Source organism: Winogradskyella luteola (assembly GCF_019203985.1).
In the GTDB taxonomy this organism is placed as follows: Bacteria; Bacteroidota; Bacteroidia; order Flavobacteriales; family Flavobacteriaceae; genus Winogradskyella; species Winogradskyella luteola.
Window position 1 is genome coordinate 1 of the sequence record NZ_JAGSPD010000013.1, and the last position, 57,671, is coordinate 57,671.

Consider the following 57,671-nt stretch of genomic DNA (forward strand, 5'->3'; position numbering starts at 1 on the left):
TCCCGATTCTTGATAAAAGAATCGGGATTTTTTTGTTAGGAGTAGTTTTTATTCCGTTTTAAAAGTTTCAGATTTGTTATCTTCAAGATTTAGTAGACAAAGAGAAATGAAACAAAATAAAGAACTTGACCTTGCTTGGGATTTCGTTAATAATACAAGCAGAAATATCTTCTTAACTGGTAAAGCTGGAACTGGTAAAACTACGTTTTTACATAAATTAAAGTTCCAATCTCAAAAGCGAATGGTAGTTGTTGCACCAACAGGTGTTGCAGCTATTAATGCCAAAGGAGTTACTATCCATTCATTTTTCCAGTTGCCATTTGGACCAATTTTGCCTAATGGAGAATTGGATTCTTCATCAACTTTCAATAGAAAATTCAGTAAAACTAAAATCAACATTATCAAATCCTTAGATCTTTTGGTTATAGATGAAATAAGTATGGTAAGAGCAGATTTACTTGATGGAATCGATAGAACTTTAAAACGCTTTAAAAATAGGGACTTGCCATTTGGAGGAACACAATTATTGATGATAGGTGACCTCCAACAGTTATCACCGGTTGTTAAAGAGCAAGAATGGCAGTTGTTAGAACCATTTTATAAAAATGTATTTTTTTTTAGTAGTAAAGCGTACCAGAATTCTAATCCGATTACGATTGAGCTTAAGCATATTTATAGACAAGAAAATCCAATATTTATAAATATTCTTAATGAGATTAGAACTAATAAATTAAGTCAAGTTTCGGCAGACGAACTAAATAAAAGGTATCAACCCGATTTCAATCCAAATGAAAATGATGGGTATATTTCGCTAACGACTCACAACCATAAAGCAAACCGAATAAACAAGCAAGAGATTGAAAAACTAAAAGGTAAACCACAAGTATACAATGCCGTAGTTGAAGGAAAATTTCCAGAGCATTCGTATCCAAACAAAGAAGAATTAAAACTAAAAGTTGGTGCACAGGTAATGTTTATTAAAAATGATAGCTCACCTGATAAACGCTATTTCAACGGTAAAATTGGTAAAGTTATATTACTAGATGATGATGAAGTTGTAGTAAATTGCCCAGATGATGATTTTAATATCATTACAAAACCAGAAGTTTGGGAGAATATTAAATACACTGTAGATAAGGATACTAAAGCTATTTCTGAAGATAGGATTGGTAGTTATACACAAATGCCACTTCGTTTGGCGTGGTCAATAACCATTCATAAAAGTCAAGGTTTGACTTTTGAAAAAGCTATAATAGACGCTGAAGATGCGTTTGCTCACGGTCAAACTTATGTGGCACTTAGTCGCTGTAAGTCTTTGGATGGTTTAATACTTAAAAGTAAAATAACACCAAACCAAATTATTAGTAATAGTAATGTTACTTCATTTAATGAAAATGCAGAAGCTAACCAACCTGATGCAAAAATTCTTCAAGAGTCAAAGCGTACATTTCAATTAAGTTTAATTTCAGAGATTTTTAATTTTTATAAGTTTTTATACCCTGCAAATCGAATTTTGGATGTTTATTATAAAAACACAGGGAGCATTGAAGGTAATGTAGAAACACCTTTGACAACTATTAAAGATTCTATTGCCAATCTACTCAAAATAAGTAATTCTTTTAATAATCAATTGAAATCAATCGGAGATTTGGTAGATATCCCTGAATCAAATAACACACTACAAGAAAGATTTACTAAAGCTATCAAATATTTCGATGAGCAAACAAAAGCGACTATAGAAAATTCGTTACAAGCTTTAAGTTTTACTACAGATAACAAAGCCATAAACAAAGATATAACAAAACAGCTAGATACTTTGGAAGAGTTATTAGCAGCTAAACTATTATTTTTTGATGGCCTAAAAAATGGATTTAATGTTCAACATTTTTTAGAATTAAGAGCTCAAACTGTCTTTTTAGCTAAAGAAAAACCAAAGAAACAACACAAAATCATTATAAATAGTACTGCTAATATAGAACTCTTTGAGTTATTGAAAACCTTGAGAAACGAAATTGCTCAAAGAGAAGATTTAGTACATTTTCAAATTTTTACTCAGAAGTCTTTATATGCAATGTGTGAGATGTTGCCAACCACCAAACAAGAATTAAAAGCGATACATGGCATAGGTAAGACACGTATAGAGAATTACGGAACAGAAATACTACAAGTTATAAAAAGTTATTGCGAAGAAAATGAAATTGAAACCTCCCGTAATATTTCGGTATTTGAAGTTCCCAAAAAAGCAAAATTACAAAAAGGAGATACTAAGAAAGTTTCGTTGGAATTGTTTAAAAAAGGAAAATCTTTGGAAGAAATAGCCGAAGACCGAGAATTAAATCCTAATACAATATTTGGCCATTTAGCAAGTTTTATTCCTTCAGGAGAAGTAAAGGTCACAGACTTAATGCCAGAATCGCATTATTCAGAATTAAAAACAATTATTCCTACTAAAACTTTCGATAACCTTTCGGATCTAAAGCATCAACTTGATGAAAAATACTCTTATGGTGAATTGCGGTTAGTGGTTAATGAGCTTACTAATAATTAAAAAGACTTCAGAGTTAAATTCTGAAGCCTTTCAACATATTATTAAAAAGAGTTATTCTTTAATAACTCCTCTAGAAATTACAATTTTCTGTATTTCTGAAGTACCTTCATAAATCTGTGTAATTTTTGCATCTCGCATTAAGCGCTCTACATGATATTCTTTAACGAAACCATTACCACCGTGGATTTGCACAGCTTCAACCGTGTGTTCCATAGCCACTTTACTTGCATAGAGTTTTGCCATGGCACTAGACATATCGTAGTTATTCCCTTGATCTTTGTCCCAAGCTGCTTTCATAACTAATAGCCGCGCAGCTTCAATATCTGTATACATATCTGCTAGTTTAAACGCAATGGCTTGGTGATTGCAAATTTCTGTACCAAACGCTTTACGCTCCTTAGAATATTTCAATGCCAATTCATAAGCGCCAGCCGCAATTCCTAAGGCTTGTGCAGCAATACCAATTCGTCCACCAGATAAGGTTTTCATGGCGAATTTAAATCCAAATCCGTCTTCACCAATTCTATTTTCCTTAGGAACTTTAACATCATTAAACTGAAGTGTATGCGTATCACTTCCTCTAATTCCTAATTTATCTTCTTTAGGGCCAATATCAAAACCAGGCATTCCTTTTTCAACGATAAAGGCATTGATACCTCTATGTCCTTTTCCTCTATCGGTTTGTGCAATTACTAAATAAACATCAGAACGTCCACCATTTGTAATCCAATTCTTTGTACCATTAATTACATAATGATCTCCCATATCAATAGCTGTAGTTTTTTGCGAAGTCGCATCACTACCTGCTTCGGGTTCACTTAAGCAAAAAGCACCTATGTTTTCACCTGTAGCTAACTTGGTAAGATATTTTTGTTTTTGGTCTTCAGTACCAAAAGCTTCAAGACCATAGCAAACCAATGAATTATTTACAGAAACCATAACTGAAGCTGATGCATCTATTTTTGAAAGTTCTTCCATAATTAATACGTAAGAGATAGCATCCATACCACTTCCTCCGTATTTTGGATCTACCATAATACCCATAAATCCTAATTCGCCCATTTTACGAACCAATTCATCAGGAAAAGTTTGTGCATTGTCACGTTCTATAACGCCTGGTAGTAATTCGGTTTGTGCAAAATCGCGAGCTGCATCACGAATCATTAAATGTTCTTCTGTTAAGTTAAAGTCCATAAAATTGATTAATTATTGAATTGATAAAATTTTCATGCAAAGATAACTTTTTATTACGGTATTTTCAATAAGGAATAGTATTTTTACTAATATGATAAAGTCAGAATATAAGGTAGTCGCAGTAATGTCTGGAACGTCTTTGGATGGAATAGATCTCATTTTTGCTACTTACGTTTTTAATGGTATATGGGAATCTGAAATTCACCATAGTGAAACGATAAAATATACCAAAGACTGGAAACTGATTTTGAGTCAATTGGTTTATAAATCCAAGAATGAATTATGTAAGATAGACCAACAATATTCAGAGTATTTGGCAACTGTTATTTTAGGTTTTATTAATAAACATAAGCTTGAAAATATAGACTTTATTTCTTCTCATGGCCATACAGCTTTGCATCGACCAGAGGATGGCATGACACTCCAGATTGGCAATCAACAGATTTTAAGTGATGTTCTAAATGAAAAAGTAATATGTGATTATAGAGTGCAGGATGTTAAACTTGGTGGACAGGGTGCGCCTTTAGTGCCAATTGGTGATCGCTTGTTATTTCATCAATATGATTATTGCCTAAATTTAGGAGGCTTTGCGAATGTTTCATATGAAAATAATAATGAAATAGTAGCTTATGATATTTGCCCTGTGAATATTGTTCTGAATCATTATGTTTCAAAATTGAAATTAGAGTATGATGATAAAGGCAGAATAGCTTCAAAAGGAAACATTAATGAAGACTTATTATATCGGTTGAACACTTTGGAATTTTATCAGGAAGTACCCCCAAAATCTTTGGGTTTAGAGTGGGTTGAGGCTTATGTTTTTTCCATGATTGATTCGTTTAACATGCAAACTGAAAACGTTCTAAGAACTTTTGTAGAGCATATTGCCATTCAGATTTCTCAAAATTTAAAAATTAAGGATAGTGATGTTTTCGTCACTGGCGGCGGGGCTTACAATGAATTTTTAATGTCAAGATTAAAAAACTTTTCTAAGTCAGAAATTATAATTCCCAAAGCAGCCATAGTAGAATTTAAAGAGGCCTTAATTTTTGGACTTCTGGGAGTGCTAAGAGTTAGAAATGAAATTAATTGTCTCAAAAGTGTAACTGGCGCAAGTATTAATCATTCTTCAGGGAAGATTTTGATTCCCAGTACTCAAAATTAATGTTTATTTCATTTCAAAGGTACTAGAGTTTTTTATATTTGTTACAACTAACTTAACTAACATAATCATTGATAAAGAAATTACTTCAGACATACGAAAATAGACCGCCAGAAATCGTCTTTCATTGGAACGATTCTGAAACAGATGCAGAAGGTTGGACTGTTATAAATTCGCTTAGAGGTGGAGCAGCGGGAGGAGGCACAAGAATGCGAAAAGGATTGGACAGAAACGAGGTATTATCACTTGCAAAAACTATGGAAGTTAAGTTTACGGTTTCTGGCCCTAAAATTGGAGGAGCAAAATCTGGGATTAACTTCGATCCCCATGATCCAAGAAAAAAAGGGGTTTTGGAACGCTGGTATACTGCCGTTTCACCTTTATTGAAAAGTTATTATGGCACAGGAGGAGACCTCAATGTTGATGAAATCCATGAGGTGATACCAATTACGGAAGAGAGCGGGGTATGGCATCCGCAAGAAGGTGTTTTTGAAGGGCATTTTAAACCTTCTCAAGCTGATAAAATTAATAGAATTGGCCAGTTAAGGCAAGGTGTGATAAAGGTGCTTGAAAACCCAAAGTATTCACCAGACGTTACTCGGAAATACACTGTGGCAGATATGATTACAGGTTATGGTGTTGCGGTTGCTGCCAAGCATTTTTATGCTATTAAGGATGATTCTATAAAAGGGAAACGTGTTGTTGTTCAAGGTTTTGGTAATGTTGGTGCAGCAGCTGCATTTTACTTTGCTCAAATGGGAGCTAAAGTGGTCGGTATTATTGATCGTGTAGGCGGACTGATTAACACTGAAGGTTTTACTTTTAAGGAAATTACGGATTTATATCTGCGAAAAAATGGGAATACACTTATCGCTGATGATCTTATTCCTTTTGAAGAGATCAATGAGAAAATATGGTCTTTAAAGACTGAAGTTTTCGCACCATGCGCAGCCTCAAGGTTAATTACACAAGATCAAATAGATGAGATGATAAATACTGGTCTAGAGGTTATTACTTGCGGAGCCAACGTGCCTTTTGCAGATAAGGAAATTTTCTTCGGGCCAATAATGGAGCATACGGATCAAAAAGTAAGTTTAATACCAGATTTCATTTCAAATTGTGGTATGGCTAGAGTCTTTGCATATTTTATGGAGCGCAAAGTTTTAATGACCGACGAAGCTATTTTTAATGACACCTCAAAGGTTATCAAAAAAGCTTTAAAAGAAGTACACAAAAATAATCCTACTAAAATTGGTGTGAGCGAAACAGCTTTTGAGATTGCACTGAGACAACTAATTTAAAACTACTATGGAAACTGTAATAATTCTTGTTTTTGTTTTTGGCTATTTAGCCATTACTTTAGAACACAATATTAAGATAGATAAATTAATTCCGGCTTTGGTTATGATGGCCATAAGTTGGGCTTTGATTTCTCTTGGCATCGACGACTTCTCACAATGGTTTGATTCGGCCAAGCATAACTTAATGGATAATTTCGGTTTGCTTCCTCATGAAGAAAAAATGCATCTCATGGAAGAGACTTTACTTCATCATTTAGGTAAAACGGCAGAAATATTAGTCTTTCTATTGGGAGCAATGACCATAGTAGAAATTATAGATTATTTTGATGGCTTCTCAACTATTAAGAACTCAGTAAATTTTAATAGTAGGAAAAAATTATTATGGATGTTTGCTATTTTGGCATTTGTATTATCTGCAATCATTGATAATCTTACAGCTACAATAGTGTTGATATCCATTTTGCAAAAAATCGTAAAAGATAGAAGTATTAGAATATGGTTTGCAGGTTTAATTATTATCGCTGCAAATGCTGGTGGAGCTTGGTCGCCAATTGGTGATGTTACGACTACCATGCTTTGGATTGGTGATAAAGTTTCTACGGGTAATTTATTTATATACCTGTTTATACCTTCATTGTTGTGTATGGTTGTGCCAACGTTTATAGCTTCAATGCTTAAACCTTTTAAGGGAACTTTGGAGTTACAAGCGGCGGATGATAAACCAAAGAATAAATTCAGTTCTACAATGTTGTTTTTAGGACTTGGGGCCATTGTCTTTGTTCCTGTTTTTAAAGTAATTACACATTTACCACCATATGTTGGTATGATGCTATCGCTAGGCGTTGTTGCAATTTTTGCTGAGATTTATAGTAACTCTAAGTTTGCGATCTCTACGGTGACTTCGGATGAGCACTCGTCACATGCAAGTCATAGTCCTGTACACTATTCATTATCTAAAATTGAGTTGCCAAGTATCTTATTTTTCTTAGGAATTTTAATGGCCGTGGCGGCTTTGGAGTCTTTAGGTATTCTTTTTGGTTTTGCAGGTTCTTTACAAGAGACCATGCCAATGTTGAGTACAGAACCTGTTGGAACAAGTGTTTCTGACCTAGTTGTGTTATTGTTGGGTGTAGGTTCGGCGGTAATTGATAATGTACCTTTGGTAGCTGCAAGTTTGGGTATGTTCTCTCAACCATTAGATGATCAATTATGGCATTTTATAGCCTATTCTGCAGGTACAGGTGGAAGCATGCTGATTATTGGTTCTGCAGCTGGTGTTGTGGCAATGGGAATGGAAAAAATAGATTTTTTCTGGTATCTTAAGAAAATATCCTGGTTGGCATTAGTAGGCTTTTTAGCTGGTGCAATTGCCTTCATAGTAATGAGAGGTATTATCTAAACATACTTAAGTAAAAAACTTAACGTTATAATTTACAGAAACTTTTAAACTTAAAACGTATTATATGATATTACTAAGTAATATTCAAGATGAAGTGGATGTTCTAACAGATGGTGAATCCGTTGAAAAAACATTATCCATTATAGAGCTTATTACGAGCGGGGGAACATCTGGTATGGTGATTATCCTTATTCTATTCTTACTTCTCATCGTGGCGACTTACATTTATTTTGAACGTATTTTTGCTATAAAGGCAGCTTCTAAAGTTGATTCTAATTTTATGAATCAAATAAAAGATCATGTTAGTAATGGTAAAATAGATTCTGCACAAATGTTGTGTGCGCAACAGAATTCACCTGTATCTCGCTTAATAGCAAAAGGAATTACCAGAATTGGTAAACCGCTTGAAGATATTAATACGGCGATTGAAAATGCTGGACGACTAGAGGTTTACAGCCTTGAGAAAAATGTTAGTGTTTTGGCAACAATCTCTGGGGTAGCACCAATGATAGGTTTCTTAGGTACAGTAGTCGGTATGATTCTCTCTATTTTTGAATTGGCCAATGCTGGGGGAACCATACAAATGGATGTTTTAGCAAGTGGCTTATACACAGCAATGACTACAACGGTTGGAGGATTAATCGTTGGTATTATAGCATATGTAGCTTATAACCATATCGTCGTAAAAACCAATAAGGTGGTATACCAAATGGAAGCTAACTCAGTAGAATTTTTAGATCATTTAAACGAACCTATCTAAAATGAACATTAGAGGACGAAATAAGGTAACACCAGAATTCAATATGGCATCAATGACCGATATTGTATTTTTGTTGTTGATCTTTTTTATGATTGCTTCAACGTTGGTGACCACGAATGCCATTGACATTATTTTGCCAAAAGCTAGTGGTAAAACTGAAAACAAAAAGTCCACAGCGGTAAGCATCAAAAAGGATTTAACCTATTATATCGATCAGAAACGTGTTGGGGAAAGTGTTTTAGAGAGTCAGTTGATTTCTATTTTATCAAAACAAGAAACACCGACAATTGTATTAAGAGCAGAAAAATCTGTACCAGTTGAAAATGTGGTAAAGGTTATGGACATTGCCAATCGCAACAAGTTTAAAGTGATACTGGCAGTAAAGCCAAACTAAACGGCATCATTTTTGAAACTATACTAAATAAAGATAAAGTGCTGAAATGAAATATTTTGAGACTAAACATCAACGTAATTCAGCAAGAATCACTGCCTTAATAGCATTGATTCTCTTCTTGTTGCTGTTTTTTGTTGGACCTCAATATTTAGATCCACCAGAAGAATACGGAGTAGCAGTCAACTTTGGCACCACGGATTTTGGAAGTGGGAACAAACCATTGGCTCAGCCTAGAAAAGCAGTAGAAGATAAGGCAGTAGAAGAAACACCGCCGGAAACGTCCAAAGCAGAACCTAATGAAGCAAATACTAAAACCGAAGAGGTTATGACGGCAGAAAATGCCGAAGCTATTGCTATAAAAAAACAAAAAGAAGCCGAGGCTAAAGCTAAGGCAGAAGCAGAGCGTATTGAACGTGAAAAGAGAGAGGCTGAAGAACGAAAGAAACGTGAAGAAGCCGAAAAGAAAAAGAAGCTAGACAATCTAATAGGAGGTGTTAAAAACGCTGATGGAAATGATGATGGAAGAGAAGGGCCAGATAATAAAGGAGGAAATAAAGGACAATTAGATGGCGACCCTTATGCTCCAAGTTATTTTGGTGGATCTGGTCCAGGGAAAGGTGGTGTTGGTTATGGTTTAGGTGGTAGAGGAAAACCATCACGTAAAGTTTATAAACAAGATTGTAATGAATACGGTCTAGTGGTGGTTAAGATAGAAGTAAATAGACAAGGAAAGGTTGTTGAAGCCACACCAGGGATTCGGGGAACTACAAACACGCATCCTTGTTTATTGGAACCGGCAAAAAAGATTGCATTATCTCATAAATGGCCTTCAGATCCTGATGCGCCAGCAAAGCAAATAGGTTTTGTAAGTATTAATTTTGATTTGGGCCAATAGTTTTATGAATTACAAAGATACTGTCAATTGGATGTTTCGGCAATTGCCAATGTATCAGAATAAGGGTAAATCAGCTTATAAAGAAGATTTATCCAATATACTCTTACTTTCAGGGCATTTAGGGAATCCACAAGAAAATTTTAAGTCCATTCATGTCGCCGGAACAAATGGTAAAGGTTCTACCAGTCATATGTTAGCCTCTATACTTCAGGAAGCTGGTTATAAAATAGGTTTATACACATCCCCTCATTTAAAAGACTTTAGAGAACGTATCCGTATTAACGGCAAAGTTATTAATAAACAATTTGTTATTGGTTTTGTTAGAAGGAATAAAGTTTTTTTAGAGCGAAATCAATTATCTTTTTTTGAAATGACAGTGGGGATGGCTTTCAACTATTTCAGCAAGCAAGAAGTGGATATAGCTGTAATTGAAGTTGGTTTGGGCGGGCGATTAGATTCTACAAACGTTATCACTCCAGAATTATCTGTAATTACAAATATAGGTTTTGACCATATGAAGTTTTTGGGTAATACACTTGAAAAGATTGCTGGTGAAAAAGCAGGAATCATAAAACAGAATATTCCGGTAGTGATTGGTGAAACGCAAAAGGAAACCAAAACAATATTTAAAACTAAAGCTAAAGCCGTAAATTCTACCATTTATTTTGCAGATCAATTGGTGAATTCTGTTTTAGAATCTGATTTAAAAGGAAGTTATCAAACGCATAATATTAAAACGGTGATTCAATCCATTACAGTTTTGAGAGAATCAGGATTTCAAATTTCTGAATCGGAATTGAAAAAAGGACTTTTAAGCGTTATTAAGAATACTGGGTTACAAGGTCGGTGGCAAGTATTAGGGCAAAATCCAAAAATCATTTGCGATACAGCTCATAACAGAGAAGGATTGACTCAAGTAATGGAGCAATTACAGTCCGAGCAATTCGATAAATTACATATAGTTTTCGGAGTGGTTAATGACAAAGATTTAAATGCTTTAATTCCATTGCTTCCTGTGAATGCTACTTATTATTTATGTAAACCCGATATTCAGCGAGGGTTAGATGCCAAAGAATTACAATCAGTATTTACAAAATATGGTTTAATAGGAAACACTTACCAAAGTGTAGAAATAGCTTATAGATCTGCAATATTCAATGCGAAAAAAGATGACTTGATTTATGTTGGAGGCAGTACTTTCGTGGTGGCCGAAATAATTTAGTTTTTTTTATAAAAAACCTTTTGAGATTTTAAAAACTAATCTATATTTGCAGTCCTAATAATTAGGGCGCGTAGCTCAGTTGGTTCAGAGCACTTGGTTTACACCCAAGGGGTCAGGGGTTCGAATCCCTTCGCGCCCACAAAAGTTCACAGAAATGTGAACTTTTTTTATTTAAACTTAGGGTCATTAACTCAGTTGGTTTAGAGTGTTACCTTGACAGGGTAGAAGTCACTGGTTCGAATCCAGTATGACCCACGTAAAACAGAATCCCGATTTACCTTAGTAAATCGGGTTTTTTTTATTTGTAGAAACGGTTTTGGCCCCATAGCGTAGTTAAACCAAAGGCAATAATTGCTTGTACATTCATTATTCATTATATCAAATAAATTCCAAAATTCGTTCTAAAGCCATTCCTCTAGAGCCTTTAATCAATACTGTAGAAGCCTTTAAATTGAGAGTTTCTATAATAGGTTTTAAGTCTTCAAAGGATGAAAACGTATGTGTCGTTTTTTGTGTTTTGGTATTAAAGAAGTTTTCACCAATCAAAAAGATGTTTTCATCAAAATTAGATTCAACAAAATCTGTTATAGCCTGATGCTCTTTTTCCGCTTCATCACCAAGTTCAAACATATCGCCGAGAAAAAGATATTTATTATTTGCTTCTAATTGTTTAAGGTTATTAAGTGCGGCTAACATACTTGTTGGGTTGGCATTGTAAGCATCTAAAATAATCTTGGTTGTGCCTCTTTCAATAATTTCTGACCGATTATTGTCTGGCTGATAATTTTCAATGGCTGTTTTAATGTTTTTTGTAGAAATATTAAAATGTTGCCCAATAACTGCAGCCACAGCTATATTTCCATAATTATAGTTGCCTATAAGTTTACTTTTAATTTCAATACCGTTGTATTTTAAGGAAACAAAAGGGTCGGCTGAGATAAATTCGATATTACAATCGTTTTTAGGACTAGAGCCGAATGTAATTGTATTTGTATAGTTATTAATCTGTTTAACTTGAGTAGGATCATCTGTGTTTATAAAAGCTATTTTTTCATTGTGCTTTATATAATCGTATAATTCAGATTTACCTTTTATTACGCCTTCTACACCACCAAAACCTTCTAGGTGTGCTTTTCCGAAGTTAGTAATTAGCCCATAATCTGGTTGGGCTATATTTGACAAGAATTCAATTTCATTTTGGTGGTTGGCTCCCATTTCTACAATGCCAAAATCTAAATCATTTGTAAAGTCTAATAACGTTAGTGGAACACCTATATGATTGTTAAGGTTGCCTTTTGTAGCACCAACTTTATATTGTGTTGATAAAACAGAAAATATAAGTTCTTTAGTTGTGGTTTTGCCATTACTTCCTGTTAAAGAAATAATGGGAATACCTATTTCATTTCTATGATATGTTGCTAAGTTTTGAAGTGCTGTCAACACATCGTCTACTAAAATACAGTTATCATTTACAACAGCGCTTTTGTCATCTACAATGCAATATTTTGCACCACCATCAAAAGCTCTGTTAACAAACTTGTTACCATCAAAGTTGTTTCCTTTTAGAGCAAAGTAAATGCATGCTTTTTGTAATTTTCTGGTATCTGTACATACACCATTACTTTCCTCAAATTTTTGATATATCGATTCAATTTCCATAGGCTTAAAAATAAAAAAGTCCTGATAAATTTATCAGGACTTTTCTAAATATTATTTAACGTTATTAATTACGCTTCTTTCCGCCTTTTTGTGACTTAGAACCTACTCTAGATACTGCGCATCTAAAGCCAATATAGTCTGTAGCCATATCTTGAGGGAAGTAACGACGCTGTGCAGGATCTAACCAATACGCTCTATCTCTCCAAGACCCACCTTTAAAGACTCTGACCTCATCATTGATTAAAGATGTTCTGTTATTGGATTTGTCATATTGTCTAACAAGTTTGCCCTCAGCAGAATCTACCTCTACTCTATGCTTTGGTGAGTTATACATTTTGCCAGTAGTGTTAGTTCTATCATCAGATTCGTCAAAGCTTTCTCTGTAATAACGTGAAGAACGCTTGTCTCCATCCCTAAAGTTTCTGTTATCACTTCTATCGAACTGTGTTCTTAAATACGTTTCTTTTTCGTCAACTGGGATTTTTGCAATCTCTCCTGGTAAATCTCTAGCAATAATTTTACCGTTTGGTAGAGTGTCGTAAACAATTTCATCAACTGTAACTATTTTTACAGTACCATCTTCGTTTAGAGCATTTTTAGTATACACATTACCTCTGTAATAATTGAAGTCATTAAATTCATCATCTACTATTGGACGATAGACATCAGCTACCCACTCTGCAACATTACCTGCCATATCGTATAAACCATAGTCATTAGGTTGGTAAGATTTAACCTCAGCTGTAATGTCAGCTCCGTCATCAGACCATCCTGCAATTCCACCAAAATCACCTTTACCTTGTTTAAAGTTGGCTAATTGGTCACCACGATTAACTCGTTTACCAGATCTGGTGTATTGTCCATCCCAAGGATATTTTTTACGTCCTCTATAGACATTGTATTCTCTCAATTCACTTAAACCTAAAGCAGCATATTCCCATTCTGCTTCAGTTGGTAGTCTGTATTTTACAGGAATCAATCCAGATTCTCTATTGGCATATATATTAATTGGGTTACCTTCAGCATCAGTTTGTTGTCTTCGCTTACCTCCTTCTAAAACTTCAGAGTTTCCTCCATAAGTTTGTGTTGGTGCATTAATGTATGTGTCAACATCAAAAGTACTTTCTGCACTTAAATCTGTGTATTGTGCGTCTCTTTTAATATAGCCAGCCTCTTGTAAAGACATTTCAGCTACACGGTTAGACCTCCAATTTGCATATTCTACAGCTTGTATCCAACTTACTCCAACAACAGGATAATTTGCATAGCCAGGATGACGTAGATAATTCTCAGTCATCATTTCATTATAACCTAAACGATTTCTCCATACTAAAGTATCTGGAAGAGCTCCATTGTATATCAAAGAATAGTTTGGATCGTCTGGTGGATATACATTCTTTACATAATCTAAATAAAATAGATAATTAAGGTTGGTCACTTCATTCTCATCCATGTAAAATGATTGCACATGCTGCTGATTTGGAGTATTATTCCAATCGTGCATAGGATCATCTTGTACCTTACCCATAGTAAATGTTCCTCCTTCTACAAATGCAGTACCTGGAGGTGTTTCTTGTTCTTTAAAGTTGGTATTGTATTGAAAACCACCGTTTTTGTCGTTGATTTTCCAGCCCGTAGCACTATCAACATTATTAGAATTAGACGATCGCTTACAGCTCACAATAGTGGCGCAAAGCGTTAGTGCTATTAAAAATTTTAGGTTTGAGACATTTTTCATATCCATACGTTTAAGTAAGCGCGTTTAATTTTAGTTCCGCAATATAACAATTAAAGGTAAACTGACAACTTTTTTTCGCATCAAAATTCAAAAAAATATGCATTTCATCCTTTTTTTTGAACACGATAACGGATATTTAGTCAATTTATCGGCGCATTTTGCTTCTTAATAACGAGCATTAAAATAAATTATTGTTGTATTTTTGAAATAAAAATTGAAGCTCCATAATAAGCTACTGTTGTAGGCGTTATTTTAATGTGAATTTATATAAGTTATCAGGTTAGTGATGCATATTTATAAATTTACTGAAGATAAAAACCAATATTTTATAAATGAAAAATTGCTATATTTTTCTTTGTTTCTTTTCCTCATTATCTTTTTTTGGGCAACAAAAGCAATTTAATATTCAATGGAATGGTGTAAAGACACTTGAAACTGAATATGGGAAAATTCAAGTTCCTTCTTTTGATGCCAAACATTTTAATTATGATGATGAAAGAGGTCTTACTTTTTTTGTACAATGGGATAATAAAGGAAGCCTATTGGATAATAATTCTGTAGTATTGTCTAATGTGTCTTACCAAACCATTGGTGAAGCTGATCTTAAGAATTTAAGTACGCAACTTGTGCCGAGTGCACTAAAGTATCAATTATATAATACAAATGCCAGAGGTAAACGTTCTTGTTATTTTGAAATAAGTCCGATAATTAAGGACAGAGGCGTATTTAAGAAAATAGTATCATTTACCATAAAATATAATACACTAGCTAGTCGTAATAATATTACGATGAAAAATCAGATAACCAATTCAGTTTTAAGTACTGGAGATTGGTACCGTTTTTATATTGAGGAGTCTGGTGTATATAGACTAACCAAAAGTTTTTTGAGTAGCTTAGGAATCAATACAAATAATGTCAATCCGAGACAAATAAAAATATATGGCAATGGAGGTAGAATGCTGCCTTATCAAAACGCTGAGAGCTATCCGTTTGATGTTGTGGAAAATGCTGTAAAATTTGTAGGAGAAGAAGACGGTAGCTTTGATAGTAACGATTACATACTGTTTTATGGTGAAGGACCGACAACATACAGCGAAGAGAGTAACACCAATTTAAATCTTTACACAGATAAAACATATTATTACGTTAATATAAGCTCAGGAAATGGCAAGCGTATTCAGTCAATGCCAAGCATTAACAGTACAGCGGATATTCAAATCAGTACTTTTCAAGACTACCAGTTTTACGAAGTCGATGAACACAATTTAGCAAAGCTTGGAAGACGTTGGTTTGGTGACGAATTTGATATTGAGAATCAACGTGTTTATGAGTTTCAGTTTCCTAATTTAGTAACAAGTGAGCCCGTAAGCTTTGATATAGCTGTTGGTTCAGTTTCTGAGACTGTAGGTAGTACAATGGCAATTAATGTTAACGGAAATTTAGTTAGTAGCCTATTGTTTACTCCCATTAGTCCAGGTTCTGTATTGGCATCTGCATCTGCTTACAGTAATGATATTAATATATCTTCTGACGCAATTACAGTAACATTAGATTATAACAATAATGGAAATCCTTCGGCCAAGGCCTATTTAGATTACATTAATATTGAAGCTACGAGAAGTTTAGCTTATGCTGGGGAACAAATGGTTTTTAAGAATAGAGATGTTGCTGCAACTCCTGGAATAGCAGAATATATCTTATCCAATGCTGCTTCAGTTGATGAAATTTGGGACATCACAGATCGATTTAATGTTACCAACACTCTAAATTCTGAAAATCAGAATAGCTGGTCTTTTAAGGCACAATCTGGAGAAGAGCGTGTGTATTTGGCCTTTTCGGGCTCAAATGTCTTACAGCCTAAAAAAGAATCGCAATCTAGAGTTTCAAACCAAAATTTAAAAGGCACCATTTTTAACAATGCGCAAGGCGCTTTTGAAGATATCGACTACATTATATTATCTCCATCACAGCTCATTTCCCAGGCCGAGCGTTTAGCACAGATCAATAGAGATCAATACAATTTAAATGTAAAAGTGGTTGATCTTCAAACCATTTATAATGAATTTAGTACGGGTAGCCAAGATATTGCTGCATTGCGAAATTTTGTTAAATATGTTTACGACAACGCAAGCATACCAAGTAGAAGATTAAAGTACTTGTGTCTGTTTGGTGAAGGTTCATATGATTACAAAGATAGGTTACGCAATAACACTAACTTAGTGCCATCTTGGTACACCAATAACAGTTTTAGTCTTACCAATTCCTTTGTTTCAGATGACTTCTATGCCATGCTAGATGAAGAAGAAGGTACAATGGTGCTTTCCGATAGAATGGATATTGCAGTAGGGAGAATATTGGCAGAAGACGTGCAACGGGCAAAAGAAATGGTCGATAAGATCCAAGCCTACTATCAAGCGGAAGCTTACGGAAGTTGGAGAAATAACGTAATTCTTATTTCAGACGATGTAGATGTACAGTGGGAAAGAATTTTACAGGAAACTACTGATGGCTTGGGAACTGCTCTAGAAGATGAGAAACCCTTTTTAAATGTCACAAAGATTCATTCGGATGCTTTTGAACAAGAATCCTCTGTTGCAGGTGATCGGTACCCAAAAGTCAATAAGGCCGTTAAAGATGCTATTGAGGTTGGTGCTTTGGTTGTAAATTATTTTGGTCATGGTGGTGAAAATGGTCTGGCTAAAGAGCGTATTTTTGATAAATTCGACTCACAAGAAGTCAATAATGTCTGTAAGTTCAATTTGTTTGTTACCGTGACTTGTGAATACACAAAATTTGATGATCCCGATAGAGATACTGCTGGCGAATTTACGTTTTGGAATAAAAATGGTGGTGCTATTGGTCTTATTACTACAACACGACAAATTTTTGTAACCACAGGAGTTAATTTTAATGAGACATTAGATAACTATGTTTTTGCCTTTGGTTCTAATAATTATCCGTCAATAGGTGAGGCTTTACGATTAACAAAAATAGATAATAGTATAGGAGGCTCATCACAGAAAAGGTTAGTATTCTTAATTGGTGATCCAGCTATGAAACTGGCCTTTGCCGAACCAAATATTAGGCTTACTAGAGTTAATGATGTGGAAATTACACAACCTATAGATACACTTAAAGCACTAAGTTACACAAAGCTTGCAGGAGAAGTTACTGATGTTAACGGAAATCTTATTTCTAATTATAATGGTGTTTTAACTGCGACAGTTTTCGATAAGAAAATCGGACGCCAAACACTAGCAAATGATGGCATAACTGATAGTAATGGTCAAATTATATTAGATTACACAACACTCGGGGAAATTATATTTAAAGGTCAAGCGAGTATAACAAACGGTCAATTTGAGTTCGATTTTGTCGTACCAAGAGATATTGGCATTCCTGTAGATAATGGTAAAGTGAGTTTTTATGCGCAGACTACGAATCCGCTATCGGATCGAGCAGGTGCCAATTTTGATATTAAAGTAGGTGGTATTAATGAAAATGCGCCAGAGGATAATATTGGTCCGGTAATCAATTTATTTATGAATGATGAAAACTTTGTTTCTGGAGGTATTACAAATGAGTCTCCTTCTTTGTTGGCAAAGCTTCAGGACGATAATGGTATCAATACCGCAAGTGGAATAGGGCACGATATTACGGCAATTATTGATGGAGATGAAACCAATCCGATAGTACTTAATGATTACTATCAAGCCAATGTAGATGATTATACCAATGGTACTGTTTCATATCCGTTTAGAGATTTAGAGCCAGGATTGCATACCTTAACACTAAAAGCCTGGGATGTTTATAATAATTCTTCAACGGCTGAAATTCAGTTTACAGTTTTTGACAAGGACGAACAATTGGTGGTAAAGAATGTGCTTAACTACCCTAATCCATTTGTAAATTACACAGAATTTTGGTTTAACCACAATAGTGTGGAACCTTTGGACGTTTCAGTACAGATATTTACAATTTCGGGTAAATTGGTAAGAACGCTTAATGGGCAAACTACAGGAGGTAGTAAATCCGTAAGTTCTCTGTCAAAAGACATTGTATGGGATGGAAGAGATGATTTTGGAGATAAAATAGGAAAAGGAGTCTATGTCTATAAACTAAAAGTGAAGTCTAACAGTTTAAATAAGCAAGTTGAAAAAATTCAAAAACTTGTTATACTCTAATAATAAATTATATTTGCTAACGAATTAATGCCAAGTATTTAGCGTTAATAATCAATAATGAACATGAATAAATACGTAATAACCCTTATCACATTAGTAACCTTAAACCTATCTTTTTGTCAGGAGACCATTACTTTTCCAGACCAGTCTTCTGTTATAACAACTGGTGTCCCATTTATGTTAATTGCCCCAGATGCAAGATCAGCAGGAATGGGTGATATGGGGGTCGCTACTTCTGTAGATGGATTTTCACAACAATGGAATCCTGCTAAGTATGCCTTTTCTGAAGCTAAATCTGGTGTAAGTTTAAGTTATACCCCTTATTTAAGTAGATTGGTAAATGATATCTCAATCAGTTATGCCACCTACTTCAACAGATTAAACGAATATAGTGCCGTATCAGCAAGTTTTAAGTATTTTAGTCTTGGGGAAATTACACTTACTCAAGGGGAAGACGATCCTGGTATTAATGTTAAGCCAAATGAATTTACAGCAGATGTTGCTTACACCTTACGCTTAGCAGATCAGTTCGCAATGTCTGTAGCAGTACGCTATTTAAGATCGGATTTAAGAATCGATCAAGTAGATCCTAATGCAGATGCGGCCAGCACATTTGGTGCTGATATTACAGGTTATTATCAAAGTGAAGAAGAAGCCTATAATGATTTCAATGGTAGGTGGAGAGCAGGTTTTGCAATTCAAAACTTAGGCCCAAAGTTCAGTTATGATGATGGCGGAAGAGAGAATTTTCAACCTACAACATTACGTCTTGGGGCAGGTTTCGATTTTATATTCGATGAGTATAGTAAATTAGGCATAACGGCTGAGGTTGCAAAACTTTTGGTACCTACACCACCAAAATTTGGTTTTGTTGATACTAATGGGGATGGGGAACAAACGGATGATGATCCAACTACTGTCGATATTGATGAAGGTGAACCTACGATTATTACCCAAGGTCAGGATAATGATGTAAGTTTTTTAAACGGGGTATTTCAATCTTTTGGTGATGCACCGGGTGGGTTTAGTGAAGAGTTGAGGGAGTTCACATGGGCTTTGGGAGCAGAATATACTTACCAAGAGAATTTTGCTTTCAGAGCAGGTTATTTTAATGAGGCCGAAGATAAAGGAGCGCGTAAGTTTTTTGCAATTGGAGCAGGGTTTAAGTACACTACAATCAATTTAGATCTTTCGTATTTATTCTCAGCATCTAGGGTACAGAGCCCGTTAGAAAACACATTGCGTTTTTCGCTTACATTTAATTTTGGAGATGGCGAGTATGATGAGTATTAGAAATTATTAAATAATCATTGATATTAAAAACTATTGTTTTACAGAAAGCAATAGTTTTTTTGTCTAAAACAATATTGAAATATGAAGGAAGTAAAGATAGAAACCAAATTGCAGGTTTATAACGATATTAAAGAGCTTCCAAAAGATATTCAAAGATTAATGGATTCGGCAATTGAAGCTAGGGATAACGCCTATGCTCCTTATTCTAAGTTTAAGGTCGGTGCTGCAATATTACTAGATAGTGGAAATGTTGTCATTGGCAGTAATCAAGAAAATGCGTCTTACCCCTCTGGTCTTTGCGCAGAACGTACAGCAATCTATTACGCTGGTGCTAAACACCCTAAAGCCAAAATTCTAAAAATGGCATTAACAGCTTCGTCACAAAATCAAGTTACAGACACTCCCATTCCTCCATGTGGTGCTTGCAGGCAAGCTATTGCTGAATATGAAATTAAACAAGATCAGTTTATTGAAATCTATTTTATGGGAGCAAAAGGAAAGGTTGTGAAATCAAATTCATTGGCCAATTTGTTGCCATTAGGTTTTGATAGAAGTTTCCTATAACGTTTTCGCGGAAATTTTACGATTTTCAGTTTCTTCATTACTATCTAATATGTTATTTTTGTTATTCTGATTAAACGAATGAATCTAAAAAATGCAAAAAATAACTAAAGAGGTTTACCTAAAGTGGTACGAGGACATGCTATTTTGGCGAAAGTTTGAAGATAAACTTGCAGCCGTATACATACAACAAAAAGTTAGAGGGTTCCTTCATTTATATAATGGTCAAGAAGCAGTTCTTGCTGGTGCGTTGCACGCTATGGATTTAACCAAAGATAAAATGATTACTGCTTATCGTAACCATGTGCAACCTATAGGCATGGGAGTGGATCCAAAACGTGTGATGGCAGAATTGTATGGTAAAGCAACTGGTACATCTCAAGGTTTAGGTGGGTCGATGCATATTTTTTCTAAAGAACATCGTTTTTATGGAGGACACGGTATTGTAGGTGGGCAAATTCCTTTAGGGGCTGGTATTGCTTTTGGTGATAAGTATCACGATAGTGATGCAGTTACTCTATGTTGTTTTGGAGACGGTGCGGCAAGACAAGGATCTTTGCACGAAACTTTTAACATGGCAATGCTTTGGAAACTACCAGTAGTTTTTGTTTGCGAGAATAATGGTTATGCCATGGGAACTTCAGTAGAACGTACAGCGAACCATACAGACATTTGGAAGCTAGGACGTGGTTACGAAATGCCTTCTGGCCCAGTGGATGGAATGAACCCGATTAAAGTTGCAGAAGCATTCGATGAAGCTATACAACGTGCAAGAAACGGTGGAGGACCATCTTTCTTGGAAGTAAAAACCTACCGTTATAGAGGACACTCTATGTCAGATGCACAACATTACAGAACAAAAGACGAAGTAGAAGAGTACAAAAAAATAGATCCAATTACACAGGTAAAAGACATCATCCTTGAGAAGAAGTATGCTACTGAAGATGAGATAAAAGAAATTGATAAACGAGTTAAAGCCCGTGTCTCTGAATGTGAAAAATTTGCTGAAGAATCACCTTATCCAGATAAAAATGTGATGTATGATGCAGTGTACGAACAAGAAGATTATCCATTTATACCACATAAATTATAGGGCTATGGCAGAAGTAATAAATATGCCGCGTTTGAGCGATACCATGGAAGAAGGAACTGTGGCGACTTGGCTGAAAAAAGTTGGCGACAAAATTGAAGAAGGGGATATTTTAGCAGAAATAGAAACTGATAAAGCCACTATGGAGTTTGAATCTTTTAACGAAGGTACGTTACTTCATATAGGCATTGAAGAAGGCGAGACTGCTAAAGTAGATACGCTTTTGGCAATTATAGGAGAAGAAGGAGAAGATATTTCAGACTTATTAAATGGAAGTGCATCTGGAGGAGAGGAAGAAACTGTTGATCAGAATGATAACGGAGAACCTCAAGAAGCATCAGTAGATGACAAATTGGATAATTCTAAATCTGCCGATATACCAGAAGGAGTTATAGTTGTAACCATGCCGCGTTTAAGCGATACTATGGAAGAAGGAACAGTGGCAACTTGGTTGAAGAGCGTTGGCGAAGAAGTAGAAGAAGGGGATATTTTAGCTGAGATTGAAACAGATAAAGCCACAATGGAATTTGAATCTTTCCAATCAGGAACATTATTGCACATTGGCTTGCAAGAAGGTGAATCTGCCAAAGTAGATGCTTTATTGGCCATTATTGGCCCTGCAGGTACAGATGTTTCAGGTGTAGCTAAAAACTTTAAAGTTAGCGGAGACAAGCCAAAAGAGGAATCTAAACCAGAACCTAAAAAAGAAGCTCCAAAAGCTGAAGCCAAAAAGCAAGTAATGAGCTCATCACCATCTTCGAATTCTGTTTCAAGCTCAACTTCAAACGGAAGACTATTTGCTTCACCTTTAGCCAAGAAAATGGCAGAAGAAAAAGGGATTAATCTGTCTCAGGTTAATGGTTCTGGTGAAAATGGCAGAATTGTAAAACGCGATATAGAAAACTTTACACCAAGTGCAGCACAGCCATCTGCGCAAGTTGCTAAATTTATTCCATCAGGACAAGAAGATTTTGATGAGGTGCCAAACTCTAATATGCGTAAGGCTATTGCCAAAAATTTGGCGAAATCTAAATTCTCTGCACCACATTATTATTTAAATGTGGAGTTTGATATGGAAAATGCCATTTCTTTTAGAGCGCAGTATAATTCAATGCCAGACACGAAGATATCATACAACGATATGATTGTTAAGGCTTGTGCGTTGGCATTACGTCAACATCCACAAGTTAACTCACAATGGTTTGATGACAGAATGCAGTTAAACAACCATGTACATATTGGTGTCGCGGTTGCTGTGCCAGACGGTTTAGTTGTACCTGTGGTTAAATTTGCCAATGAGCAAAGTTTAACACAAATAGGTGCTGCAGTAAAAGAATTTGCAGGTAAGGCTAGAAACAAAAAATTGACTTTGGATGAAATGGAAGGCAGTACCTTTACCATTTCCAATTTAGGAATGTTTGGTATAGAGAGTTTTACATCTATTATCAATCAACCGAATTCAGCAATTTTATCTGTAGGGACTATTGTGTCTAAACCAGTAGTGAAAAATGGACAAGTTGTTCCCGGTAATACAATGAAACTTACAATGGCTTGTGATCATAGAACAGTTGATGGTGCAACAGGAGCACAATTCCTTCAAACACTGAAAGGTTATATTGAGAACCCAGTAACTATGCTAGTCTAAAAAAGGAATATTCCTAAAAACTTAATTCATCAAATAAAATTTAAACTATGAAAAGCTTTAAAGTAGCAACCATTTTTTTATTAATAATTGCTTCGGGTATAGTAAATGCACAGAAGAAAAAAGTAGCAGTCATTACCTTTTACGCAGACAAGGTCATTGATCTTTCAGAAGTTGATGCTTCAGCAGATTTTATTGCTAAAAATACCAAACTTAGTGATGATCCAAACTTTAATCTAAGTAAGCCACTTGGGAATTTTCATGAAGCATTTTTTAATAATTATGTAGGTGAGTTTGATTTTGAACTTATCCCAGAAGAGACAGTTTTACAATTACCTGAATATAAAGAATTTGAGGCGGCTTATGGTAATTACAAAAATATTGGTAACCAAGATGCTCATGAAGTTATTGATGGATACAAAGTTGTACAATCGTATGGCAGTAGGCTAGAGGTTAAAAACCTTAAGCCACTTGCTGAAGCTTTAGGAGCAGATGCAGTAATGTTTGTGAGGTTAAACTATAAATTCAATAAAACTGGTATTGGAAAACTAGGTTATTATAGTGTTCAGGCATCAGTTGGTATCGATTTGTTTTCAAAAGACAATAAAAGTATTTTTCAATTTAGCGAAATAGCTGGTTCTAAGAAAAAGGCAGTTATGGTAGGAGGTATTCCTGTAATGACACCAGAAAAAATTCAGCCTATGTGCGAGAGTGCGACTGAAGAACTTATAAAAGATATGAACAAGAAAATTGAAAGACTCGCTAAGAAAGCTAATAAAAAGCTTAAATAACAGTCACACAATTTAAACCTAACCTGTTTCAAAACCATTGAGCAGGTTTTTTTATTTTTAAATATTATGATCAAAAGAATATGTTCTGTTTTAGCTATAGTGTTACTACTGTCTTGCGGAGTAAAGCAAAAAGGAGCTGATGGTAAGTCCGCTGAAAAAATTGAGATTACTGCGGCTGATATTAAAGAAAGCATGGAGTATCTAGCATCCGACGAAATGCAGGGACGAGCAACTGGTAGCGAAGGCATAGAAAAAGCAGCCGTATTTATTGAGAATTATTTTAATACCAATGGAATAAAACCTTATTTTGAAACTTATCGAGATACCTTCAAACTTGGTGAAATTATAGGCTATAATGTAGTTGGTATGATTGAGGGCAATGATTCTGAGTTGAAAAATGAATTTATAATTTTGGGTGGGCATTATGACCATATAGGTAAAGGCAAAGAGGTCGAAGGAGATAGTATTGCAAATGGTGCCAATGATGATGCTTCCGGAACTATAGCTGCTATGGAATTAGGTAGATATTTTTCAAAATCTAAAACCAATAAACGCAGTGTTTTAATTACTTTATATTCAGCAGAAGAAATGGGATTAAAAGGCTCTGCTCATTTAGCAAAACGCCTAAAAGAGGCAGGTTTAGATGCTTATACCATGATAAACTTTGAAATGATCGGTGTACCAAGAGCTGCTGATAAACCCTTAGCGTACATGAGTGGTTTCAATCGTTCTAACTTTGCGCCCTTATTAAATCAATACGCAGGTGAGCAGATTGTGGGATTCTTTCCTAAAGCAAAAGAATTTCAACTGTTTTTTAGATCAGATAATTTTCCATTCTTTAAAGAATTTAATATGCCGGCACATGCCATTTCAACTTTCGATTTTACAAATTTTGAGTATTACCATCATGTAGATGATGAGCCAGATAAAATGGATTATAATCATATGGCGAGTTTTATCAATAAAATGATACCTGCTTTGGAAGGTATGATGAATGCAGCAACAAAAGAAGTTGTTTTAAGCGATGAGTAAAAATATAATTATTACAGGAACAAGTAGAGGAATAGGTTTTGAGTTGGTACATCTCTTTGCCAATCAAGGTCATAATGTATTGGCATTATCTAGAAATGCACAACCTGTAAACAACCTACATTTTGAAAACATTACCTCATTTGCTTTTGATTTGTGCAAAGCAGAGGATTATAAGAACGTTGAAGATTTTATTACCAAAGAATGGAAACATGTTGATATACTCATTAACAATGCAGGCACACTTTTAAACAAACCTTTTGCGGAAACTACATTTGAAGATTTTGAATACGTTTATAGAACCAACGTATTTGGAGTTTCGGAAATGACAAGGATTGTATTGCCCTATATGAAACAAGATGGTCATGTGGTTACCATAAGTAGTATGGGAGGCATTCAAGGTAGTATGAAATTCCCAGGTTTAGCAGCTTACAGCTCTAGCAAAGGAGCAGTAATCACCTTAACCGAATTATTAGCAGAAGAGTACAAGGAGATAGGACCGCAGTTTAATGTTTTGGCTTTGGGAGCTGTGCAGACCGAAATGTTAAAAGAGGCGTTTCCAGATTATCAAGCCCCAACTACAGCTTTAGAAATGGCAAACTATATTTATGAGTTTGCACTTAATGGTAATAAGTACTACAACGGTAAAGTATTGCAAGTCTCTAATTCTACGCCTTAACATCAGTTTGTGTTTTATTTTGTTAATAACTATTCTTGCCAAGTTGTGAGATTTATTTTAATAATTTAAATTGCCAAAAATATAAAGTCTTGCGATTCAATAGAACTACCTTCTTCTTTTTAGTATTATGTATTTCAACACTAACATTTGTACAAGCGCAATGTAATCTTGTAGAGACCATTGTTATTTGTGATATGACGCAAATAGACAATGACAATGACGGTTCTCCAGACGGTATTATTAATCTCTACGACGAGTATACAAATCTTACAGGTAATACTATACAAGCTGGTACTTGGTTTGATCCTGGCTTCAATTTTGCATTAAATGAAGCCACAGGAGATTTGTTTCTTTGGGATTTAAACGAATCCTCAACAACAACTACAGATTATCAGTTTGAATTGACTAATGCTAATTGCGGATCAGATATTGCTTTAACTATTAACTTAGTATTGGGGCCGTTTTCAGGAATTGCACTACCTACTAACTTAGAAGATGTTAACGTTCAGGTTTGTGATGCTGGTTCAACACCAATAGATGTTTGTGTAGCTCTTCCCGATATGGATCTTTTTGAAGCTTTAGAATCTTTACCAAGCCCTCATGCAAATGGAGAGTGGATTTATGAGGGAAGTAGTCCAAATTTCAATAATATTAACGGATCTGAATTATTTGTGACAGTGCCTTATGCGCCAGGTCCTCCTTTAGTGGATGAAGAAACGTTTGAATTAGTTTACAGAGTTGAAGGCATTGCACCTTGTGACCTTATCCAAGAAACCAGAGTGAAAATTTCTGTTGTTAGACAGGTGTTTTCTGGCTTGGCCCAAAATCAAAGAATTTGTGAAACCTCGATCTTAAATGGAGATTTTGATAATGATATTGACTTAACAGATGATCAATTTTTAATATTTGAAGATATTGAAGGTACCTGGGAAATGGATATGTTTGGGCAAGTAACTTCATTAGGGGATTCAGAAGTAAATATAAACAGCATCTATCAACAGATCATTGCCAATAATGTAAGGTTTGGATGTGTTGATGTAGACTTTATGTATTCTGTGGAGCAAAGATCTGGTGTTTGTGAAGATACAAATACAACAATTAGTTTTAAGTTGTATGAATCCTTAAGACCATTTTCTCAATCTAATTTTCCAGAGTTTTGTGAAAACGATCCATCTATACCAACTACCATTAATTTATACGACCAACTTACGTTCACGACAGAAAATGGTGTGCTATTCGATTATCCTTCTGATGCATGTACACAATGGAGTTTACTGTCAGGGCCTTCTAATTTAGGCTTAGTGAGTAATGGCGGAGGTTGCACACCGACACCAGGATATTCTCATCTAGGATCTATTAGTTTAGCTGGTGCTGAACCTGGGACTTATGTTTTTCAATATACTGTTAGTCCTGAGGTAAATTGTAACCCAGATAATTTTTCAGCTTTAGATTACTTAGATGCTTGCACAAGTGTAGCAGACACTTCAGGGTTTTGTAATGCCGAAACTGCTGAAGTTGTTATTGTTATTTATCCCAAAAACTATGCAGGTGAAGACACTATGGGTATAGAGTTTTGTGAATCAGATATTACAGGACCTATCGATTTAATTTCATTATTGCAGACCAATGGCGTAGATGACCCTATTTATCAGGGACCTTTAGGAGTCTGGACAGATTTAGATACAGGAAGTATAATTACTAACCCTTTTATATTGCCTACAATTACAGGTCAGCAGACCTTCAACTTTATATACAATACAACTACGGCAAATAATTGTTTGGATAGTGCGACCTTGACTTTTACAGTCTTTGAAGAATACAGCCCGGGTGTAGGTTCAACATTAGATGTTTGTAATGATGAGAATGCTTTTAACTTATTTGATGTTTTAACTGATAATCCAAGTACAACTGGGACATGGTCTGGGCCAAATGATTTTGTGTCTACCGATAATAATGTAATTTTTGACCCGGCAACGTCAACAGCTGGCGAGTATATCTATACAGTGCCAGATAATGGATTATGCATGGGTGGTGAAACTTCTATAACCATAACCGTTCTTTCTAATGCCAATGCAGGAAGTGATATGATGGCAACATTATGCCAATCTGACTTACAAATAGACTTATTAAATTTATTGGATCCTCAAGCAGATTTTGGAGGCACATTTATTGATTTGGACAGTACATCTGCTTTAAATGGTAGTATTTTGGATGTTACTTCGCTAAATGAAGGTTCTTATGATTTTGAGTACCAAGTTCAAGGTAATACGCTTTGTGATCCAGACAGTGCGCTAATAACTATTGAAGTTTTAGATATAGCTTCTCCTAATGTGGAAGACCAAACATTTTGTTTAATTGATGGTGCTACAATTGCAGATCTAATTGTTACCAGTAATGATGCACAATCCTTTAATTGGTATGACGATGCCAGTTCAACAAGTATTCTGCCAGCATCGACATTATTAGTTAATAATGAAGATTATTTTGTAACCACAATAGATGATAATGGTTGCGAGTCTGATAGAGTTTCTATGGTTGTAATGCTATTGCCTCTAAATGACGATACTTGTGATGACTGTGAAATCAACGATGGTATTTCCGATAATGGAGATGGTGACAATGACGTTTTAGACCTTTGTAATTTGCCTGTTGTTTTTCCAAATTTTGAGCTCGAAATATTCAACAGATACGGAACGATAGTTTTTAAAGGAAATAGAAATACAGAATTGTTTCATGGAGAATCTAATGTATCATTGACGTTGGGAGATCGTCTTCCGTCCGGTGTATATTTTTATGTTTTCAACCCTAATGATTCAGCAGCAGAACCTTTTCAAGGGCACTTTTATTTAAGCAGATAATTATATGAGATTGTTAATTGCCATAATAACCGTATTGTTTTTTGGGTTTGTGTTACAAGCACAGCAAAACCCACATTATACGCAATATATGTACAATATGAATGTGGTAAATCCTGCGTATATGATTAACGAACCTGGCATAGTAGAAGTTGGTAGTTTATATCGTACACAATGGGTTGGTATTGATGGAGCTCCAAAAACAGGAAATATTTTTGCAAATATCCCCATAAATGATAAAATAGAATTAAGTGTTAATTATCTTAATGATAGAATTGGTGATGTTGTCGATCAAAATTTATTCAATATCGATTTTGCATACAGAATAAATCTAACAGAAGACTTAAATCTATCCTTTGGTCTAAAGACAGGCATAGATAATTTAAGGTTCGATTTTTCAGACACAAATGTAAGTTCAGATAACCTTTTTGAGAGAACGAGCAAGACCGTTTTAAATATTGGTGCAGGAGCATTTTTGTTTAAGGAGGAGTTTTATGTTGGCTTATCATCTCCAAACTTAATACCTAGTGATTTAGACGTTAATAACGATGCATTATATCAAAATGCTATTCATGTATTTCTAATGGGAGGCTATGTATTTAATTTAAATGATGATTTTAAGCTCAAACCATCAACAATTGTAAAGATGGTCGCTGGTGCGCCATTAAGTTTTGATATCTCTGCTAACGCACTTTACTTAGACCGTTTTGAGCTTGGTGCTTCTTATCGTTATCAAGATGCCATAACAGCATTGGCTGGTTTTAAGGTAACACCGAATTTACGATTGGGTTACGCCTACGATTTCAATACAAGTGTACTTAACGATTTTAATGACGGAAGTCACGAATTTATGTTAACCTATAGATTTGATGTTTTGGGATTAAGTAAAAAATATTCATCTCCAAGATTTTATTAATATGATAAATAGAATTATTGTCATACTAAGTATACTATTTGTACAGGTTGTCACTGCACAACAGAAGACTAGGGCAGATCGCTTTTTCGAAAAAGGAGATTACATCAATGCGGCTTTGTATTACGAAGAAGAGCTCAAAAAAGAACAATCTAAAAAAGCACTCGAAAATATTTCATTAGCTTATTATAATACTTTTGAATACCGTAAGGCAGCACGATATTTAAAGCAATTAATCAACGGTAAGTTTTCTGAAAATGATAAGAGCTACGATAATATATACAATTTTAAACTCTACCAAACATTATCAGCATTAGGTGAATACGATACAGCTATTAACTATTTAAAACGGTTTAAAGCTAATAACAATATAGAGATAAATACTGATGAAGCCATAGAAACTATAGAAACCTTTAAGCTGAAAAACCCTGATTATATAATTGAAAAATCGCAATTCAATTCTACAGCTTCAGAGTTTGGTGCCGTTAAATTTGGGGATAGTGTATATTTTACTTCAGATAGAGAAACAAAATCACTTTTTGGTAAAACATACAAATGGACGCATCAATCCTTTTTAGATATTTATGCTGTTAAGGTCAATGAAGATTTAGGAGTAGTGAGTGAGGTAAAACCAATGCCAAAACCGATAAACAGTAAACTGCATGAAGGCAATTTTTGTTTTACCAAAGATGGTAATACCATTTACATTTCCAAGAGTAATGTCTTAGATGGCAAAAAACAATTTGATGATAATGATAACAACAATATCCATCTATATAAGAGTATATTTTCAGATGGGAAATGGTCAGAATTAGAAAAACTGCCATTTAATACAGATGGGTTTTCGTACCAACATCCAGCATTAAGTCCAGATGGTTCCAAGTTATATTTTTCTTCAAACAGAGAAGGTGGTTTTGGTAATTTTGATTTGTACTATGTTGATATAAAACCATCAGAATACAGCGAACCTATTAATTTAGGCGCAACAATAAATACCGAAAACAGAGAACACTTTCCTTTTATATCGGATAAAGGTCACTTATTTTTTGCATCTAATGGTCATTTAGGCTTAGGTATGCTCGATAATTTTGTGTCTGAGTTTATTGAAGGAAAATTTGAAAGCCCAGTAAATCTTGGTGTTCCGATAAACTCTCCTTATGATGATTTTAATTTGATTTATCACAATTCGCAGGAAGGATTTTTTGCATCTAATAGAAATAGAAGAAATGATGATATATTTTTATTTGAGCAAACAGGCGAAATTTTTATAAGAGAATATATAAATAATTTTGAAATTAGAGATGCAGAAACCAAAGCACTGATTCCAAATACTGAAGTAGAGCTTTTAGATAAAAATACCGAAGTATTGTATAATAATACTTTAGGGGAAACAGCAAGTTTTAGTAAAAATCTGCTAGAAGGCAATTATATATTACGGGCTAAAAATGAAGACTATATTTCTAATGTCTTAAATGTAAAAGTGCTTGAAAAGCAAGACCAACAACATGTTTTGTTTTTAAAGAAATTACCACCGCCTCCACCTCCACCTCCTGTTGATCCTGTGGATATTATAATAGCAGAAAAAGGAATTGATAAGGAATTGGAAGAAAAAGATCCAGAACGCTTTAAATTACTCACTGACCCAGAAGGACCGCCAGTTGTAGAAAAAGATGGGAAACTGTTTTTTGAATTGAAACCTATTTATTTCGATTTCGATATGTGGAATATCCGTCAGGATTCTAAAGTAATCCTAGATGAACTAGCAAGTAAGCTAGAACGTTATCCAAATGTTCATTTAAAAATAAGCTCGCATACTGATAGTAGAGGTACAGCAAGATATAATCAAATACTGTCTGAGCGCCGTGCAGAATCTACGAGGAATTACTTGGCCTTAGAAGGCTATATCAATGCAAGACGCTTACAATTTGAAGGCTTTGGCGAACTACAACCCATTGTGTCTTGCCCTTTAAATAATTGTACAGACGAAGAGCACCAACTTAATAGACGCAGTGAGTTTGAAATCATTGAGTATAAAAAAGAAGAGTAATTACCTTGCTTCTATACTTTGATTAATTTGTTTTATCTTTTTAATATCTGTCGGTAAATAACTGCGTATAACCACTAAACCGAATTGAGAAAGTAAAATAATAATCTGTTATTTTTGTCGCAATGCAAACACAGCTTTCAGACTTTATTCCAAAAAATGCGCAGCCACATGTTATAGCTTTATTGGCAAAAGACAATTTAGTAGTAAAAGTTAGTAAAGAGCGGAAAACCAAGCACGGTGATTACAGACAATTGCCGGACGGGAAGCATCAGATTACCATTAATTCTAACCTTAATTCTTATAGGTTTTTGATGACGCTGATTCATGAAATTGCACATTTCGAGGCTTACAGTAAATATGGACATTTAATTAAACCTCACGGAAGGGAATGGAAACACACCTTTCAACATTTAATGCTGCCATTTTTAAGGCCAGAGATTTTTCCGATGGAATTATTACCGCTTTTGGCAAAACACTTTAAAAACCCAAAAGCATCGAGCGATACGGATACGCAACTTGCCTTAGCATTAAAGCGATTTGACGAAGGAGAGAAAAAAACCTATGTTTTTGAAGTACCTTTGGGAAAAGCTTTTAAACTTTATAACGGTAGAGTTTTTAAAAAGGGAAACAAAAGAAGAAAACGCATTGAATGTGTAGAAGTTAAAACAGGTAAGTTATATTTGTTTAACCCCAATGCTGAGGTAGAAATTATTAGTTGATGAAAAATAAAAATTATTACGCTATACTAATGGCAGGTGGAGTAGGCTCACGGTTTTGGCCAGTAAGCACGCAGAACTTTCCTAAACAGTTTCATGATATGTTGGGTACTGGTGATACCTTAATTCAAAAAACATTCAATCGTTTAGCGAATTTAATTCCTGAAGAAAATATTTTTATCCTTACAAACGAGCGTTATAAAGATTTGGTTTTTGAACAATTACCTAATGTTACCAAGCGTCAGGTTGTTTTAGAACCTGCCATGCGAAATACCGCTCCGTGTATTTTGTATGCGTCTTTAAAAATTCAAAAAGAAAATGAAGATGCTACAATGATTGTAGCACCAAGTGACCACTGGATAGAGGATGAAGATGCTTTCTCTAAAAACGTTAAAAATGCTTTTGATTTTTGCGAATCTAACGATGCCTTAATGACTTTAGGTATTACACCAACATTTCCAAATACAGGTTATGGTTATATCGAATTCAATGAATTAAATTCTTCAAACATTAAACCTGTTAATCAATTTAGGGAAAAACCAGATTACGATACAGCAAAATCTTTTTTAGAGCAAGGTAATTTCCTTTGGAATGCTGGTATATTTATGTGGAGCGTAAAATCGGTAGTTTTAGCCTTTAAAAACAATCAGCCTAAATTATATCAATTATTTGCAAACGGTTATAATGTTTATAATACGGAGTTTGAAGATGACTTTATAAGAGATAATTACGGAAAAGCCGAAAATATTTCTGTGGATTACGCTTTAATGGAAAAGAGCAATAATGTTTATGTGATTCCTGCTACTTTCGATTGGAATGACCTCGGAACTTGGGGAAGTCTTTATGATAAGTTAGATAAAGATGAAAGCAACAATGCCATTGTAAATGCTAAAGTGCTTGCTGAAGATGCATCTGGCAATATGATTAGGTCTAAAAAAGATAAAATTGTAGTTATAGATGGTTTAAAAGATTATATCATTGTGGATAAAGACGAAGTTTTACTTATCTTTCCTAAGGCTAAAGAACAAGATATTAAAAAAGTACTCCAAAGTGTAAGGGATACGTTTGGTGAATCTTTTGCCTAAATTGTTATTAACCTAAATCAATATGTTTACAGGTTTGGAATCTAGAGTTTCCAATATGTAACTTTTTAATGTTATGAGTGACGAAAGTAAATTCGATTTTACGGAAGACGAACAGCAACAAGTAGAAAAGGATAAAGCTGTAGAAGACAAAAAGGAAGCCGTAAGGAAAGACGCCAAAGGCCTGTTTTCTAGTGTTTCTAACTTTTTAAGTGAGCTTTTAGACTTTAGAGATGACACCGATAGAGACGCTACTATTGCAGCAATAAAAGCAGATATTTCTTTTAAAGGAGCAACAGCTTGGATTTTGGTCTGTTCAATTATGGTCGCTTCGGTTGGTCTTAATGCCGATTCAACTGCGGTTGTTATTGGGGCTATGTTAATTTCACCACTAATGGGGCCGATTCTTGGTGTTGGGATGTCCATTGCACTTAACGATATTGATACTCTGAAGAAATCAATGATAAACTTGGCAACAATGATAGTGTTGAGTTTATTAACTGCATTTTTATTTTTTTGGCTATTTCCTCTAAGTGAAGATACCTCAGAGTTATTGGGAAGAACAAGACCCGATATACGAGACGTATTAATTGCATTTTTTGGTGGGTTAGCACTCATTATAGCCAGGACAAAAAAGGGAACTATTGCATCGGTAATTTTTGGTGTGGCAATTGCAACGGCTTTAATGCCACCTCTATGCACAGCTGGGTATGGTTTGGCCAAGGGTAATTGGGAATTTTTTCTAGGTGCAATGTACCTTTTTAGTATTAACACAATCTTTATTGCCTTAGCAACATTTTTGGTGTTAAAAATACTGCGTTTCCCTATGCTTAAATATGCAAACTCTAAAAAGCGAAGGCTTGTTATGAGATTTGCAACTCTAATCGCAATAATTGTAATGATTCCAGCTGTTTGGACTTTTTTAAAAGTTTTACAAGAAACCAAATACGACAGAGACTATAAAAGCTATGTAGAAAATGAGATTGAAACCAATCCTAACTTGTGGTTGCAACGAAAGAATTTAGATGTTAAAAATAAAAAGATAAGTCTTTATTTTAATGGTGATGTAAGCGATGAAATGATTTCAGATTTGCAAAATGAGAAACGAAATTATGAAAATCTTGAAGACTTTGATTTAGTTATTAATGCTAACAAAACAAGGAGTGCAGACAGGTTAAATCAATCTTTAGACAGAGCTTTTGCAGATTTAGATGAAAAAGATAATATTATTAATGGACTTCAAATACAAATAAAGGAACTAGAGGATAATATTACTAACTTAAATCAACTCATAGAATCTAAAAACACGAATAAAAATGCTATTTCATTCAGTAGTTTGTCTCGAGATGCAAAGGTGAGATTTAATGATTTAGAGTTTTTTGGTTATGCCCAAATGTTAGAATCGAAAGATTTTATCAATGTTGATACAGTTGATGTTGCCAGCGTAAGATGGAAAGTCGCTTTAGTGGACAGTGTAATCTTAGTTAGAGAAAAAGAATTGCAAAAGTGGTTGAGAGAGGAACTGAAAGTGGATACGGTTTATATTAGAAGAAACTAATTACTGGTTTTCTTCAAGGTACATGCGTCTTACCTTTTTAAACAAATTGGAAGAGTAGACAAAGTTGGTTACGGCTTCATTATCTGTTTTAAAAATAGTCTCTTTAGAGCCTTCCCAAGCTTTTAAACCATCTTTCAGAAAGACAATTTTTTCTCCGATTTCCATTACTGAGTTCATGTCGTGAGAGTTAATTACAGTTGTAATTTGATATTCGTCTGTAATTTCCTGTATAAGATTATCTATAACAATAGCTGTTTTTGGATCTAATCCAGAGTTAGGCTCATCACAGAATAGATATTTAGGTTTATTTACTATAGCTCTTGCAATAGCAACACGTTTTTGCATTCCTCCAGAAGCTTCACTCGGCATTTTATGATGTGCATCATCTAGATTGACACGTTTTAATACAAATTCAGCACGGTCTTCCATTTCACTCTTACTTAGTTTGGTGAACATACGTAATGGAAACATTACATTTTCAGCAATGGTCATAGAATCAAAAAGTGCACTGCCTTGAAATACCATACCGATTTCAGACCTTAAATCGGTCTTTTCATCAGGGCTGAGGTTACTGAAGATTTTTCCATCATAAGAAATGCTGCCTTTTTCATATTCAAATAAGCCCAGTAAACATTTTAAGAATACCGTTTTACCAGAACCACTCTGTCCTATGATAAGGTTAGTTTTGCCTTTTTCAAATGAGGTAGAAATACCTTTTAAGATATGTGCATCCCCGAACGATTTATGTAAGTCTTTAACCTCTATCATTAGCCTAACAGTAAACTTGTAAGTAAGAAATTCAACAAAATAATGACCACACTTGTCCAAACAAAAGCTGTTGTACTGGCTTTACCAACCTCTAGCGCACCACCTTTCATAAAGTAACCATAAAACGATGGAATTGTTGCAAGTATAAACGCAAAGACCATAGTTTTTATAAAGGCATATGCCATATGAAAAGGTATAAAATCATTTTGAACACCGTCTATATAATCTTCTAAAGTGCCATAACCACCATAAACACAAGCAGCCAATCCGCCAATAATTCCTAGAAACATGGCAATTGAAATCACAAAAGGATAAAGTGTCAATGCAACAAATTTAGGAAATACCAAATAGTTAATAGCGTTAATCCCCATAACTTCTAAAGCATCTATTTGTTCAGTAACACGCATTGTGCCAATACTAGAGGTTATAAACGATCCCACCTTACCGGCCATTATAATAGAAATAAAAGTCGGGGCAAATTCTAAAATGATAGATTGACGGGTGGCAAAACCAACCAAATATTTTGGAATTAGCGGGTTGCTGATATTAAGTGAAGTTTGAATAGCAACTACACCACCAACAAAAAAAGCTATAAAAGCAACAATACCTAGAGATCCAATGATAAGATCGTCAATATCCTTAAGAATTAGAATTTTTAACACAGACCATTTAGTGGGTTTGCGAAACATATCCTTAATCATTATAAAGTATGTGCCAATATTATGAAGGTACTTCATGTAAGATTTTATTAATGCTAAAGTATGAAAAAAGATGAGTTTATTAATGTTAATTTAAATTAAGATAGTCTAAAAAACGTATTTTTGAAATTCAATAAAATGCTTGCGCATCATGAAAAATATCTTCACGTTAATCATTACTATGTTCTTGTTTTTTTCTTGTAGTTCTCAAGAAAAAGCAATTGTATCTAGCGAAAAAAATGCCTTAAAAACAGATACCAAACCAAAATTGGTAGTTGGTATTGTTGTAGACCAAATGCGTTACGATTATTTAACACGATTTAAATCTAAATTTGGCGATGGAGGTTTTAAGCGTATGATGCGTCAAGGCTTTAACTGTAAAAATAATCATTTTAATTACGTGCCAACATACACCGGTCCAGGACATACTTCAGTCTATACTGGAACTACTCCGAAATATCATGGGATTATCTCTAACCATTGGTATGACAAAGAAACCAAGGAAACCGTATACTGTGCTCAAGATGATACTGTAGAATCTGTTGGTACAATGAGCTCAGCCGGAAAAATGTCACCACACAGAATGTTAACCACAACATTTGGAGACGAAAACCGATTGTTTACACAGATGCGTGGCAAAACTATAGGTGTAGCGATTAAGGATAGGGGAGCAATATTACCAGCAGGTCATACGGCAAATGCAGCCTATTGGTTTCATGGTAAAGATGAGGGAGTTTGGATTACAAGTACGTTTTATAGAAATGATTTACCACAATGGGTAAAGGATTTTAATACTTCTGGCACAGTAGAATCTTACTTAAAAGTATGGAACACATACCTACCCATTGAAACTTATACAGAAAGCGGAAGTGATTTAAATAATTTTGAAGGTGGTTTTACAGGAAAAGAAACCGCAACTTTCCCTTACGATTTAGCAACTTTGAAAACTGAAAATGGCGGCTTTGATATTTTAAAGGCAACGGCTTACGGCAATAGTCTCACAGTAGATTTTGCAATTGCGGCATTAAAAGGCGAAGCTTTAGGGCAGGATAATGAAACAGATGTATTGACTGTGAGTTTTTCGAGTACTGATTACGTAGGTCATAATTTTGGTGTGAATTCTAAAGAAATAGAAGACACTTATATTAGATTGGACAGAGATTTAGAGCGCTTTTTTAACTACTTGGATGAAACCGTTGGAGAAGATGAGTACACTGTGTTTCTAACGGCTGACCATGGTGCTGTTAATGTGCCAGCCTATTTACAATCAGTTAAAATTCCTTCGGGCTATTTGGACTATAATGACAGGAAAGAACGTTTCACAGCATTTTTAGAATCTACTTATGGTACTAAGGATATTGTAGAAGATATAAGTAACAATCAAATATTCTTTAATAAGGCTAAGTTGAAAGAATTAAACCTAAATATTCATGAAGTGGAACAGGCTTTAGTTGATGAGCAAATTAGCTATCCTAATATTGCTAAAGTATATACGGCGACGGCTATGAACAGTACTAATTTTACAACTGGCATTGAGGTTTTGCTGCAAAACGGGTTTAACCAAAAACGTTCTGGTGATGTTATTATAGTTAATGATATTGCCCATATAGCTTACCACAAAACAGGTTCTACACATGGTAGTGGTCTTAATTATGATACACATGTCCCTTTATTATTCTATGGGAAGGGAATTAAACATGGCGAAACCTATGATAAAACTGTAATACCAGATATTGCACCAACGATTTCAGCACTTTTAGATATTAGCTTTCCTAATGGTGCCACTGGTGAACCTTTGGGTTTTGTTTTGGATTAGCTGAGTTTTTTAAGTATTCCTTTCCAACGTAGTTTTCTAATAAACTTGCCTTCAGCATTGGAAACTAAAAACTCAGTTTGTCTAGATTTTGCTTTGAAATAACCACTCATATAGTCTTTAAATAAGCTAAAACTTCTTTTCTTGTAGGCGAGCTTTAGCGCAGATATAAATGTAATCCAAAAACCATAACGCATTTTGTACATTGCTTCACCTTGTAAATATTTTGAAGCTTTGTTATACGATTGACCTGTTGGTTTTAGGTGTTTAACATGCAAAGATTCATCTGTTAATATCTCCCAATTATGATATTTTGCTAAGAGTTCGTCAATCGTGTCCCAACCCATTGATGGTTTTAATCGGCCGATTTGTTTAAAGCAATCTTTTCTATAAGCTTTAAGTGCGCCACGTATATGGTCTTTATTGGTTAAGTTTTCTAAAACCCACCTTCTATTCTTTTCAATATAGCAGAAACCAGATGCTATTCCTAGCTTGGGGTTAGCTTTAAAATGATTGGCTATATTTTCTAAATAGTGGCTTGGAAAGATAAGATCTGCATCGAACTTACAAATCACATCGTAGTTATTATCTAAAGTTTTTAAACCCTTATTAAATGCATTTATGATTTTTGAACCAGGTAAATGTGCATCAGAAGATTGTGTATTCACCATGGAAATCCAATCATATTTCAAAGTATAATGCTCAACAATCTCTTGGGTTCTGTCTGTAGAATTATCATTGACTACAACAACTTTTTTAGGAAGCAACGATTGTTCAACCAAGGATTGTAAAGTCTTTAGGATGAAAGCTGCTTCGTTATGTGCGGGTATGATGATGTAGAAGTCCAAATTCTAAATTATAGATTCCAAAAGTCAAATCTAAGCAAACCCATTTGGAATTTAGAGTTTGGGAATTGGAATTTTAGGACCTTTCTGCATAAACGATATAATATCTATTTGTAAACCGTCTTAGAATTGGTCTGATTCCAATTTTATTTACAGGATTTGTCCACTTATCACTATCTATGATTTTCCATCCAGTTTTTTCCAAGAGCCAATCCAATTGCCAATCTTCAAATTCGTGATAGTGTCTATCTCTTAAATCTGTTTTACTACGATATGCAGGGGCAAACCACAATTTTAACGGCACACTAATAACTAGCTTTTTAGCATTAATAGATTTTAAAACCTCGTAAGGTGATAATAGGTGTTCAAAAATTTCAAAAGCCGTTATTACATCAGCCGATGAGTTTTCAATAGCTGTACGGTCTTCGTCCAAATCTTCGCCTGAGGTATTTTCAACTCTAAAACCTTTAGCAACCATAATTTCCGATAATGGATTTTTTACTCCCAAATCCAAAATAGATTGTGAAGTGTCAACATGTTTTTTTAAAAAATCTAAAGTATGTTTAAAACGTTTTTTAGGAAAACTTTTTTCGTACATTACTAAGATATTTTATCCAATGAAGTTTTTATCCCTTTGATTAAAGCAGAGCTGAATCCATTGTGCTCCATTTCGTTTAAGCCAGTTATGGTACAGCCTTTGGGTGTTGTTACTTTATCGATTTCGGCTTCAGGATGATTACCTCTTTTGAGTAAAAGTTCGCTGGCTCCTTTTACGGTTTGTGTGGCAATTTTAGTAGCTGTTTTAGCGTCGAAACCAATCTCAATGCCACCTTGTATCATGGCTCTTATAAAGCGCAATACGTAAGCAATTCCGCAAGCACCTAAAACAGTTGCGGCATCCATTAGGGGTTCGTCAATAAGAATAGTTTCGCCCAGTGCATCAAAAATTGAAGTGACGTCCTTGATGTCATTCTCCGAAGCATTTTGTGTAGCTATACATGTTATGGATTGGTTCACCGAAGCCGCTGTATTGGGCATCGCCCTTAATAATGATGGTTTGGCTTCTAAACAATTTGAAATATTTTCAATACTGAAATCGCTGACCACAGAAACAATGATTTTACTGGCTGTTGTTTCATTTGAAATTTCTTTCAGAACAGCTTCGATTTTATAGGGCTTTACAGCGATGATAATAATATCTGAAGTCCTAACGGCATCCTTATTGTTTTTGGTAACGACTACATTTTTGTCTGAGTAGTTCTTAAGAAACTCAATACGATTTCGTGTTATAGTAAGATGGGATGGTTCAAAATCATTGGACAATAAACCATCTGCAATGGATTTACCTAAATTTCCACCTCCAATAATTGCAATTTTCTTTGCCATGCTAATATTTGTAAACTATAGCATTAATGTGCATACCAGCTCCAACACTGGCAAAAATGATGATGTCTCCCTTAGAAATACTATGGTCTTTTAATTTTTGTTTTCTAATGAGGTCAAAAAGTGTAGGGACTGTTGCCACGGAACTGTTGCCAAGCTTATGAATACTCATTGGCATTATACCTTCTGGCACAGGTGTTTTATATAATCTGTAGAAGCGTTTTATAATGGCTTCATCCATTTTTTCGTTTGCCTGATGGATTAATATTTTCTTTACATCAGATATATCTATACCGCTATTGTCCAAACAGGTTTTCATGGCTAGTGGTACATTGTTTAAAGCAAATTCATAAATTTTACGACCATGCATTTTTATGTAGCGTGTATCCTTGCAAAGTTCTTGATTGTTAGAGTTTCCGAAGTAAAGATAATAGGCTTCATCATAAGTGAAACTGGCGGTTTCATGGGTGAGAATACCTACTTCCTCTGTATCTTCTACTATAGTTGCTCCGGCACCATCAGAATAGATCATGGAGTCTCTATCGTGTTTGTCTACTACTCGCGAAAGTGTTTCGGAACCAATGACCAAACAGCGTTTTGCCATACCAGATTTTATAAACGCTTTGGCTTGTATAACTCCCTCAACCCAACCTGGACAACCAAAAAGAATATCGTAAGCAACACATTTTGGATTTTTAATTCTTAGGCTGTGTTTTACTCTAGAAGCCAAGCAAGGGAGAATATCACTTTGAATGGTGTCCGCTTTTACATCACCGAAATTATGGGCACAGATAATATAATCGATTTCTTCTGGATTTACATTGGCATCTTCGATAGCCTTTTGTGCTGCCAAAAAACCAATATCAGATGAGGTTAGTTGTTTATCTACATAGCGTCGTTCTACAATACCTGTAATAGCTTTAAACTTATCTACAATGACTTCATTAGGATGGTCAATAGAAGATCCATCTTGATTTAAAAACTCATGTTGATGAAAATCTTCATTCTTTTCAATACTGCTTGGCACATAACTTCCTGTCCCTGTGATTCTAATTCCCATAGTTGTTTTATTTCGGTTCAGTAATACGAAACTAACCAATAATAAAGAGTTTTCCTTTATTTACCGAATTAAAAGCGGCATTTTTTTTGAATTGATAATATTTCTTTAAGAAAAATGAGAAAATATAAAAAAAGCACTCAATCTGAGCGCTTTTTTAAATAATACTTATTAAAAACTAAGCTTCAATATAATCTTCAATCGGCGCACAGCTACAAATAAGGTTTCTATCTCCATAGGCATCATCGACACGTCTTACACTCGGCCAAAATTTATTATCTCTTATGTAATCCAATGGAAAAGCCGCTGCTGCTCTTGTATATGGTAACAGCCATTCGTCTGAAGTTAGCATTTCCATAGTATGTGGTGCGTTTTTTAAAACATTGTTAGGCTCATCTTTTGATGTGGCATCAATTTCCTTTTTAATGGAGATCATGGCATCACAAAAGCGGTCCATTTCTACTTTGCTTTCACTTTCCGTTGGCTCTATCATCATCGTTCCTGCAACAGGAAATGAGACCGTTGGCGCATGGAATCCGTAATCCATTAAACGTTTTGCAATATCTGTAACTTCTATACCATTAGCTTTAAAGGCGCGACAATCTATAATCATTTCGTGAGCTGCTCTGCCGTTTTCTCCTGTGTAGAGCGTATCGTAATAACCTTCTAAACGTTCTTTTATGTAGTTGGCATTTAAGATGGCGACCTCAGTAGATTTTTTTAAACCTTTTGCGCCTAACATCGTTATGTAGCCATAAGATATTATGCAGGCTAGGGCAGAACCAAAAGGCGCAGCTGAAATAGCTGTGATAGATTGATGTCCACCAGTTTTTACAATGGGGTTTCCGGGTAAAAACGGAACGAGCTGCTCTGCAACACAGATGGGGCCAACACCTGGCCCACCACCTCCATGTGGAATGGCAAAGGTCTTGTGCAAGTTAAGGTGACAGACATCTGCCCCAATATTTCCTGGGTTGGTTAAACCAACCTGAGCATTCATATTGGCACCATCCATGTAGACTTGTCCACCATTATCATGGATGATTTTTGTAATTTCTTTAATGGCTGATTCATAAACTCCATGAGTTGAAGGATAAGTTACCATAAGTGCCGATAAATTATCTTTATGCAATTCTGCTTTTTCTTTTAAATCCTCAACATCAATATTGCCATTTTCTGAAGCTTTAGTAACAACGACTTTCATACCGGCCATTACAGCACTTGCAGGATTTGTTCCGTGTGCAGATGATGGAATTAAACAGATATTTCTATGATGGTCTCCACGAGATTCGTGATAGGCTTTTATAACCATAAGGCCAGCAAATTCACCTTGTGCGCCAGAGTTGGGTTGTAAAGATGTTGCTGCAAAACCTGTAATTTCAGTAAGTTGATTTTCTAAGGTGTTTAGCATCAATTTATAACCTATAGGTTGGTCTTCTGGAGCAAAAGGGTGGATATTTCCCCAACTACTCCAGCTCAGTGGTAACATTTCGGATGCTGCATTTAATTTCATGGTACAAGAGCCTAAGGAGATCATGGAATGATTTAAGGCTAAATCCTTACGTTCTAAACGCTTAATGTAGCGCATTAATTCTGTTTCAGAATGATAGGAGTTGAATACTTCAAAAGTTAAAAAGTCCGATTGACGCTTTAGGTGATTTGGAATGGTTTCAGTAGCTAAAATATTGCTGACTTTGTCTGTCTTGTTTTCAGTTACACGTTCAAAAATTGAAATGATTTCGTTGAGATCTGATACTGTTGTTGTTTCATTAATTGAAATCGTAACTGTATTTGCGTCTGGATAATAAAAGTTCACTTCGTTTTTCTCTGCTTCATATTTTACTTTAACAGCATCTGCTTTTATTTGTAGTGTATCAAAATAATGGGAATTGACTTGCTCTAATCCTAGGCTTTTTAGAGCATTTGCTAATGTTGAAGCAGAATCTTTAACCTTATCGGCAATAAACGTTAGACCTTTGGGGCCATGATACACGGCATACATCCCAGCCATTACAGCTAATAAAACTTGGGCTGTACAGATGTTAGATGTAGCTTTATCGCGTTTAATATGTTGTTCTCTGGTTTGCAGTGCCATGCGTAGGGCTCTGTTGCCATTGGTATCTTTGGTGACACCAATAATACGACCTGGTACATCACGCTTGTATGCTTCTTTTGTGGCAAAATATGCAGCATGAGGACCACCATAACCCATGGGAATTCCGAAACGTTGCGTGGTTCCTACAACAACATCAGCACCAAACTTCCCGGGTGCTTCAAGTTTAACCAAGCTTAATATATCTGCTGCTACTGCAACTTTTATATGTGCTTCGTTTGCTTTTTCAATAAATGATTTTATATCTGTAATCTGACCATTTTTTCCAGGATACTGTAACAACGCACCAAAGTACTCATCAGATAGATTGTATTCTGCTTCATTACCAATGACCAACTCTATGCCAATAGGGTTGGCTCTGGTTTCTAATAACGCTATAGTTTGGGGCAGTACCAAATCAGATACAAAAAACTTATTGACCTCAGCTTTCTTTTGCGCTCGTTCCCTTACAGCAAACAGTAAGCTCATGGCTTCGGCAGCTGCAGTGCTTTCGTCTAAGAGAGAAGCGTTAGCGATTTCCATTCCGGTTAAATCAATGACCATGGTTTGGAAATTTAAAAGTGCTTCTAAACGGCCTTGAGCGATTTCGGCTTGGTAAGGTGTGTAGGCTGTGTACCAACCAGGATTTTCTAATATATTACGCTGAATTACAGCTGGTAAATTAGAGGGATGATAACCTAAACCAATATAAGATTTATAAACTTTGTTGAGTTGAGATAGTTTGTAAATATGGCTCAGATACTCTTGTTCACTCATGGCAGCATCGAGATCTAAATCTTTTTCTAGGCGAATGCCAGCTGGTATCGTTTCAGAAACCAATTGTTCTATACTTGTAACACCTATGGTGTTTAACATGGCTTTTTGGTCGTCTTTATTTGGGCCAATGTGCCTAAGTGCAAAAGAGGTCGTGTCCATTCTTTTTTATGCTAAAATTTTTGATATGCAAAAATACGCATTTAGCCTTTTTATATAGTTAAGGAAACCTAAAGTTTTTAACTGAAACTAAGGGTTATTAACATATGAAGTGATTCAAAATTTTTCTTTTTGCTGTAAAACAAAAAGCTTGAATCACTTCAATGCCTATTTTTGTAAAGTGGAGATATTAAAACGGATTTTAAATTTTTACATCAACTCTAGTATTCATGTTGCTTTAGCAGTTTATGCTTTAACTTGGATAACAGGCCTTCAGTTTGGATTGGATTATGATGAAAATGTACTCTATTTTGTGTTTTTTGCCACTATTACTGGTTATAACTTTGTGAAGTATTTTGGTGTAGCAAAGTTTCACCATAGAAGTTTGGCGGGTTGGCTAAGGTCTATTCAGATATTTTCATTTTTGGCATTTATAGCTTTGTGTTATTATGCTTATCAACTTAAAACAAACACGCTATTGTTAATTGGATTTCTTGGTGTAATTACATTTTTATATGCTATTCCTTTACTGCCAATGCATTACTTTAGAGATAATCAAAAAAAATTAAGGGAAATAAGCGGTTTAAAAATTTATGTAATTGCTTTAGTTTGGGCATTTACTACTGTTGTTCTTCCTCTAACCGATAATGAAATAGATATAAATACAGATGCAGTTATTACGAGTATTCAACGTTTTGTGTTTGTAATTGTATTAATGCTACCTTTTGAAATTAGAGATCTTAATTACGATAGTGTAAAACTCTCCACAATCCCTCAAAGAATAGGTGTGAAAAACACCAAAATTATTGGTATTTTATTATTGATAGTATTTTTCTTTTTGGAATATTTTAAAGATGAAATAGATAGCAAAGCGATAATCTCTACTTTAATGATAACTTTGATTGCACTTATGTTTGTGATTTTTTCTAACAAACACCAATCGAAATATTATAGTGCGTTTTGGGTAGAGAGTATACCGATACTATGGTTGGGAATACTATTGGTGCTTGGCTAGTTCTTCTTCAAATTGTTTTTGTAGCTTAGTACGCTCGTCATTCTTCAAACAATCAACATCAGCTTTTTGCATTACTTCAGTTAATTTGTTATTTCTATTAGAATAAGCTCTTGTAATTCGGCACCAAGAGAGTCTAAGGCCTAATTTAACGCGCTCCCATCCTGTAGCTTCGCCATATTGTCTTTTGTCACAAATATGATGAGCTTCCTCGCAGCTTATAAATAAAAAACTTTTTCTCATTGTATTAAAACCAATTTTTTTGCATGCAATCCGCCAGAGCCGTTCTCGCTCTATGGATAATTACCCAGAGGTTAGACGCAGTAATTTCTAATTCATTACAAATAGTTTCGGTGTCGTAACCTAAAATCGTTTTCATTTTAAAAACCTCAGCTTGCTTGTCGGGTAATTTTTCTAAACAATCATAAATGGCATCACCCAATTCTGAGTTTTCTAGTTTATCTTCTGCCGTTTTATCAAACGGATCGGCGACTCGCTCTTCTAACCAATCGCCTTCTGCATCGGTATCGCTGTTGTAATTCATTCGTACCTCAGCTTTTCCTTTGTTAGAATTGATTTTACGGTAATGGTCTATGATTTTACGCTTAAGAATAGAGATCAACCATGTGCGCTCACTGGCTTCACCTTTAAAGTTTGCCATAGACTTAAGCCCTGCCAAAAAAGTTTCGGACACTAAATCTTGTGCTGTTACCCTATCACTAACACGAGAAATCGTATAGTTAAACAAGTAATCTGAATATAGTTTTATCCAGTTATTTGGGTCTAATTGATGCTTAGGCATTAGTCTTTTTCATTGCTTGCCCAAAAATAGGATATTAATTTCAGAAAAGCTAGAATGTCAAATTTCAAATTCCAAAAATCAAGATTAGGATATGTGTTTTTTTGGTTTCACAATTTATGCCTTTTCTGCACTAATGATGTAGTACCCGAAACTTTTCATGTGTAAACCAGAAAGTAGGGCGTAAAATGATCCTTTTAGATTGTGAAAACTTTCTCGCTTTATAGATTTAAGGCGGAGTAGCTTTTTTAGAATAAAACCTGTTATAGCAAAAGGAACATGTAAAACAGAAGGGGCAACTCTAAAGGAAGCGTCTTCTACCTTTATATTTTTAAAACCAAGTTCTTTAAGCTTTTCCTCTATATAGGTGTGAGTTTCCAATTTTTCTAAACTCCAGTGGTTACAAAGCTTATTGTAAGCATATTTTCCTCCTTTACATAGTTGAGTGTCTTCTTTTTTTAGAAATGCATCTGCAATAACAAAACGTCCACCGGGTTTTAAAATACGGTGCGCTTCTTTTAGGGATCTGCAGTTATGGCCAGAATGGCATAAGCTTTCTATAGCTATCGCAGAGTCGAACGAATTTGACTGAAAAGAAGTGTCATTATAGTTTTCTTTTAAAATAATGCCATTCTTACCTTTTAGCATTTCGTTACCTTGATTAACCTGGAAATCGGACAACGTCACTCCATAAGCCATTATGTTTTTATAAAGCTTTAGTGCATGTCGCATTGTTGCCCCCATGCCACAGCCTAAGTCGACCAAACGGTTTTTGGGTTTACCGATTTTAAGACGCTTTAAAACCTCGGTGTTCATTTGGTTGAGCATTTGGTCGCGTTTAAAAGGGTTAGTTTTAAAAGGTATAAAATAACCAAAGTGCATGTTGTAATCATTGCTCCAAAATCCGTAATCTTCGGTCGCTTCGTTGTAGAAGTCGATCATTTCTATACGGTTTTGTTCTGAATGATTGTTTAGGTTTATGGTTTGTGTTTTCATGATATTATAATTTAGGTAGTTTCCAGTTTGTTTTTTCGAAAGGAATAGCCGTGGGTTTTAAATTTCCTTTTTGACTTTTTACATTTTTTATAATCTTAAACTTGATTAAAAACCATACTATTACCCAACCGAAATCAATTTCATACCATTTAGTAGAAAACTTTGCAGAAGTAGGATGTGAATGATGATTATTGTGAAATCCTTCACCAAATGAAATTAAGCCAAGTAGAATATCATTATATCCACTTTCATCAGCACCTTGTATACGATGTCTTGAATACCCATATTTATGTGAAGCATAACCAATATACCAATGACCTAATATGATAACAGAAGTTCTTAAACATGTTGCTATGAGCATACTATTTATGCCAATAATCAAGTAGAGCACAATCATGAAAAAGAGATAATTTAAGTACCATGTTTTATGAAGCCATAATATTGTTGAATCATTCAAATCTTCTTTTGGAATATTGTAACGATTTATATCTTTTGGTATAAAAGTTAAATGAAGGTTCCAGTAAAAGTCTGTTATTAGTGAATGTTTATACTGAAAATATTTTGGGCAATCCAATCTGTTTTGCCAATAATCTCTATAATAATGTTGCTTTAGCCAATTTAAAGGGCTTCCTAAACCTGTTAGTACAAAAAGATATAAACTAATATTTCTAAATACTTTGCTGGTTTTATATGATTTATGAATAATACCTCTATGTAAACCAACCGAATGACCAATTCCTACTGTTAGGAATAGTAAAACTATATTTAGAGTTACATCACTCAAACTAACAAGTGAGTAATCAATAAATATAATGGGAAATAGCATTAGGTATAACCAAATAGATTTTTTCCAAGAAAAATTAATGTTTCCATAAGGTGTTTTAAGTATATAATTCATAATTCTTTTATTTTAGAACTTTCAGAAAATATTGAAAGTTTAGTTCAAAAAATATATTAACTATTTCATCAGCTTTAAAACCGATTTCGTAAGCCAATTTTGCTTCTGATTAACAAGCTTATTCATTAAGGTGTCCAAATCGTCCGTTAAATCTTTTAAAGCTTTAGTTTGTATAATCAGCTCCTTTGTTTTTTCGGTACCATCATCTTTTATAGAAGAAACTTCCTCCAAAACTTTAATAACAGGTTTTATCTCTCGTCTACTACGCTCTTTGGCAACAATTCGTGCCAATTCCTGTACATCCTTTTCAGTGGTAAAAAACTCTTTGCGTTCACCAGAAACCAAAACCTTGGTTACAATGCCCCAGTCCATAAGCTGTCTTAGATTCATGCTCGTATTACCACGGGAAATTTTAAGATCGTGCATAATGTCTTCCATTGACAAGGGTTTGGTGGAAATAAAAAGCAGAGCTTGTATCTGAGCCATAGCCTTGTTAATTCCCCATAACGAACCTAGACTTCCCCAAGTACTTATGAACTTTTCTTTTGCTTCTATGTATTCCATATATACAAATATACAATAATTTTTAAACTTTCAATAATTATTGAAATTTTGTTTTTTGATTGCATTTAGATAAAGTTAGTTGAGACCTTTCAGGTTTTTAAAACCTGAAAGGTCTTTTAATTATTTTTCAACAACCCAGCACGCCTTAGCAAAGCCTCAGGTTTTGGTTCTTGTCCTCTAAACTTTTTATATAAAGTCATAGGGTTTTCAGTGCCTCCTTGCGATAGCACAAAGTTTTTAAACTTATTGGCAATGCTTTTATTAAAAATGCCTTCTTCTTTAAAATACTCAAAAGCATCTGCGTCTAAAACTTCAGCCCATTTATAACTATAATATCCAGAAGAATATCCCCCTTGAAAGATATGAGAAAAAGCAGTGCTCATACAATTCTCAGCTACATCTGGGTATAAGCTGGTTTCACCAAAAGCTTTGGTTTCATGTGCTTTTACAGTATTTACTTGTGACGGGTCAATACCGTGCCAAGCCATGTCTAGCATTCCAAAACTTAACTGGCGTAAAGTTTGCATGCCTTCATGAAAAGTAGACGCTGCCTTTATTTTTTCGATGAGCTCCATTGGAATGACTTCCCCAGTTTCATAATGCGTAGCGAAAAGTTTTAAGGTTTCTTCTTCGTAACACCAGTTTTCTAAAATCTGACTTGGTAATTCTACAAAATCCCAATACACGCTTGTGCCAGATAAACTAGGATATGTGGTATTGGCTAACATTCCATGTAGTGCATGTCCAAATTCATGAAACAGGGTAGTAACTTCGTTAAACGTTAATAATGATGGTTTGCTCTTGGTTGGCTTGGTGAAATTACAAACTATGGAAACATGAGGTCTTTCGTTAACACCATCCTTTATTTTTTGAGGCTTAAATGATGTCATCCACGCACCATTGCGTTTGCCAGCTCTAGGGAAAAAGTCAGCATAGAAAATAGACACTAAGTTCTTGTTGGCATCTATAACTTTGTAAGTTAAAACATCTTGGTGGTACTTATCTATGGTATCTATTTTTACAAATTGTAACCCAAATAATTTATTTGCAACTGTAAAAGCTCCATTTATAACATTTTCTAATTTAAAGTATGGCTTCAATTGCTCATCATCTAAATTAAACAGCTTTTGTTTTAATTTTTCAGAATAGTAAGCCGAATCCCATTTTTGAAGTTTGTCGATTCCATCTAAATCCTTTGCAAATTTTTCAAGATTTTCAAATTCTTCTTCAGCTGCTGGTTTTGCTTTCTCCAATAACTCATTTAAAAAAGAATTAACCTTTTCTGGTGTCTCTGCCATGCGCTCTTCCAATACAAAATGGGCATGAGTTTTATAACCCAAAAGTTGAGCACGTTGAAAGCGAAGATTGGCAATCCTTAATACAATATCTTGGTTGTCTAAATTATCATTTTTAAAGCCTTTACTGCCAAAAGCCTTAGATAACTTTTTACGTAAATCTCTGTTGTCGGCATAGGTCATAAAAGGGATATAACTGGGATAATCCAAAGTAATTAGCCAACCCTTTTTTCCTTTGCTTTCTGCTAATTGTTTTGCAGCTTCTTTGGCACCTTCTGGTAGTCCAGACAAATCAGATTCATCAGTTAAGTGCATTTCAAATTTATTGGTTTCGGCTAAAATGTGCTCACCAAATTTTAGTTTTAACTGGCTTAATTCTTTATCTATATCACGTAGCTTTTCTTTTTGATTTTCTTTCAAGTTGGCACCATTCCTGGAAAACCCTTTATACTTTTTATCTAAAAGCGTTAGCTGTTCTGTTGTGAGATTTAATTCGGATTTTGAATCATAAACTGTTTTTACACGTTTAAATAGATCTTCATTCAGAGTGATATCATTACTAAACTCCGAAAGTAGGGGAGACACTTCTTGTGCAATTTTTTGGATGGTATCGTTGGTTTCAGCAGAATTTAAGTTGAAAAAAATACTGGAGACTCTATCCAGTTCCTCACCTGAATAATCTAAAGCTTCAATGGTGTTTTTAAATGTTGGCTTCTCATTTTGATTTATTATGGCGTCAATTTCAGCTTTTGCTTTCTCTATTGCAGTTTTAAAGGCAGGAAGATAGTCTTCGGTTTTTATTTCTGAAAAAGGGGCTGTGTTAAATGGTGTGTCAAAGATTTTATTGAGAATTGTCATATCTTAATCTGTCTAATTTTTCTTACGTATTCTTCTGATAATGTGAATTTTAACTCTATTTTATGAGTGTAAAAACCATGTTGATTGTAAAGTTTTAACTATTTTTGCAACATCTTTAAAGAGCAATTTTTTTGTTCTTAAAAGGGTTGGTTAATAGCTAAAAGCCTTAACGAAAGTTGAGGCTTTTTTTAGAGGTTCTTAGCAGAATCTATCACTTTCGCTTTTAAGCCTTCCTTATAAACAATGACTTTATCTAAAATGCATTGGTCAGAACTTCCAAGAATTTGAGCTGCAAGTATACCTGCATTTTTTGCGCCATTAAGTGCTACAGTTGCCACAGGAACTCCACCGGGCATTTGCAGAATAGATAGCACGGAATCCCAACCATCAATAGAATTACTGCTTTTTACAGGAACTCCGATAACTGGTAATGGCGATAATGAAGCTACCATTCCCGGTAAGTGTGCTGCGCCACCTGCACCAGCAACGATGACTTTTATTCCTCTTGTGTGGGCATTTTTGCCATAGTCAAATAGTTTGTCAGGAGTACGATGTGCAGAAACGATATCAACTTCAACCTCAATATCAAATCCTTTTAAAATATCGATAGCGTCTTGCATTACTGGCAAATCGCTTTTACTTCCCATAATTACTCCTACTTTATTCATATATTTATTTACTGATTACTTCAATTGTTCGTTTTACTTTTTCAGCTACTTCACGAGCTTTGGCTATATCTTTATTTACGATGGTAACATGGCCCATTTTACGAAATGGTCTTGTTTGTTTTTTTCCATAAATGTGTGGGGTGACACCATCCATAGCCATAATAGTTTCCATATTTTTATAAAGTACGTTACCTGTATGGTTCTCGGCACCAACTAAATTTACCATAACACCAGCAACTTTACTTTCGGTATTTCCTAATGGTAATCCTAGTACACATCTAAGATGCTGTTCAAATTGACAGGTGTAGCTAGCTTCTATACTATAATGACCAGAATTGTGAGGCCGTGGCGCTACTTCGTTGACTAAAATTTCATCATCTTCCGTTTGAAACATTTCTACAGCCAACAAACCAACATGTTCAAAAGCGGCAGCAGTTTTAAGAGCTACCAATTCTGCCTTTTTGGCAATGGCATCAGATATTCTCGCAGGGCAGATTACATATTCCACTTGGTTAGCTTCTGGGTGAAACTCCATTTCAACCACAGGATATGTTTTAAAATGCCCTTCAGAATTTCTCGCAACAATAACGGCCAATTCATTTTTAAAAGGTATTAAATCCTCGGCAATACATTCTACGTTTGGTAAATCCAATAAATCTGTATAACGTCTTACGACTTTAACACCTTGCCCATCGTATCCAAAGCGTGCGCTTTTCCATACAAAAGGATAACTTAAACCACCATTATCAATGGCTTCATCTATCTGGGATGTATGTGCAAAACGTGAAAAATCTGCTGTTGGAATATTATGATCGCGATAAAATAATTTTTGATGTGCTTTATTTTGAATTGTTTTTAACGTTCTTGATGATGGAAAAACTTTTACACCTTCATCTTCCAAAGTTTCTAGGGCATCTACATTAACGTTCTCAATTTCAATGGTTAGAACATCAACTTTTTTGCCGAAATTAACAACCGTATCGTAATCCAGTAAATCGCCAACTGAAAATTCATCACAAGCCAATCGCGCTGGTGCATCTTTACTCGGGTCTAATACACAAGTATAAACATCAAATTTACGCGTGCTGTAAAGTATCATTTTGCCTAATTGACCGCCACCAAGAATACCAAGTTTAAAGTCTGAAGAAAAGTAGTTCATCAACTTAAGTTGTTCCCATGGAAATGGGAAGCTTTTTTATAAATACTAAGATTTCCGATTTATCAAAAAAGTTAATGGAAACCTTTAAATTAAACATTAATTTGTTACAAAAATAAGCTAAATATGGTACATACTTCCAAATTCGTAAATCAAAAATCGCCAATCGTAAATCAAATGATTATCTTTGCAATTCTAAAATAACATCATAGTGTTAAAGCTTCACGATTTATACTTTAAACCCTTCATTTCTGAACAGGAAATTGATACTGCTGTTCAAAATATGGTGAATGCAGTTGCCAAAGATTTAGAAGATGAAATGCCAGTTTTTGTGGGTATTTTGAATGGCTCATTTATGTTTGTGAGTGATTTTGTGAAGAAATATCCCAAGCCGTGTGAAGTTACGTTTATCAAACTAGCATCTTATGAAGGTGTTAAGTCCACTGAAGATATTCAGCGGTTAATTGGTTTAACGCAAGATTTAACGGGAAGAACCGTAGTTATTTTAGAAGACATCATAGACTCTGGTAAAACTTTGGAAGAAGTGCATCGTATTTTTAAGAACGAAAATGTTAAGGACTTAATCATTGCGACTTTATTTTACAAACCTGAAGCCTACGATAAAGATTTTAAACTTCATTATGTCGGTATAGAAATTCCAAATAAATTTATCGTTGGCTATGGGCTAGACTACGACGGATTAGGAAGGGATTTACCAGACGTTTATCAATTAAAAACTACACAACACATGACAAACATTGTACTATTTGGACCTCCAGGTGCAGGAAAAGGAACGCAAGCAGATTTCTTAAAAGAAAAATATGATTTAGTACATATTTCTACGGGAGATGTTTTTAGGTATAACATTAAAAACGAAACAGCTTTAGGAATGTTGGCTAAATCTTACATGGATAAAGGCGAGTTGGTACCAGATCAGGTTACAATAGATATGTTAAACAAAGAAGTTGAGAAAAATGCAGATGCCAAAGGTTTTATTTTTGATGGTTTTCCAAGAACAAATGCACAAGCCAAAGCATTAGATGATTTAATGGATAGTAAAGATTCTCAAATAAATGCCATGGTGGCTTTAGAAGTTGATGATGAGGTTTTGGTTGAACGTTTATTGAAGCGTGGGGAAACCAGTGGACGCGCTGATGATGCAGATGAGAGTATTATTAGAAATCGAATAAAGGAATACTACAATAAAACAGCAATTTTAAAGGACTATTACTCTGCCCAAGATAAATATTTTGGTGTTGATGGGGTAGGAAGCATTGAAGAGATTACGGTCCGGCTGAATTCTGTAATCGATAAGCTGTAGCTTATTATTCTTGCGTTAGGCAGGAATTTCATTTTTTGATAATAAGGTTGAATTAAAAGACTCCCGTTTTCACGGTAAGTAAACATGACTGAAGGAAATTTTGTTGATTATGTAAAAATGCACGTTACCTCCGGAAATGGTGGTAAGGGTTCTGCACATTTACATCGTGAAAAATATATACAAAAAGGTGGTCCTGATGGCGGAGATGGTGGTCGTGGAGGACACGTTATTATACGTGGAAATTCTAACCTTTGGACCCTAATTCACTTAAAATTTAAGCGCCACATTAAAGCAGGTCATGGCGAACACGGAAGCTCTGGTAGAAGTACAGGTGCCGATGGCGAAGATGCTATTGTAGAAGTGCCACTTGGAACTGTTGTGAGAGATACGGAAACTAACACTATTCTTTTTGAAATTACTGAAGATGGAGAAGAAAAGATTGTGGCCGAAGGTGGAAAAGGAGGCCGTGGGAATTGGCATTTTAAAAGTTCTACAAATCAGACACCAAGGTATGCACAACCTGGAATTCCTCACGAAGAAAAAGATATTACTATAGAGCTTAAAGTTTTAGCCGATGTTGGTTTGGTTGGATTTCCAAATGCCGGAAAATCGACCTTGCTATCGGTATTGACATCTGCAAAACCTAAGATTGCAGATTATGAGTTTACCACCTTAAAGCCTAATTTGGGTATTGTAAAGTATCGCGATTTCCAGTCTTTTGTAATGGCTGATATTCCTGGAATTATTGAAGGTGCCGCTGAAGGTAAAGGTTTAGGCTATTACTTTTTAAGGCATATAGAGCGTAATTCAATCTTGTTGTTTTTAATTCCTGCTGATGCAAAGGATATAGTTGAGCAATATGAAATTTTGGTAGACGAATTAAGACGTTACAACCCTGAGATGTTAGATAAAGAACGCTTTGTGGTCATTTCAAAATCAGATATGTTAGATGACGAATTGAAATCTGAAATTTCTACTATTTTAGACAAAGATTTAGAATGTCAATATATGTTTATCTCATCCGTGGCCCAACAAGGTTTAACGAAACTAAAGGATAAACTTTGGAAAATGTTGAACGATTAAAAGGCTATTAAACTTTAGTTTATTAGTTTGAGTAAAAGATATTGAAACACCCCCAAAGTTCCCTCAAGGGGACAATTCTATAAAGCCACTAATTGCACCTGTCCCCATGATGGTGAGAGACAACTATTATAATGAAAGAAAAGATTAAAAATATTGTAGAGTATAATGACAATAGACTCAGTAAGAGTTTTGCCTTTTTTATTCAGTTTTTAATTATACTTTCAGTAATTACATTTTCTGTTGAAACACTTCCTAATTTAAAACCCCAAACCAAAATTATTCTTAATTCTATAGAGATATTTTGCGTGATGGTTTTTACTCTGGAGTATTTAGCACGAATCTATGTTGCGGATAAGAAGCCAAAATTTATTTTTAGCTTTTTCGGGATCATAGATTTTCTTGCCATACTTCCGTTTTATTTATCTTTTGGTGTCGACTTACGTTCGTTGAGGATACTAAGAATGTTCAGGCTTTTTAGACTTTTAAAACTGGTGAGATACAACAAAGCAATGCGTCATTTCACTAAAGCAATGTTATTGGCTAAAGAGCAAATTATCCTATTTATGGGAGTCACTTTAGTATTGATTTATTTTGCGGCTATAGGTATTTATTATTTTGAAAACGAAGCACAGCCAGAACATTTTTCATCAATTTTCGATAGCCTTTGGTGGTCTATTATTACATTAACAACTGTGGGTTATGGAGATGTTTACCCCATCACCGTTGGCGGCCGTATATTTACATTTTTTATTCTACTTATTGGCTTAGGTATTGTAGCCATTCCTACGGGAATTATTTCGTCGTCTTTAACTAAAGTTGTTGAACCTCGTTCGGAAGAGGAATAGTTAAAGTTTTTCTTTCTATCATTACGTACTTGATACGGAATCTATTTTTTCATACCTTTAAAATAAAAATGAAAACGCTAAAATATATTTTTCTTTTACTTTTTGTTACATCTTGCGGTACTGTCGTTAACTACGATTACGAGAAATCAACAGATTTTACACAATATAAGACTTATAATTATTTTGATGATATGCAGACTGGTTTAAGCCAGTTAGATAACAAACGCATAATGAAAGCCATAGATGCTAAATTGTCTGCTATGGGGTTGATACGATCTGATAACCCTGATTTTTTCATTGATATTCAAAGCCAAGATGTGATGAATAGAAATAACTCAAATGTTGGTGTTGGTGTAGGCGGTGGAGGAAGAGGAGGCTTCGGTGGAGTTTCAGTTGGTTTACCGTTAGGTGGAAATCAAAGCACTAGAGAGATTGTTATTGACTTTGTTGATAAATCTCAGAATGAAAAGCTGTTTTGGCAAGCCGTAAGCGAGAGTTCTTATAGCCCTAATGCTTCACCAGAAAAACGTGAAGCAACTTTTGCAAAATTGGTTGAGAAAATATTTTCAGGTTATCCTCCTAAATAGAAAAGGCCGCTATCAGCGACCTTTTTATCAATTTCTAAATTAAAGTTTTTTTCAACTTAACAAATCCTTGTATTTGTCTTTGTAACCGTAAAGCACTAAAATATTTAGTATCAGCAATACTACAGAACCGCCAATTCCGCCCGGATCTAAAACGGCATGAAATAAAAATGCATTAACAGAAACACTCATAAGGATCAATGCGAACAAAGCACCAAATTTATCCAGTATCAATGCTATACAGGCAATAATCTCAACAATGCCGACAAGCATTAATGTTTTGGAGCTGTCTAATGCACCAAAATATGCACCTGCGTCACCCGATAACTCTGGCATGGGTAAAAAATTAGCAAACTTATTTACTCCAAATACGAGGATAAAAATTCCAAGTAAAATTCTTAGAACCATAAAAACTTTTGAATTCATAATCATGTAGTTTTATTAGTTAGTAATCTTAAAGTTACGAAATTATTTTTCGTACATGTTTAAAGACTTTGTCGTTGTAGTTTCATTTAACTAACAAAAGAGCTGTTGCTACGAGCACAAAGGACGTGGCAATCTCATGTTGAATTAAATACGCACAGATCACTACGTCCTTATACTTTACTTTTGTTTGCTGATAGACAGGCTCATAATGACAAAAATCATTCTACAGAAATTCTAACGCCTTCACTATGGCTACTAAATTCTGGTGCGTACATAGACTGAATAGTACTAATTCCGTTACTCATGTCACCAGCATTATTAACTCTGAGATCGTACTCAAACACATAAACTCCTTTTGGCAAATAATCGATAAAGAAGTTTGTTGCTGCATCTTTAGTACTTTCATAATAGCCCAAACCATCTTGCCATTTGTATTGTGACAATACATTAATAGGCTCAAAACCAGCGGCACGCATATCCTTAAGATGTACAAATTCCATAGAACGGTCTGTCCGTAATTCTACTCTAACTCTCACTAAATCTCCAATATTAAGTTTGGTGTCTGAAGTGATTTCTGAGATTTCTTCACCTTTATCGGTATTAGTTTTTAGGAAGAGTTTTTTACTCAGTTGTAATGGTGTTTTGGCCGAGGTGATTTTGTCTAAATCTTCAAAGTATTGCCAATACAGAGCTCCCCAAGCAATACCATCCCCTTTTTTAGAGATTGTAACATTGGCTTGTTCTGGTTGAATTTCTGATCCTGACCATGAGGTTTTGTAGTAGCCGGTTCCTGCTTCAAGTTTTACGTTCTCTAATTTTTCTGGTGATATGGTTTCATTTCCAACTTTTACATCGACCATTTCTG

General features: G+C 34.8%; 48 protein-coding genes and 2 tRNA genes (1 of these 50 running past the window's edge). 30 read left to right on the forward strand and 20 right to left on the reverse strand.

What is annotated here, in order from left to right; genetic code table 11:
* Positions 1-106: 106 nt before the first annotated feature.
* Positions 107-2,548 (forward strand): helix-turn-helix domain-containing protein, encoded by a 2,442-nt coding sequence (locus KCG49_RS13720; protein ID WP_218547292.1) that lies wholly within the window; start codon positions 107-109, stop codon positions 2,546-2,548.
* 51 nt (positions 2,549-2,599) lie between these two features.
* Here KCG49_RS13720 and KCG49_RS13725 read toward each other — a convergent pair whose 3' ends face one another.
* Positions 2,600-3,742, reverse strand: coding sequence for an acyl-CoA dehydrogenase (locus tag KCG49_RS13725; RefSeq protein WP_218547293.1), 1,143 nt, complete (start codon positions 3,740-3,742; stop codon positions 2,600-2,602).
* A 91-nt stretch (positions 3,743-3,833) separates the two neighbouring features.
* Here KCG49_RS13725 and KCG49_RS13730 point away from each other — a divergent pair, with 91 nt between their 5' ends.
* From KCG49_RS13730 to KCG49_RS13770, 9 genes are all read left to right on the forward strand, one after another.
* Positions 3,834-4,907 (forward strand): anhydro-N-acetylmuramic acid kinase, encoded by a 1,074-nt coding sequence (locus tag KCG49_RS13730; protein ID WP_218547294.1) that lies wholly within the window; start codon positions 3,834-3,836, stop codon positions 4,905-4,907.
* Between the two features lie 71 nt (positions 4,908-4,978).
* Positions 4,979-6,205, forward strand: a complete 1,227-nt coding sequence (locus KCG49_RS13735) for a Glu/Leu/Phe/Val dehydrogenase dimerization domain-containing protein (RefSeq protein ID WP_218547382.1) — start codon at positions 4,979-4,981, stop codon at positions 6,203-6,205.
* A 7-nt stretch (positions 6,206-6,212) separates the two neighbouring features.
* Positions 6,213-7,604: a sodium:proton antiporter NhaD gene (nhaD, locus tag KCG49_RS13740; RefSeq protein ID WP_218547295.1), complete on the forward strand. Its 1,392-nt coding sequence runs from the start codon at positions 6,213-6,215 to the stop codon at positions 7,602-7,604.
* Between the two features lie 64 nt (positions 7,605-7,668).
* Complete coding sequence (locus KCG49_RS13745; protein ID WP_218547297.1) at positions 7,669-8,364, forward strand: MotA/TolQ/ExbB proton channel family protein; 696 nt, start codon at positions 7,669-7,671, stop codon at positions 8,362-8,364.
* Between the two features lies 1 nt (position 8,365).
* Complete coding sequence (locus tag KCG49_RS13750) at positions 8,366-8,758, forward strand: ExbD/TolR family protein (protein ID WP_218547298.1); 393 nt, start codon at positions 8,366-8,368, stop codon at positions 8,756-8,758.
* A 46-nt stretch (positions 8,759-8,804) separates the two neighbouring features.
* Positions 8,805-9,653, forward strand: coding sequence for an energy transducer TonB (locus tag KCG49_RS13755; RefSeq protein ID WP_218547299.1), 849 nt, complete (start codon positions 8,805-8,807; stop codon positions 9,651-9,653).
* A gap of 4 nt (positions 9,654-9,657) precedes the next feature.
* The gene (locus KCG49_RS13760; protein ID WP_218547300.1) at positions 9,658-10,875 is read left to right on the forward strand and encodes a bifunctional folylpolyglutamate synthase/dihydrofolate synthase; all 1,218 of its coding nucleotides are present in this window, start codon (positions 9,658-9,660) and stop codon (positions 10,873-10,875) included.
* Between the two features lie 64 nt (positions 10,876-10,939).
* Positions 10,940-11,014: transfer RNA gene (locus tag KCG49_RS13765), tRNA-Val, on the forward strand.
* Between the two features lie 41 nt (positions 11,015-11,055).
* A tRNA-Val gene (locus KCG49_RS13770) sits at positions 11,056-11,130 on the forward strand.
* A gap of 123 nt (positions 11,131-11,253) precedes the next feature.
* Here KCG49_RS13770 and KCG49_RS13775 read toward each other — a convergent pair.
* Both KCG49_RS13775 and gldJ read right to left on the reverse strand, forming a co-directional pair.
* Positions 11,254-12,534, reverse strand: coding sequence for a UDP-N-acetylmuramoyl-tripeptide--D-alanyl-D-alanine ligase (locus KCG49_RS13775; RefSeq protein WP_218547301.1), 1,281 nt, complete (start codon positions 12,532-12,534; stop codon positions 11,254-11,256).
* Between the two features lie 64 nt (positions 12,535-12,598).
* Positions 12,599-14,278 carry a gliding motility lipoprotein GldJ gene (gene gldJ / locus KCG49_RS13780; RefSeq protein ID WP_218547302.1) on the reverse strand — a complete coding sequence of 560 codons (1,680 nt, stop codon included), beginning with the start codon at positions 14,276-14,278 and terminating at the stop codon, positions 12,599-12,601.
* A gap of 326 nt (positions 14,279-14,604) precedes the next feature.
* Here gldJ and porU point away from each other — a divergent pair, with 326 nt between their 5' ends.
* From porU to KCG49_RS13850, 14 genes are all read left to right on the forward strand, one after another.
* Complete coding sequence (gene porU, locus KCG49_RS13785; protein ID WP_218547303.1) at positions 14,605-18,456, forward strand: type IX secretion system sortase PorU; 3,852 nt, start codon at positions 14,605-14,607, stop codon at positions 18,454-18,456.
* Between the two features lie 63 nt (positions 18,457-18,519).
* On the forward strand, positions 18,520-19,749 hold the full coding sequence (gene porV, locus KCG49_RS13790; protein ID WP_218547304.1) for a type IX secretion system outer membrane channel protein PorV: 1,230 nt from the start codon (positions 18,520-18,522) through the stop codon (positions 19,747-19,749).
* 81 nt (positions 19,750-19,830) lie between these two features.
* Entirely contained in the window at positions 19,831-20,313 is a 483-nt protein-coding gene (gene cdd, locus KCG49_RS13795) for a cytidine deaminase (protein ID WP_218547305.1), read from the forward strand.
* Between the two features lie 91 nt (positions 20,314-20,404).
* Positions 20,405-21,403, forward strand: a complete 999-nt coding sequence (gene pdhA / locus KCG49_RS13800) for a pyruvate dehydrogenase (acetyl-transferring) E1 component subunit alpha (RefSeq protein WP_218547306.1) — start codon at positions 20,405-20,407, stop codon at positions 21,401-21,403.
* Between the two features lie 4 nt (positions 21,404-21,407).
* Positions 21,408-23,045: a pyruvate dehydrogenase complex dihydrolipoamide acetyltransferase gene (locus KCG49_RS13805; RefSeq protein WP_218547307.1), complete on the forward strand. Its 1,638-nt coding sequence runs from the start codon at positions 21,408-21,410 to the stop codon at positions 23,043-23,045.
* Positions 23,046-23,092: 47 nt separating this feature from the next.
* Positions 23,093-23,833, forward strand: a complete 741-nt coding sequence (locus KCG49_RS13810; RefSeq protein ID WP_218547308.1) for a hypothetical protein — start codon at positions 23,093-23,095, stop codon at positions 23,831-23,833.
* Between the two features lie 66 nt (positions 23,834-23,899).
* Entirely contained in the window at positions 23,900-24,865 is a 966-nt protein-coding gene (locus KCG49_RS13815) for a M28 family metallopeptidase (RefSeq protein ID WP_256260020.1), read from the forward strand.
* A complete protein-coding gene (locus KCG49_RS13820; protein ID WP_218547310.1) occupies positions 24,858-25,541 on the forward strand; it encodes an SDR family NAD(P)-dependent oxidoreductase in 684 nt (227 codons plus the stop codon). The genes KCG49_RS13815 and KCG49_RS13820 overlap by 8 nt, the downstream gene beginning before the upstream one ends.
* Before the next feature lie 89 nt (positions 25,542-25,630).
* Positions 25,631-28,399 carry a T9SS type B sorting domain-containing protein gene (locus tag KCG49_RS13825; RefSeq protein ID WP_218547311.1) on the forward strand — a complete coding sequence of 923 codons (2,769 nt, stop codon included), beginning with the start codon at positions 25,631-25,633 and terminating at the stop codon, positions 28,397-28,399.
* 4 nt (positions 28,400-28,403) lie between these two features.
* Positions 28,404-29,312 (forward strand): PorP/SprF family type IX secretion system membrane protein, encoded by a 909-nt coding sequence (locus KCG49_RS13830; RefSeq protein ID WP_218547313.1) that lies wholly within the window; start codon positions 28,404-28,406, stop codon positions 29,310-29,312.
* A 1-nt stretch (position 29,313) separates the two neighbouring features.
* The gene (locus KCG49_RS13835; RefSeq protein ID WP_218547314.1) at positions 29,314-31,356 is read left to right on the forward strand and encodes an OmpA family protein; all 2,043 of its coding nucleotides are present in this window, start codon (positions 29,314-29,316) and stop codon (positions 31,354-31,356) included.
* A gap of 122 nt (positions 31,357-31,478) precedes the next feature.
* Positions 31,479-32,075 (forward strand): SprT-like domain-containing protein, encoded by a 597-nt coding sequence (locus KCG49_RS13840; protein WP_218547315.1) that lies wholly within the window; start codon positions 31,479-31,481, stop codon positions 32,073-32,075.
* Positions 32,075-33,157, forward strand: coding sequence for a mannose-1-phosphate guanylyltransferase (locus KCG49_RS13845; RefSeq protein ID WP_218547317.1), 1,083 nt, complete (start codon positions 32,075-32,077; stop codon positions 33,155-33,157). The genes KCG49_RS13840 and KCG49_RS13845 overlap by 1 nt, the downstream gene beginning before the upstream one ends.
* A 73-nt stretch (positions 33,158-33,230) precedes the next feature.
* Complete coding sequence (locus KCG49_RS13850) at positions 33,231-34,712, forward strand: DUF389 domain-containing protein (protein WP_218547319.1); 1,482 nt, start codon at positions 33,231-33,233, stop codon at positions 34,710-34,712.
* Here KCG49_RS13850 and KCG49_RS13855 read toward each other — a convergent pair whose 3' ends face one another.
* Together KCG49_RS13855 and KCG49_RS13860 are read right to left on the reverse strand one after the other, a co-directional pair.
* Entirely contained in the window at positions 34,713-35,480 is a 768-nt protein-coding gene (locus tag KCG49_RS13855; protein WP_218547321.1) for an ABC transporter ATP-binding protein, read from the reverse strand.
* Positions 35,480-36,217 (reverse strand): MlaE family ABC transporter permease, encoded by a 738-nt coding sequence (locus tag KCG49_RS13860; protein WP_218547323.1) that lies wholly within the window; start codon positions 36,215-36,217, stop codon positions 35,480-35,482. The genes KCG49_RS13855 and KCG49_RS13860 overlap by 1 nt, the downstream gene beginning before the upstream one ends.
* A gap of 112 nt (positions 36,218-36,329) precedes the next feature.
* On the opposite strand from KCG49_RS13860, the gene pafA reads away from it, so the two are divergent.
* Positions 36,330-37,994 carry an alkaline phosphatase PafA gene (gene pafA / locus KCG49_RS13865; protein ID WP_218547325.1) on the forward strand — a complete coding sequence of 555 codons (1,665 nt, stop codon included), beginning with the start codon at positions 36,330-36,332 and terminating at the stop codon, positions 37,992-37,994.
* Here the strand turns inward: pafA and KCG49_RS13870 are convergent.
* The 5 genes from KCG49_RS13870 to gcvP form a co-directional block, all read right to left on the reverse strand.
* Entirely contained in the window at positions 37,991-38,839 is an 849-nt protein-coding gene (locus tag KCG49_RS13870; RefSeq protein WP_218547326.1) for a glycosyltransferase family 2 protein, read from the reverse strand. The two genes, pafA and KCG49_RS13870, sit on opposite strands and share 4 nt — an antisense overlap.
* A 73-nt stretch (positions 38,840-38,912) precedes the next feature.
* Positions 38,913-39,434, reverse strand: coding sequence for a methyltransferase domain-containing protein (locus KCG49_RS13875; RefSeq protein ID WP_218547328.1), 522 nt, complete (start codon positions 39,432-39,434; stop codon positions 38,913-38,915).
* Between the two features lie 2 nt (positions 39,435-39,436).
* Positions 39,437-40,222: a pyrroline-5-carboxylate reductase gene (proC, locus tag KCG49_RS13880; protein ID WP_218547329.1), complete on the reverse strand. Its 786-nt coding sequence runs from the start codon at positions 40,220-40,222 to the stop codon at positions 39,437-39,439.
* A gap of 1 nt (position 40,223) precedes the next feature.
* Entirely contained in the window at positions 40,224-41,279 is a 1,056-nt protein-coding gene (locus tag KCG49_RS13885; RefSeq protein WP_218547330.1) for a 3-oxoacyl-ACP synthase III family protein, read from the reverse strand.
* Positions 41,280-41,454: 175 nt separating this feature from the next.
* Positions 41,455-44,304 carry an aminomethyl-transferring glycine dehydrogenase gene (gcvP, locus tag KCG49_RS13890; RefSeq protein ID WP_218547331.1) on the reverse strand — a complete coding sequence of 950 codons (2,850 nt, stop codon included), beginning with the start codon at positions 44,302-44,304 and terminating at the stop codon, positions 41,455-41,457.
* A gap of 148 nt (positions 44,305-44,452) precedes the next feature.
* Between gcvP and KCG49_RS13895 the strand changes: the two genes are divergently transcribed.
* Entirely contained in the window at positions 44,453-45,316 is an 864-nt protein-coding gene (locus KCG49_RS13895) for a UbiA prenyltransferase family protein (protein WP_256260021.1), read from the forward strand.
* On the opposite strand, the gene KCG49_RS13900 is transcribed toward KCG49_RS13895, so the two are convergent.
* The 8 genes from KCG49_RS13900 to KCG49_RS13935 form a co-directional block, all read right to left on the reverse strand.
* On the reverse strand, positions 45,299-45,556 hold the full coding sequence (locus KCG49_RS13900; protein WP_218547332.1) for a hypothetical protein: 258 nt from the start codon (positions 45,554-45,556) through the stop codon (positions 45,299-45,301). The genes KCG49_RS13895 and KCG49_RS13900 overlap by 18 nt on opposite strands.
* A 4-nt stretch (positions 45,557-45,560) precedes the next feature.
* The gene (locus KCG49_RS13905; protein ID WP_218547333.1) at positions 45,561-46,115 is read right to left on the reverse strand and encodes a sigma-70 family RNA polymerase sigma factor; all 555 of its coding nucleotides are present in this window, start codon (positions 46,113-46,115) and stop codon (positions 45,561-45,563) included.
* A gap of 114 nt (positions 46,116-46,229) precedes the next feature.
* Positions 46,230-47,108 carry a methyltransferase domain-containing protein gene (locus KCG49_RS13910; protein ID WP_218547334.1) on the reverse strand — a complete coding sequence of 293 codons (879 nt, stop codon included), beginning with the start codon at positions 47,106-47,108 and terminating at the stop codon, positions 46,230-46,232.
* A 4-nt stretch (positions 47,109-47,112) separates the two neighbouring features.
* Positions 47,113-48,006, reverse strand: coding sequence for a fatty acid desaturase (locus KCG49_RS13915; RefSeq protein WP_218547335.1), 894 nt, complete (start codon positions 48,004-48,006; stop codon positions 47,113-47,115).
* A 60-nt stretch (positions 48,007-48,066) separates the two neighbouring features.
* Positions 48,067-48,570: a GbsR/MarR family transcriptional regulator gene (locus tag KCG49_RS13920; protein WP_218547336.1), complete on the reverse strand. Its 504-nt coding sequence runs from the start codon at positions 48,568-48,570 to the stop codon at positions 48,067-48,069.
* Between the two features lie 116 nt (positions 48,571-48,686).
* Positions 48,687-50,723 carry a M3 family metallopeptidase gene (locus KCG49_RS13925; protein WP_218547337.1) on the reverse strand — a complete coding sequence of 679 codons (2,037 nt, stop codon included), beginning with the start codon at positions 50,721-50,723 and terminating at the stop codon, positions 48,687-48,689.
* Between the two features lie 188 nt (positions 50,724-50,911).
* Complete coding sequence (purE, locus tag KCG49_RS13930; protein WP_218547338.1) at positions 50,912-51,391, reverse strand: 5-(carboxyamino)imidazole ribonucleotide mutase; 480 nt, start codon at positions 51,389-51,391, stop codon at positions 50,912-50,914.
* A 4-nt stretch (positions 51,392-51,395) separates the two neighbouring features.
* Entirely contained in the window at positions 51,396-52,550 is a 1,155-nt protein-coding gene (locus KCG49_RS13935; protein ID WP_218547340.1) for a 5-(carboxyamino)imidazole ribonucleotide synthase, read from the reverse strand.
* A gap of 208 nt (positions 52,551-52,758) precedes the next feature.
* On the opposite strand from KCG49_RS13935, the gene KCG49_RS13940 reads away from it, so the two are divergent.
* The 4 genes from KCG49_RS13940 to KCG49_RS13955 all read left to right on the forward strand — a co-directional run bounded on the left by KCG49_RS13940 (position 52,759) and on the right by KCG49_RS13955 (position 56,383).
* Positions 52,759-53,868, forward strand: coding sequence for an adenylate kinase (locus KCG49_RS13940; protein ID WP_218547342.1), 1,110 nt, complete (start codon positions 52,759-52,761; stop codon positions 53,866-53,868).
* Positions 53,869-53,952: 84 nt separating this feature from the next.
* On the forward strand, positions 53,953-54,951 hold the full coding sequence (obgE, locus tag KCG49_RS13945) for a GTPase ObgE (protein WP_218547343.1): 999 nt from the start codon (positions 53,953-53,955) through the stop codon (positions 54,949-54,951).
* 131 nt (positions 54,952-55,082) lie between these two features.
* The gene (locus tag KCG49_RS13950; protein WP_218547345.1) at positions 55,083-55,796 is read left to right on the forward strand and encodes an ion transporter; all 714 of its coding nucleotides are present in this window, start codon (positions 55,083-55,085) and stop codon (positions 55,794-55,796) included.
* 68 nt (positions 55,797-55,864) lie between these two features.
* Entirely contained in the window at positions 55,865-56,383 is a 519-nt protein-coding gene (locus KCG49_RS13955) for a DUF4136 domain-containing protein (protein ID WP_218547347.1), read from the forward strand.
* A gap of 51 nt (positions 56,384-56,434) precedes the next feature.
* On the opposite strand, the gene KCG49_RS13960 is transcribed toward KCG49_RS13955, so the two are convergent.
* Together KCG49_RS13960 and KCG49_RS13965 are read right to left on the reverse strand one after the other, a co-directional pair.
* Positions 56,435-56,806, reverse strand: a complete 372-nt coding sequence (locus KCG49_RS13960; protein WP_218547349.1) for a DoxX family membrane protein — start codon at positions 56,804-56,806, stop codon at positions 56,435-56,437.
* 218 nt (positions 56,807-57,024) lie between these two features.
* Positions 57,025-57,671: the 3' portion of an alpha-2-macroglobulin family protein gene (locus KCG49_RS13965; RefSeq protein ID WP_218547351.1), read on the reverse strand. It continues 5,458 nt past the right edge of the window; the window shows 647 of its 6,105 coding nt (coding positions 5,459-6,105); its start codon lies off the right edge, out of view; it ends in the stop codon at positions 57,025-57,027.

Excerpts from the sequence above, each read along its gene's own strand:
- KCG49_RS13760 (WP_218547300.1), top strand. The coding sequence starts at position 9,658 with ATGAATTACAAAGATACTGTCAATTGGATGTTTCGGCAATTGCCAATG.
- KCG49_RS13935 (WP_218547340.1), bottom strand. The coding sequence starts at position 52,550 with ATGAACTACTTTTCTTCAGACTTTAAACTTGGTATTCTTGGTGGCGGT.
- KCG49_RS13850 (WP_218547319.1), top strand. The coding sequence starts at position 33,231 with ATGAGTGACGAAAGTAAATTCGATTTTACGGAAGACGAACAGCAACAA.
- KCG49_RS13845 (WP_218547317.1), top strand. The coding sequence starts at position 32,075 with ATGAAAAATAAAAATTATTACGCTATACTAATGGCAGGTGGAGTAGGC.
- KCG49_RS13955 (WP_218547347.1), top strand. The coding sequence starts at position 55,865 with ATGAAAACGCTAAAATATATTTTTCTTTTACTTTTTGTTACATCTTGC.
- gcvP (WP_218547331.1), bottom strand. The coding sequence starts at position 44,304 with ATGGACACGACCTCTTTTGCACTTAGGCACATTGGCCCAAATAAAGAC.
- KCG49_RS13775 (WP_218547301.1), bottom strand. The coding sequence starts at position 12,534 with ATGGAAATTGAATCGATATATCAAAAATTTGAGGAAAGTAATGGTGTA.
- KCG49_RS13730 (WP_218547294.1), top strand. The coding sequence starts at position 3,834 with ATGATAAAGTCAGAATATAAGGTAGTCGCAGTAATGTCTGGAACGTCT.
- KCG49_RS13860 (WP_218547323.1), bottom strand. The coding sequence starts at position 36,217 with ATGAAGTACCTTCATAATATTGGCACATACTTTATAATGATTAAGGAT.
- KCG49_RS13915 (WP_218547335.1), bottom strand. The coding sequence starts at position 48,006 with ATGAATTATATACTTAAAACACCTTATGGAAACATTAATTTTTCTTGG.
- nhaD (WP_218547295.1), top strand. The coding sequence starts at position 6,213 with ATGGAAACTGTAATAATTCTTGTTTTTGTTTTTGGCTATTTAGCCATT.
- gldJ (WP_218547302.1), bottom strand. The coding sequence starts at position 14,278 with ATGGATATGAAAAATGTCTCAAACCTAAAATTTTTAATAGCACTAACG.
- KCG49_RS13910 (WP_218547334.1), bottom strand. The coding sequence starts at position 47,108 with ATGAAAACACAAACCATAAACCTAAACAATCATTCAGAACAAAACCGT.
- KCG49_RS13900 (WP_218547332.1), bottom strand. The coding sequence starts at position 45,556 with ATGAGAAAAAGTTTTTTATTTATAAGCTGCGAGGAAGCTCATCATATT.
- proC (WP_218547329.1), bottom strand. The coding sequence starts at position 40,222 with ATGGCAAAGAAAATTGCAATTATTGGAGGTGGAAATTTAGGTAAATCC.
- porV (WP_218547304.1), top strand. The coding sequence starts at position 18,520 with ATGAATAAATACGTAATAACCCTTATCACATTAGTAACCTTAAACCTA.
- KCG49_RS13725 (WP_218547293.1), bottom strand. The coding sequence starts at position 3,742 with ATGGACTTTAACTTAACAGAAGAACATTTAATGATTCGTGATGCAGCT.
- KCG49_RS13820 (WP_218547310.1), top strand. The coding sequence starts at position 24,858 with ATGAGTAAAAATATAATTATTACAGGAACAAGTAGAGGAATAGGTTTT.
- KCG49_RS13885 (WP_218547330.1), bottom strand. The coding sequence starts at position 41,279 with ATGGGAATTAGAATCACAGGGACAGGAAGTTATGTGCCAAGCAGTATT.
- KCG49_RS13810 (WP_218547308.1), top strand. The coding sequence starts at position 23,093 with ATGAAAAGCTTTAAAGTAGCAACCATTTTTTTATTAATAATTGCTTCG.
- cdd (WP_218547305.1), top strand. The coding sequence starts at position 19,831 with ATGAAGGAAGTAAAGATAGAAACCAAATTGCAGGTTTATAACGATATT.
- pdhA (WP_218547306.1), top strand. The coding sequence starts at position 20,405 with ATGCAAAAAATAACTAAAGAGGTTTACCTAAAGTGGTACGAGGACATG.
- KCG49_RS13925 (WP_218547337.1), bottom strand. The coding sequence starts at position 50,723 with ATGACAATTCTCAATAAAATCTTTGACACACCATTTAACACAGCCCCT.
- KCG49_RS13755 (WP_218547299.1), top strand. The coding sequence starts at position 8,805 with ATGAAATATTTTGAGACTAAACATCAACGTAATTCAGCAAGAATCACT.
- KCG49_RS13840 (WP_218547315.1), top strand. The coding sequence starts at position 31,479 with ATGCAAACACAGCTTTCAGACTTTATTCCAAAAAATGCGCAGCCACAT.
- KCG49_RS13960 (WP_218547349.1), bottom strand. The coding sequence starts at position 56,806 with ATGAATTCAAAAGTTTTTATGGTTCTAAGAATTTTACTTGGAATTTTT.
- KCG49_RS13920 (WP_218547336.1), bottom strand. The coding sequence starts at position 48,570 with ATGGAATACATAGAAGCAAAAGAAAAGTTCATAAGTACTTGGGGAAGT.
- KCG49_RS13835 (WP_218547314.1), top strand. The coding sequence starts at position 29,314 with ATGATAAATAGAATTATTGTCATACTAAGTATACTATTTGTACAGGTT.
- KCG49_RS13830 (WP_218547313.1), top strand. The coding sequence starts at position 28,404 with ATGAGATTGTTAATTGCCATAATAACCGTATTGTTTTTTGGGTTTGTG.
- KCG49_RS13745 (WP_218547297.1), top strand. The coding sequence starts at position 7,669 with ATGATATTACTAAGTAATATTCAAGATGAAGTGGATGTTCTAACAGAT.
- KCG49_RS13805 (WP_218547307.1), top strand. The coding sequence starts at position 21,408 with ATGGCAGAAGTAATAAATATGCCGCGTTTGAGCGATACCATGGAAGAA.
- KCG49_RS13815 (WP_256260020.1), top strand. The coding sequence starts at position 23,900 with ATGATCAAAAGAATATGTTCTGTTTTAGCTATAGTGTTACTACTGTCT.
- KCG49_RS13750 (WP_218547298.1), top strand. The coding sequence starts at position 8,366 with ATGAACATTAGAGGACGAAATAAGGTAACACCAGAATTCAATATGGCA.
- KCG49_RS13905 (WP_218547333.1), bottom strand. The coding sequence starts at position 46,115 with ATGCCTAAGCATCAATTAGACCCAAATAACTGGATAAAACTATATTCA.
- purE (WP_218547338.1), bottom strand. The coding sequence starts at position 51,391 with ATGAATAAAGTAGGAGTAATTATGGGAAGTAAAAGCGATTTGCCAGTA.
- pafA (WP_218547325.1), top strand. The coding sequence starts at position 36,330 with ATGAAAAATATCTTCACGTTAATCATTACTATGTTCTTGTTTTTTTCT.
- KCG49_RS13855 (WP_218547321.1), bottom strand. The coding sequence starts at position 35,480 with ATGATAGAGGTTAAAGACTTACATAAATCGTTCGGGGATGCACATATC.
- porU (WP_218547303.1), top strand. The coding sequence starts at position 14,605 with ATGAAAAATTGCTATATTTTTCTTTGTTTCTTTTCCTCATTATCTTTT.
- KCG49_RS13720 (WP_218547292.1), top strand. The coding sequence starts at position 107 with ATGAAACAAAATAAAGAACTTGACCTTGCTTGGGATTTCGTTAATAAT.
- KCG49_RS13950 (WP_218547345.1), top strand. The coding sequence starts at position 55,083 with ATGAAAGAAAAGATTAAAAATATTGTAGAGTATAATGACAATAGACTC.
- obgE (WP_218547343.1), top strand. The coding sequence starts at position 53,953 with ATGACTGAAGGAAATTTTGTTGATTATGTAAAAATGCACGTTACCTCC.
- KCG49_RS13875 (WP_218547328.1), bottom strand. The coding sequence starts at position 39,434 with ATGTACGAAAAAAGTTTTCCTAAAAAACGTTTTAAACATACTTTAGAT.